The following is a 57,671-nucleotide window of genomic DNA, read 5'->3' as shown; positions in this document are numbered from 1 at the left end:
GTGGTGTATGAAAATGACTAGAGAAAGTAGTAATCGGTTGCCCCGTAGCACTTCTTGCCAATAACCTTAAGAAAACACTTAGGTGTTCTGCACGAGGTATAATCTTTTCAAAACCCATCGAAGCGATATGTACATCAGCCAAATGCGCACCCATATCTGCGTTGCCTTCATTTGTGCAAACTACAAAACCTCCCGTTTCGGCAATGGCAAAGTTTACGCCCGTTAATGCTACCTTTCTTGTCAAGAAAGTATCTCTTAAATGCTGACGAGCTGCCTCGGTAAGATATTGTGGGTCGGTAGCCCCTTTTTCTGTACCTAAATGTATATGGAAAGTTTCCCCAACATCAGCCTTTTTGAGGTGAATAGCAGGCAATACAATGTGCGAAGGTGGTTCATTTCTCATTTGAACGATACGCTCACCCAAATCAGAATCAATTACTTCTATGCCTTTTTCTTTCAAGAAATCATTTAAGTGACACTCTTCCGTGAGCATAGACTTCGACTTTACCATACGAGTGATGCCTTCTTTTTTCAAGATAGCATGTACAATCTCGTTATGTTCTTTTCCATCTGATGCCCAGTGAACTTTGATACCATTTGCTGTTGCTTTTTCTTCAAACTGCACCAGTAAATCATGCATATTTGATAATACATGATTTTTGATTTGCGAACCTGCTTCTCGTAATTGTTCCCATTCGGGTATTTGAAAAACGGCTTTGTCACGTTTTGAACGGACAAACCAAAGCGTTTCGTCATGCCAATTTACGTAGTCTTCGTCTTTATTGAATTCAATCGACGCCGTAGCGTGATCTTTGATTGGATTATTCATCGAATAAAAATTTCGCAGATGCGTGTTTAGTTGTGATTGAGTGAATTGTGAGTTAGTGAATATAAGTAGTCTGCTACTACAGTCAGTGATTAATGAGGAACGCAAGACACTCCCCAACAATCTAGTGTCTAAAGTCTTTTATCTTAAATCTTCAATTCACTAACTCACAATTCATTAACTCATCACTTAACCTATTTGCTATTTAAAATCTCAGCGATATGCTTTACTTTCACGTTAGAGCCTTTTCTTCTTAAAATCCCTTCCATGTGCATCAAACACGACACATCTGCCCCTGTAATAAACTCAGCTTCATGGCGCAAATGATCAGATACTCTGTCTTTACCCATTTTTGCAGAAACAGCTTCCTCCGCAACACAGAATGTTCCACCAAAGCCACAGCATTCATCTTTTCTATCTAATTCAATGATAGATAAGCCTGAAACCATTTTCAATAATTTTTCGGGTTTTGAATAAGGCTGGGCTACTAATTCTGACATTTGAGCGAGCTTCAAACCTCGTTGTCCATGACAACTTTGGTGTAAGCCTACTTTATGGGGAAAGTGCGCTTCCAGATTTTCTACTTTCAATACATCTACTAAAAATTCTGTTAGTTCATAGATTTTAGCATTTTTATCACCTTTACCCAATACATGGTCTTTGACATGGAGTGTGCAACTCCCTGATGGTGAAACAATGTATTCATAGCCTTTAAAGTTTTCAAGAAAGTTGTTGTCACACCCTTTTGTAAGGTGTTCAAAGCCAGAATTTGCCATGGGTTGTCCACAACAAGTTTGGTTTAGTGGATAATATACTTCACAACCAAATTTCTCTAGTAATTCCAAAGTAGCAATTGCCACATTTGGATAAAACTGATCGATATAACAAGGAATAAACAGCGCTACTTTCATTATTATGGGGCTTCAATTCAATCTTTACGATAAAGCCCAAAATTACAGTCAAAATACTCATCTTAGCATACTGTACTCTTATGCGACAACTATACCTGATTGAAACTATCTATAAAAGCTCTACGAAATTGAGAAGGACTCTTCCCTTTAAATTCCCTAAAAACTCTACCAAAATAAGATACATTATTAAACCCACAATGAAAACAAACATCTGTAATATCCTCTCCTGTCAACAGCATTTTACAGGCTTGATTGATTCTGTATTCATTGACAAATTCAGTAAATGTTTGGTTAGCATTCTTTTTAAAGTAATTACAAAAAGCAGGGATAGTAAGATTAGACAAATTAGCAACTTCTTGAATATCAATTTCTTGCCTATAATTATCTTCTACAAATTTATAGATTTTATTAAGTCTCTCTTGATCTTTCAAACTGAAATTATAACGTATATCTGAAGCGTTCAACAATATATACTCAGTAGATTTCGCTAAGTTTTGTAGGATATTGAGTAGTTCTACAAGCCTTTCAAAAGGTGAAAGTTCAAGCAATTTTTTAATGCTCTTACTAAGTTGATCGTATGTTTCGCCGTAAAAAGAAATTCCTTGTTTGGAACGTTCAAAAAGTAATTTTATAGAAGCCATCTCTCGAGATTCAATAAAACCGTCTCCTAAAAAATTCTCTTTAAATTGTATTACGATTTCCTCATGCACACCGATGGCACCATACCCAAAACCTGAATGGGGTAAATCAGAGGCTATCATCACTAAATCACCTTCAGTGTAATAACTTAAATGGTTTCCAACGTGTCTCCTACCCTCTCCTTGAAACACCAAAACAATTTCATATTCTGGATGATAATGATAACTCCACCTGAAATCTCCAGATGACCCCGCAGGTACTTTGTGATACAATACCCTAAAGGAGCTTCCTTCGTCAGGTTGAATTATTTCAAATTCGGCTTTCATTTAATATTTTTTATACAAATTATAAATATTTTCATTTTTATTGCTAATTTACTGAAAAAACTACTTAATAATAACAATGTATATTAATATAGTAATATTTTATAATAATGAAAGAGTAGTTTATTTATACTTAATTACTGAATTTTGCATAAAGCATTAACCATTTGTATAACTATTCTGATCACTGAGCCAACAAACATAAGAAGCGGACTTTTGTTCGCTTCTTTTTTACTTATTACACAATCCGCCAATTATGAACAACTGGAAAATTAAGGTATCAATCTTTATTAATTATTTCCTATTTGCCATTTTACTCAACAGTGTAGGAGCTGTCATTCTACAGGTTCAAAACACTTATGGCATTTCTGAATCAGCGGCTTCTATCTTAGAGGCCTTCAAAGATTTAAGTATCGCGGTCGTTTCGTTTTTAGTAGCTTCCTTTATTGTTAAAATTGGTTATAAAAATGCTATGCTGATTGCCTTGGCAATTGTAGCATTTACCTGTTTGATGATGCCTATTTTGAACGAGTTTTGGATGACTAAGCTCTTATTTGCTTCAATTGGAACATCGTTTGCTTTGATAAAAGTATCTGTGTATGCTACCATCGGGTTAATTACCAAAGATAAAAATGAACATATTAGTTTGATGAATTTCATTGAATCATTCTTTATGATTGGTGTGCTGACAGGGAGTTTTATTTTTAGTGCTTTTATTGATGACTTAAACCCACAATCACCCGCGTGGGTCAATGTGTATTATTTATTGGCAGGCTTGGCGGTTTTTGCTTTTTTACTTTTACTAACTTCACCTTTGGACGAATCAAGCGTAAAAGTAAAAACGGATGAAAATACAATGGGTGGGTTTGGCGACATGCTTCGCTTGGTAGTAGTTCCAGTGGTGTTGGTCTTTGTAGCAAGTGCTTTTATTTATGTACTCATAGAACAAAGCATTATGAGTTGGCTACCTACTTTTAATAGTAAGGTATTGCATTTACCATCAAGCCTCAGTATCCAAATGGCAAGTATTTTGGCTGCTTCAACGGCTATTGGGAGATTTTTAGCAGGAATTGCCCTTAGAAAAATCAAGTGGCTTTATGTATTATTGACTTGCGTAGTATTGGCTGGAGCCTTAGTAATTATCGCGTTACCGCTTGCCAAAAATTTAGGCGGGGAAGTTATTACAGGCTGGGGAAATGCACCAATAGTGGCTTTTATTTTTCCGATGATAGGCCTAGTAATTGCACCGATTTATCCAGCTATCAATTCAGTAATTTTGAGCTCACTTCCTAATCGTCAGCATGGAATAATGTCGGGTCTGATTGTGATTTTCTCTGCACTGGGTGGAACTACAGGGTCATTGATAACAGGACATATCTTTGAAGCTTACGGCGGTGAAAGTGCCTTTTATTTCTCATTAATTCCACTTACCATTTTAATTGTTTGTCTAATTGTTTTCAACAAGTTATCAAATAATGAAAATGTTGAACTTAAGAATACAGGAGGACATTAATTATTATTTTTTATAGATTGCATATTATTTTTATTTTTATAAACAATCCACATAAAATTAAAGCTAGAAAGCATATCGTAATGCAAAAGATTGCTTTTCGCTTTGTAGTAATGAATAACGATGTCCGTAAACAATACTTCAAAATCAAATCATCCCTTCGATGAATTGTTTGTCGATGTGCAGATGAGTGATATTTTTCCTGATTCCAAGACTTTTAATGATTATATACCTAAGGAATCTTGTGAAAAAATATTAGAGAAATATCTCGAAGAAAAAACTAAGTCTAACTTTGATTTAAAGCAGTTTATTCATTCCAACTATATCGCTAATACAGTATCAGCCAACGATTATAAAAGTGATACTTCAATTCCTATTGCTGAACATTTATCAGCATTATGGCCTATTCTCACACGTGAGCCAAATTTACACGTAGAAGATGGTTCTTTGATTCCTCTGCCTTCAAGGTATGTAGTGCCTGGCGGCAGATTCCAAGAAATTTATTATTGGGATAGCTACTTTACCATGCTTGGCTTACAAGAAAATAGACAGATTGATTTAATAGAAGGTATTATTGATAACTTTAATTACCTCATCAACAAATTTGGCTATATCCCCAATGGTAACCGTACTTATTTCTTGGGGCGTTCGCAACCTCCTTTTTTCTCGTTGATGGTCGAACTACTAAGGCAAGAAAAGGGCGATGAAGTATTACTAAAATATTTGCCCGCTTTAGAAAAAGAGTATGATTTCTGGATGGCAGGTAAAAATAAACTTGTCAAAGATAAAGCAAGCGTCGCTACGGCGAGAGTAGTAAAAATGCCTAACGGGACTATCATGAATCGCTATTGGGATGAAAACGATACACCCCGACCAGAGGCCTACAAGGAAGACATAGAATTGGCAGAAAAGGCTGGGGGAAATCCTTCAGAAATTTATCGTCATATCAGAGCCGCCGCCGAATCTGGCTGGGATTTTAGCAGTCGTTGGTTTAAGGATGGTAAAAATATGACTACCATTCATACTACAGACATCGTTCCTATAGATTTAAATTGTTTGTTACTGAATCTTGAAAAAACTTTATTCCGTGCTTTTCTTTTATTAGAGGATAAATTTTCAGCTAATAAATTATACAATGCTTCAAAATTGCGTGAAAAAGCTATCAAGAAATATTGTTATAGCGTAGAAGAAGGCTTTTATTTTGATTATGATTTTGTCACGCAAAAGCATACAGCCTCTTATTCACTGGCATCTAGCTTTCCTTTGTTTTTTGAGATTGCTAATAAATTTCAAGCAACCAATGTAGCCAAAAAAATAAAAGATAGTTTCTTGAAAGATGGTGGTTTAATTACGACAACAATCAATTCTGGGCAACAATGGGATGCCCCTAACGGGTGGGCGCCTTTGCAGTATATTACTTATGAAGGGCTTAGGGCTTATGGGTTTGATATTTTAGCTGATAAAGTAAAAACACGGTGGATACAAACCAACGAAAATGTATATTTGAAAACGGGTAAAATGACCGAAAAATATAACGTGCAAACACCGAATATTGAAGCGGGCGGAGGAGAATATCCTAACCAAGATGGCTTTGGTTGGACTAACGGCGTATTATTAACCTTTCTAAATAGTTAACTTTTATTTTTTCACTAGCGCATGATGCTTTTTCAATTCTTTGAGGAACATCATGTGCTTTTTTATGCCCTCTCCTCTCGGTTCTCACAAAATATCTACTCAAGCTTGCAACAAAAGTATATTTTTTACTCTCTGTTAGATAAATGTTAAAGAATGTTAATTAGTTTTTTTATAACTAATTAATTAGTTAATTTAGCGTTTATAATTAAACCTCCACACAATCAACTCTATCATCATGTATAAATCTACTTTACTTCTATTATTTTGCCTATTTTTCTCTATTCTCGTCAAAGCTCAAAATCCTACAAGAGTAACAATTAAAGGAATTGTTCAAGACACAAATTCAGCAGTCATGTCGGGAGCGACGGCAATGCTTTTACAACCAAAAGATTCGTCTTTAGTCAACTTCTCCAGAGCGAACGATAAAGGAGCATTTGAATTTAGAAATGTAAAAAATGCCCCTTATATCCTTAAAATTTCTTTCGTGGGTTTTCTACCTTACCAACAAAACATTAAAGTTTCAGAAACTGAAATTGCAGATTTAGGGCCTATTAAAATCAAACCTATTTCTCAAGAATTATTAGAGGTAGTAGTACGAACAGCCAAAGCCCCATTGAGCATAAAAGGTGACACGATTGAATACAATGCGTCATCATTCAAAGTGCCACCTGGGTCATCTGTAGAAGATTTATTACGTCGTTTACCGGGCTTAGAGGTGGATGCTAGTGGTAATATCAAAGCCCAAGGCAAAGATGTAAAGAAAGTATTGGTGGATGGTAAAACATTTTTTGGCGACGACCCTAAAGCGGCTACCAAAAACTTAGGGGCTGAAACAATCTCTAAAGTACAAGTTTTCAATGGTAAGTCAGACCAAGCCTTGCTTACAGGCGTAGATGATGGTAAAAAAGAGAAGACTATCAACCTAGAACTAAAGGATGAATTCAAAAAGGGCTCATTCGGGAAAATTACGGGGGCAGTTGGAACAGAATCGAGAGGTGCTGCCCGAGGAAACTATAACCGTTTCAACAAAAAGGAACAATTTTCGATATTAGGTTATGTAAATAACATCAATGAAACTGGTGTAAACTGGAGCGATTACGGCGAGTTTAAAGGCAATAATTCATTCAACCAAAACGATAATGGTGATTTTGGTTTTGGAAGTGGCGGTCGTTACTTTTTTTCTGATGGTGGAGGAATTACTAACAATTTTGATGGAAGAGGTTTTACAAACAACTTTGGTGGTGGTGTAAACTATAATTATACCTATCAAAAAACGAAATTGAGTACAAGCTACTTTTATAATCAAACAAAGCTTAATCTCGACCAATTTCAAACCAAAAGAACATTCTTACAAGACAATTCTTTTACTACAACTGATACCACTAAAACTAATAATTTCAGAGGAAACCATAGTATAGCTGGTCGTTTTGAACAAATGTTAGACTCTAGCAATACCCTTATCACTAAAGCAAATTTACGTTTTAGTAATTCTAATGGTACCGATTTACAGAATCAGCGTTATCTAACACAGGACAACGCCCTAAAGAACTCTGTAGCAATTAATAATGGTTCAAATCTGAATGCTGTTAATTTCTCGGGAACGGCTATTTTCAGACATAAATTCAAAAAGAAAGGGCGTACTTTTGCTTCTAGTGCATCATATAGTGTATCGTCATCTGATGGAACTGACAACATTAATTCATTAACTAAGTTTTTTAATGCTCAAAATGTAAATGACCAAATCAGGGCAATTAGTCAGCTAAACCAAAATGCCAATACGACCAATGCACTGAATGCAGGCTTAAACTTTTTAGAACCACTCTCTAAAAAAATGTATTGGGAGAGTTTCTACAATTTTAACAACAGTAAACAAGACGTTGGTAGAGATGCCTTCAATGGTAAAGTAGAAAATCAACGCTATGATAGTTTAAGTACTTTTTACAAAAACGAAATTTCGTATAATAGATTAGGAAGTAGCTTACGTTATTCACATGCTGGTGTAAATATTTCTGCTGGCTTGGCTGTTCTTCGTTATGACTTAAAGGGTCAGCTTTATGGTAAAAAGGATGCTCCTTTAAAAACCGAAATCAATAAAAGTTATGATGCTCTTACGCCTAACCTTTCGGCAAGTATCGAATTCAAAAACAATGCTTATGCTGGCTTAAGTTATAACTTGAACGTACAGGCTCCTAGCATTAGCGATCTTCAACCAGTGGTAAACAACAATAACCCTTTTTATATTACCACGGGTAATCAAGACTTGTTACCTACAAAAAGCCATGAAATAGGTGTTGATTTCTACAAATTTGACCCTGCTACTTTTACTAACATAAGCTTGTGGACAAGTTATAATTATTACCAAAGTCAAATTGTTTATAATCAAACGGTTGATGCCAATTTTGTAACGAGAACTCGTCCAGAAAATATTTCAGGTGGTACACGTTTTAATACTGGGTTGTACACAAGTTTCCCTATTGTAAAAACGAAATTTACTGTTAATTTGAATGGGAGCATCAATCTAAGCAAAAACCCAACATTTATCAACGGTGTTAAAAATGAAACAAACAACCAAGGTTATAATATTAACTTAGGTTTTAACATTACCCCAAGTGATAAATTGTTAATGAGTCTTAGCGGAAATTTAGGTTTCAATAATATCAAATACTCTATTGAAGAAGGACAAAATCAGAACATTAAAACCAAGGGTGTAGATGCATCTGTAAAATGGAATTTTGCAAAGAAAACCTTCTTTGAAACCAATCTTGATTATAATGGCTACGAAAACGACCGCTTCGGATTCAACCAAAATATTCCTATCTTGAACTGTTCAGTAAGACGTTTGGTGATGAAAGATAATAAAGTGGAGCTTCGTTTAGCAGCATTTGATGTGTTCAATAAACGTCAAACTATTTCTCAGCAGGGTTATCAGAACATTGTAACCAACCAAACAGCATTGACATTAGCTCGTTATTTTATGTTGAGCATTACTTATAACGTAAAAGGGCATGTGGATAAATTAAAGAAAAATAATGGCTGGTAGATAAAACGAATTAATGAGGATGAGTTTTTAATATTTGTTACATCTGCGAAAACTCATCCTTCATACAATTGAAACATATTAATAATTACAAACTTGAAATATGAAAAAACTATTAATTATAGCACTTATTTTATCGTCCGTTCAGCTTTTTGCACAAACCAATGAGGGCATCGTTCATTATACTCGTACAACTTATTGGACAAAAATGAACAACCAATTGAGTTATCTGAGTAAGCAAGAAAAAGAGAGAATGACTTATATGTTTGCTGGAAAAGATGATTGGAAGGTTTATACTACTTTATACTTTAATGAAAACGAAAGTAGGTATATTGACTCTGACGAAAAACCTGAAGAAGACGAAGGCTATGCAGGTAGAAAAGAAGAATTTAGTGTGAATAGAAATTTTGCAAAAAATACGATGACAGATGTTTTTGAAATGTTGGGCAAAACGTATATCATCGAAGATTCTTTGCAAATGCCTAATTGGAAAATCTTGAACGATATTAAAGAAGTAGCAGGGCATATTTGTATGAAAGCGATGATTGAAGACCCTATTAAAAACCAAAAAATCATTGCTTGGTTTGCACAAGATATTCCTATAAATGCTGGGCCGGAAAGACTTTGGGGATTACCCGGATTGATTCTTGAATTAGATATCAACGATGGTACTGTGACGATAATCGCTTCAAAAATTGAATTTAAGAAATTAAATCAAGAGTTGGCTTTGCCTAAGAAATTAAAAGGCAAGAAAATAACTGAAGCTGAATATAAAGATATGCAGATAAAGTTTATCAAAGAGAAAATCAAAGAAGAACGAAATCCTTTTTGGTTCCTTAGATATTAGTGTAAATTTTTATTCCTTATCACTAGTGAGGGACTTAAGTCCCTCACTAGTGATAAGGAATATTTTTTTGGAAATGCTATTCTTGAAACTTTAATACTAACGATTTCAGTCAGCTTTATTTTTCTCTTTCTCCTTTTTCTTGAAAAAGCCTCTGAATAAGAAATTATGCTGAATCGCTTCAAGGTCTTCATCTAGTTTCTTACTACCAGTCTCTAAGTTCTTCAAGGTCATTTTTATTGATGTGGCCGATGCCGAATCATTCAACAATACTCCTACTGTATTATCTTTTCTATTCATTTTCTCGCTCACCATTCTTAGGTTGGCTGTAAACTTATTCACTGAAGCTGATGCACTTTGTAACTGCGTAACGGTACCTACAATTCTATTATACACTAGTGTATCACTAGCAAAATCATTAATGGAATTGCCGGGGCGATTAATTTTACCAGAGAACTCTTCAAAATTCTTCATAGTCGTCATACTATTCTCTGAAACAGTTTTAAGATTACTAGCCATTTCTTGCAGATGCCCTACGGTTTTGTTCAGATTTACAGCAAAGCTAGGGTCGTTTAATAAACTGCCTAAACTACCTTTCCCTGAATTCATTTTGCCACTAATACTCTTGAAGTCGTTAGTAATAGCAAGCAAGTTTTTATTATTTGCTTGTAGCGTTGCTAACATATCATCAGTACTGATGCCATCCTCTACTTTTAGTAAATCATCTTTTTGTACTGGTGGATAAGCGGGCGTACCACCATAGATAACTACTATTTTATTACCAATGAAGCCATCTGAACCAATTTTAGCTTTGGCATCTTTACGGATATGGCTCTCAGCATCTTTTTCTATGTTCATTGTAACTTCTACTTGAGAGTTACCATAAAACCCAATTTTCTTTACCGTTCCTACTTTTACACCCGAAAACCAGATGTTAGCACCAACTGATAAACCACCCACATCGTTAAAAATAGCCTTTACTGTGAATGATTTCACAAAGGTTTCTTTTTGTCCGCCTATGGTAAACAGGGTAAGGAATAGAATTACTATCCCCAAAAGGATGAAGATTCCAACAACTACGGGGCGATTATTTTTTACCATTTTCATTTATCGTTAATAAAATTATAGTCATAAAAACTTCTCAGGCTCTCATCATCTGAGCTAAAAACTTCTTTGAAAGTACCAATTTTGGGAAATTTACCATTCTGTAACATCGTCACTTTATTGGCAGTAGTTTTAGCACAAGTAAGGTCATGAGTAATGATTATTGAACTGGTTTTATATTCTTGCTGTACTTTTACAATTAAGTTATTAATTTCAATAGAGGTAATGGGGTCTAGGCCAGAGGTAGGTTCATCATACAACATAATCTCTGGCTTCAAAATGAGTGTCCGTGCAATACCAATACGCTTTCTTTGTCCTCCAGATAGTTCAGAGGGCATCTGATTGATAGTTTGAGACAACCCTACTTCGTGCAATACTTCTTCAATGGCGTTGTTTACTTCGCTTTTACTCAAGTCACGCTTATTTCTTACCAGTGGGAACTCTAAGTTCGCTCTTACGCTCATACTATCATATAAAGCACTATTCTGAAAAGAAAAGCCTATTTTCATCCTCAGTTCCTGCAAGGCTTCAAGACTAAGTTTATCTATTTCCTGTCCCAGTACCTTTACAGTACCCGAGTCTGGTTTTAATAAGCCAGATATTATTTTGATTAATACCGATTTTCCAGTTCCCGAACGCCCCAATACAGCTACGTTTTCACCTCTATAAATGGTCAAATCAATACCATCAAGCACTTTTAGCGTATCAAAAGATTTTTTCAAATTCTTGATATCAATCACGATTTCGTTATCTATGGTCTTATCTTTCATTCCTTTTTACCTAATAGCATTCACAAATTGTACAATAACCATTTCTTCTACAAAAATTAAAAACATGGATATTACTACTGCCGTATTAGCAGCTTTGCCCACGCCTTGCGTACCGTTTTCTGCATGATAACCTTGATAACAACCCGCTACGCCAATGGTAAAGCCATAACAAATGGCTTTGAAAATAGAAGCATAAATATCTAAAAAGGTGATGTTAGCAAAAGCACTTTTAAAAAAAGCAACAAAACTGGTTAGCTCGGTTTTGTGGATATTTAAATAAGAGCCCATCATGCCTACAAAACCTGTGTATAAAACCAAAATAGGAATCATGATTGTAACGGCTGTAATACGGGTTACTACCAAATATTTGAATGGATTGGTAGCTGATACTTCCATCGCATCAATTTGTTCGGTTACTTTCATTGAGCCTAATTCGGCTCCCATGTTAGAACCCACCTTGCCTGCCGCAATTAAAGACGTAACTAATGGTGCCAAGGCTTTGACGATAGCAATAGATATTAGCGACGGTAGCCACGAGGTAGCGCCAAAGTTTGCCAATGATGGGCGAGACTGCTTGGTGAATACGATTCCCGTAATAAAACCTGTTAAAGAAATTAAGGCTAATGACTTATAACCAACCAAATAGCATTGATTGATGATTTCCTTGAATTCAAAAGGAGCTGAAAAAGCTTCTCTGAAAAATCTGAGAATAAACGTATAGACATTGTATAAATCTATAAAAAAAGCATCTATCTTTTTTGAGATAACGTATTTTTTCCCTACTTCAACTTTTGACATTTCTGAATCTGTTTTCATAAAATCTCATTCCCTATACCAAAGGGCTTTAAACGGTATATAACTTTGTTAATGAAAGTAGTTAGGAAAGAATATGGTTCAAAAGCATTTCACCATTACAAACGCTTATTTTCTTTGTAATTGTTATACTATTCAGACCATCCTCGAATAAGCTATGCATTAATATCGTTATGTTATTAAACTTACTTTTCAGTACTGATAAAATAAACAGATGACGATATTAACATTGATACGGCACGGACAATCGTCCTATAATCTAGAAAATCGTTTCACTGGAAATGTAGACGTAGCATTGACTCCTTTAGGAGAACAAGAAGCTTTGTCGGCAGGGAAAAAGATTAAAGCAATCAACTATGATATTGCTTATACCTCAATGTTGAAACGTGCTCAGAAATCTTTAGCAATTATTCTACAAGAAATTCATCAAAAAACTATGCCAGTTGTTAGAAATGGCGCTTTGGATGAACGGAAGTATGGAGATTTGCAAGGACTGAATAAGGAAGAAACAGCCAAAAAGTATGGAGAAGAACAAGTATTGATTTGGCGAAGAAGCTTTGCAGTTCGTCCACCCGGAGGAGAGAGTCTGGAAGATACTTATAACAGAACTGTTCCCTATTATCAGTCAGAGATAGAACCAAAGCTGAAAAATGGTGAGAACGTGCTGATAGTAGCACATGGGAATAGTTTGCGAGCCTTAATGATGTATTTAGAAAAAATTGATAATGAGGCAATCTCGAAAGTAAATATTCCAACAGGTACTCCAAGGAATTATACATTTGATGGGCAACTGAATATCCTGAAAGTTGAATATTTATGAGGTATATTATTTACTTAGTTGGCTCTTTACCTGATGATAATCATTTTCAATAAAAGATAACTGCGTAGTAATCATAACGACGTATTTATCCTCAAGGATTTCCAGATGGTCGTCTAGTACTTTTTTGTATATTATTAGAGCGATCTTTTCGCCAAAAACACACGACCTTAGAATAGATTTATTAGCATGATTTGTAAGCCATGTCTTGATTCCCATCCAAACTCTTAGGAACTTAAAAGCCGTTTTAGTTCCTTTTATAGGTTCGCCTCCTAATTGTTCTACTTCATGAATAAGAACTTTGTTATTTGTTTTACTTGTTTGTATGCAATGAGTAAACAAGGTTTTTAAGGATGTATCCAAGGTTTCTTTAAAGGCAGTTTCATAACCTACTATGCGATCATTATTTACTTGAATAAGTTTATTGAGGGAGTCAATCTTTTTTGCCTTTTCCAATGTATGTGCGGAGAAATAATGGAGATTTGTTTTAATCAGACTTCATCACATTTAGTACGAAGGATATTAAAAAATTTGAGGTGTGAATTAGTCAACGCATTTGCTAGCTCACACCTCAATAAATAATTAAAGTAAAAGAATCAACAATAAAACAATAATGATAATTGCACCTGCTGAAAGGTAAACGCCTCCGCCTACTTCTTTCATAGATTTTTTGATAGAACGAACTTCTTGTCGTAAGGCTTTCTTTTCAGCCGAACTCATGTTCGATTTATCCATTGCTTTTATTTCTTCTAGCCTATTCATCATAGACTTTACCTCGGCATTCACCTCGGGAGATGCTGCTTTTTCTGTTTTTACTTTTTCTAGTTCAGAGGTCTCTGCTTGTACCGAAACAGGCACCACGAGCATGAATAACACTGTGATTAAGAGATATTTTTTTAGTTTTTTCATCTTTGTTATTTTTTAAAGTACTTGGTTTATAATATGTATTCGACTTTATAAATACCAAATTGTCATGCCAGACCAAGTAAAAACTCAGATGATTTACTGTTTTTTTAAATATTTTTTAAAAATAAGAAGGTTTCTAACACTAACACCTATTATTACCTTTGATAATTGTTAAAATAGAATATTAGCGACGCTATCACAGCGATAACCGCAAGCACAGCAAAAGTTATTTTTATCCAGCTATAAGGGCGCTCACCCTGCACTTCGCCAGTTCGTGCATTTACTAAAAACTGATACAGTTTGTTATTGTATTTGTAAACACTAACATACACAGGGAATAATAAATGTTTAAAAGTAATGTTTTTGTAGCTAGTATTTTTATTATTGATTCTTTGTTCGTCTCCTCCAATATCTCTTCTAATAACCTCCCTGATTCTTTCCTCAGTCATATTTTTAGCGACTTCAAATCCTTCTTTAAGGTCAATTTGATATTTTTCAGTTATAAATCCACTCAAATAACTTTTATCAAAAGGCACTAAATTTTCCATGTCCCAAGGTTCAAGTTGAAGGATGTAAGCAGGTGGAAGTGATTTAGTGGCTGGCACTAATAAATCATCAAAGGAGACTTGAACATTACCGCTTACATAATACCATCGTGTTTTACGAACTTGGCGAGTTTGTGTAACTGATTTGCCATTTTCTGTAACAGTATACATTTCTGTTTCGTAGTAATAGATACCCTGCTCGCCAGTATAGCTAGTGTAGGTGTAAGTATCATACGTCCAATAGGGCAAATAAATCCCTTTAAAGTTATCAATACTAAGTACTTTCTTTAAGTCGCTTGGCGCAAACCAACGACTATTAAGCCATTTTTTAAACTCATCTTTGGCGTGGCCTATATCAAGCTTAAAAGGAAGTAATGATTTGGGCTGAATAACATTTTCAGTAAAAGCATTTTTGATAATTAACGGAGTTGAACAATAAGGGCAACTAGCAGAACTTAAGTCACTTATTGTTGATGTAGCGTTACAACTTTCGCATGTTACAAAATGTTCAGTAATAGTTTTATTAGAAGCACTATTATTAAGAAACTCAACATAATCAAGTTCTTCAATAGGGTCATCTTTTCTTATAATTTCATTTTCAAAGCCACAATACTCACAACTAAGCAACTGTGTACCAGGTTCGTATTTTAAGTAAGCACCACAGCCAGTACAAGCAAACTTTACGCCTTCACTCGGTTTGTTTTCTGTATTTTCCATTTTACTACTCTGGTATCGGTGGCGGAACTAATTCAAATAGATGTTTTAATTCAGGTAATGTACCTGCCTTAGTCCAGTTAGCCATGCCTGCATACCATACGAGCGTCTCTTTTGTAAATACATTTTGAACAGCCATTTGCTTTAAAATATCTATTTCAAATGGTCCAGATTGTTGTCCGTTTATGACTGTATAATATGTTAAAGCGGGTGGTATGGGTGGTGGGGTTTGAGCAGTTGATTGGTTTTGTGAGCTTTGTTGAAAAACATGGTTCATCATTCCTGCCACAGCAAAACCTATTCCTGCCCCTGCTGTTCCATCATTTTCGGCAGCCCCTTCTATGGCCTTAGCCATTTTCATTTTGGTAAGTTTATCTAAATCAATCGCATTCAGACGGCTATATTCAAATATTTCTTCTTTAACTTTATCAGGCATTGAAACATTTTCAATGACAAATTTGGTTAACTCAATGCCGTACTCTTCAAACTCTCCACGGATAGTATCATGAACTAATTTTGAAACTTCATTGATATTTGATGCATAATTTTCAACCGGTAAATTTGCTTGGCCTACTGCATCAGTAAAACGTGCCACAATCATGCTTTTTAATTGTTCCGCAATTTTATCGGTTGTAAAATAACCATCTGTCCCAACAATTTCCTTCATAAAAATTGTCGCATCTTTTATTCGGATTACATACGTTCCAAAAGCACGTATTTCAATCATTCCAAAACGGTTATCATGAAGTGTAATAGCATTCTTTGTCCCCCATTTTTGATCAGTAATATTACGCGTACTAACAAAATAAACTTCAGCTTTAAAAGGACTATCAAACCCATACTTCCAGCCTTCTAACGTTGAAAGAATAGGGAGGTTTGCGGTACTTAATGTATGTGTACCAGGGGTAAAAACGTCAGCTATGTTTCCCTCTTTGATAAATACAGCTACCTGACTTTCACGGACGATTAGTTTAGCGCCGTTCTTAATTTCGTTTTGGTAACGGTCAAAACGATATACCAATGTATTATTAGATTCGTCAATCCATTCAATAATGTCAATAAATTCATTCCTTAATTTGTCAAATAGTCCCATTTTGTTTGTAGTGTTTTAAATTATCGTTACTCATTTTAGCCACGAGGCAAGAACTATACGTTTTGATTGATAAATTTAATATCGTATAGGCAACATAATTTATAAAAAAGGTTTGAAAATTCCATGCAGTTAAAACAAAAAGCCTGATAATGCTACCATTGCTTGGCATAGTTTAACTACGCTAAGCAGGAGTTTAATACATTAAAAGACTTATTTGTTATACATTAGCTAATGTATAGTCATAATTATCAATACCAGAATTTTTATTTCTCAATATGATTCCAGAAGATTCGAGTTCAAGAAGGGATTTTAGGAAAATATATTTATATTTTAAATCAGATTTTAGTGCTGCATTATTTATTACAAAGCTAAATAGTCTATTTACTTCAAAACCAATATAAATAAAATCTTTAGTAACACTATCAAATTCATAGTCAAAATCAAGGATACTAATAGAGTCTTTTTCAAACCTACATCCATTACCATGAAAACTAAATGCAATTATTTCATTTTCAGATTCAAACGAACCAGAAGTTGGAATAAGTCCTTTTCTCTTAGCCAATAATGGAGACTCTTTAACATTAAACTTCTGTTTAAGTAAATCATTGAAATTATTTACAGTTGCCTCATACTCTAAAATTAAGTTAAGTTATAGAGCATTGATGAGTTTGTCATTTTATAGAAGGAACTTTTAACTATTTAATTATATAGTCTAAATCTTTAGCTTCGGAACAAATCGATGAGCATGGATATTTGTTTTATTATTGATTTTCTCAAGTAGCAACACTAATAAAAAACTAAACTATCATCAATTCCATTTCCTGTTTCGTTTTCAATATATATACTTACCAATTTCTTTATCATCTGCGTATAGTTTTAGACTTACTTCCAATAAATAATTATAAGAAATGTTTTTATGAAATACAATTTTAATATTATTTTCTATTAATAATATAGACTCCAAGTGCACACTAACTTCTCCTTTTAAGAATCCATTGTCCTCATTACTAATACATTCTTTATAACTTTGCTTTGCGTTATGATATAATAAAGCTAGATATTGTTCATTAACTTCAATATTCATTTCTGGTATTTTAGTGTCTCCTTATTTTATCAAAAAGGATGTTACTATTGTCTAAGAGGTTGCTCTAAATTCTAGTATCTTACCTTTGTCTAATATTTTTATTTTATAATGTCCAAATCAATCATATTAATTTGGATATTATGATGTTGCCAATATTTCATCATACTTTAATTGCATATTGATAATCCTATCTTCTGAAATCCAACTACTCTTACCTATTACATAGCCGCCTGCAACAATAAAATATACATTATCAGATGATTTAATTTCAAATACTTTATAACCTAAACGTTCTTTGTAATGTTGAAATCTATCGGGTATGTTAATCACCACTTCATGTAAAGTAATATTTGGCAGAAAATGAGGAATATCTATATATGCGACCGCAAAAAATTCTATATCAATATTAAAACTCGTGTTTTCCGACCATCCTTCTTCATCTTCAAATTTTATCTCACTCCTCAAAATTAGTGTAGAGTGACTAACAGTATATGCCCAAATCTTAAAGCTTCTGTTACTTAGTATATTCATTTTTGTTAGTTTTTATCGATTTAGAACAACATTATACAACTGATATTCTACTCGTTATGCTTGATTTATTTTTAAAGGCGAATTAAACAATAAATTAATAAAAATTTCAATCTGCTTATACTCCATTTACATTATTTTAGAGGGAGCGACAAGGCATAATCTAACATATATTTTTTTCAAGTTACATACTCTACGTATCGCTAGCCGTTCTATTCTAAGAATACTTAAAATGCAGAGGTAGTTAAAATAAAGCAAAGGCAATAAAAAAGGACAAAGCTGAATAAATCAACTTTGTCCTTTTTTATGTCGGGATGACAGGATTTGAACGGCAACGGCCGACCGTCTGCGATCACACGCCCCCCAGAAGTGTACGCTACCAGACTGCGCAACATCCCGATTTTGAGGATGCAAATCTAAAATTCTGTTTTTATTTTTTCAAATTTATGCCCCCAAAAATCATTATCTATTCATGGAAACCAAAAACTCTTCGTTGGTTCTAGTGCCTTTCATTTGTTGTTGTAAAAACTCCATTGCCTCTACAGAATTCATGTCGCTCATGTGTTTTCTCAGAATCCATACTCTTTGAAGGGTTTCTTTATCCATCAACAAGTCTTCACGACGAGTACCCGAAGCGGTAACATCAATGGCTGGATACATTCTACGGTTAGACAACTTACGGTCTAGCTGTAATTCCATATTACCAGTACCTTTGAATTCTTCAAAAATTACTTCGTCCATTTTAGAACCCGTATCAATCAGTGCTGTAGCGATAATTGTTAAGGAACCACCGTTTTCTACATTTCTGGCTGCACCAAAAAAACGTTTTGGTTTGTGCAATGCGTTAGCATCAACACCACCTGATAAAATTTTTCCTGATGAAGGAACGACTGTATTATACGCACGTGCTAAACGAGTGATAGAATCTAGCAGAATTACTACATCGTGTCCACATTCAACCATACGTTTTGCTTTCTCTAAAACAATGCTTGCTACTTTTACGTGGCGTTCGGCTTGCTCATCAAAGGTTGATGATATTACTTCTGCCCTAACGCTACGTTGCATATCTGTAACCTCTTCTGGACGTTCGTCTATCAACAAAATCAATAAATAAACTTCTGGGTGGTTTTTAGAAATAGCATTCGCAATTTCTTTCAACAATACCGTTTTACCTGTCTTAGGTTGGGCTACAATCATCCCACGTTGACCTTTACCAATTGGGGCAAATAAGTCCAGAATACGGGTTGAATATTGGTCTGGGCGCGAAGAAAGCTTTAATTTTTCTTCTGGGAAAAGAGGTGTTAAATATTCAAAAGGAATTCTATCTCTGATTTCTTCAGTAGTTTTTCCGTTGACAGATTCTACTCTCAAAAGGGCAAAATACTTTTCTCCTTCTTTCGGTGGGCGAATCGAACCACGAACGGTATCCCCTGTTTTTAAACCAAATAGTTTGATTTGTGAAGGAGAAACATAAATATCATCTGGCGAAGCTAGGTAGTTATAGTCTGCTGAACGTAGGAAACCATATCCTCCATCTTGCATAATTTCAAGTACGCCTTCATTTTCAATGATGCCATCAAACTCACGAATGGCTTGATTATAGATTGGTTTTTTGAAATTCCCGTTATTGTTCTGACGAGTCACTTCATTGCTCCGCACTTCCTGTTCTTGTGGTAAACCACCCGTTGGCTCATCAGGGGTAATAAATGATGTATCAATAGCAAATTCTTCTTCTACTTCAATGGGGAAATCTACGATTGGATCTTCATCAAATTCATAAGCTATTTCTGTTACTACCTCAGGTTTAACTTTTATTTCTTTAACTTCTTTTGTCGGTTTTACCTTAGGTTGTTCTATAGGGTTTGGTTTGGGTGTTGCATTTTTAGCACTCACTACTGGATTTTCAGCATCTTCTTTAGAAATACGCTGTCTTTTAGGACGAGGACTATCTGAAGCTGCTCCGGAATCTTTCCTCACTTTTCGTTCTGTTTTATTATCGTCTTGCATAGTATCTTTGCTGGAAGGTTTGCGGTTTTTTGTGGGCATTACCGCTTGTTTATCAAGAATTTTGTAGATGAGTTCTTTTTTTGGAAGGTCATTAACATTAGAAATGGCATATTCTTTGGCAAGCTCATGAAGCTCAGATATAAGCATCATGTCTAATTCTTCAATTTTGTACATAAGGGTTAATGAATAGACTATCTACAATCAAAGTCTTTCTAAATTGTGGTTAAAAAATATTAATAAAAAACATCTTAAAAAAGATTGTCAACTTTAAAGTCAAATTTGGGAAATATTAGAATGATGTGGATGTATGATGTTAAGTATTTAATAATCAAAATCTTAACGGAAGAAACACACAGGATTGTGAATTGTTCTGCAATGATAGTTCCATTATTTTAAATAATCAAATATTTTTGCTTATTTTTTATTACATTTTTTTTAACATTCTCATAATCAGCACCCTCATTGGGCTATTATATTTTCAAAGACTAAACAGATATCCCTATTTTAGGATTTATCTTTTACCAAGATTAAAATTAAAAATTCATAGAATATTATTAAAAAGGGTTAAACTTTATGATAAACTTTTTTAATTGGGAATCCCCTGTTATTTTTGTGTCATCAAACCAGAATATCACGGAAAAAATGAATCGCAAAAATATTTTAGCTATCGCCAGTATCGCTTTGTTAGCCATCGCTTGTGACTATCAAAAAAATAATACCATCAAACAAGCAGACGTTCATGAAGGAGATGAATATGTGTATGGTGTACATCCAGATTCTGCTGCTCGTCAGACAAAAAATAAATATACAGCAAAGCCAGAAAACGAAGTAAGAGCAATCAAAATTCGTGAAAAACTATTCAATGATAGTACGAATGCTCAAGGTAATTAATCTTGACTTCTTGGATATAATTTCTACCTAATATCACATCTCAAAAGCGTTGCAATTAAGATTGTGACGCTTTTCGTATTTCTTAACTTTGAACCAATATAATGAACATAGCTCTTGTAACAGGCTCTGCTGGATTAATAGGCAGTGAGGCAGTCGCTTTCTTTTCTGACAAATTTGATTTAGTAATAGGTATTGATAATAATATGCGTCAGTACTTCTTTGGTAACGAAGCTTCTACTGCTTGGAATCGTAATCGTTTGGAAGAACAATATTCTAATTACAAACATTATCAAGCTGATATTCGTGAGGTTTCTCAATTAGAAGTAATCTTTAAAGAATACGGTACTGATATCAAGTGTGTGTTACATACAGCTGCACAACCATCGCACGACTGGGCGGCCAAAGAACCTTTCACAGACTTTTCAGTGAATGCTAACGGTACATTAAATATGTTGGAAATGACACGTTTACATGCGCCAGATGCTGTCTTTATCTTTACGTCAACGAATAAGGTTTATGGTGATAATCCAAATTATTTACCATTAATCGAAACCGAAACACGTTATGAGATTGACGCGAGTCACCCTTATTTTGAAAACGGTATCGACGAAAATCATAGCATCGACCATACCAAACACTCATTATTTGGCGCTTCTAAAGTAGCAGCCGACGTTTTGGTGCAGGAATATGGTCGTTATTTCGGCATGAAAACGGGTATTTTCCGTGGCGGTTGTTTAACAGGTCCAAACCATTCAGGTACAGCCCTACATGGTTTCTTGTCTTATCTGATGAAATGTGCCATTACTGGTAATCACTACACCATCTTTGGCTATAAAGGCAAGCAAGTACGTGACAATATTCACTCTTATGATTTAGTGAATATGTTCTGGAATTTCTATCAAAACCCGCGTGCTGGTGAAGTGTATAATGCTGGTGGTGGACGATTCGCCAACTGCTCAATGCTTGAGGCAATCGCTATTTGCGAGGAAATGACGGGCAAAAAAATGAGCTTTAGTTATTCTGAAACGAATAGAATCGGTGACCATATTTGGTACGTTTCTGACCTTTCTAAATTCAAGTCTCATTATCCAAACTGGAATTGGACTTTCGGATTAAACGAAACTTTACAACAAATTCATGATGGTATTGCATCTCGTTTATAAGAGATGTAACACTTTTGATTTCGCTTTAAAATATTTAATTAAAAGATGAATCCGTTTGCTATCAAACGGATTCATTGTTGATAGCAATGAAACTTAGTGTAGTAATCCCAGCTTATAACGAAGAAGAGTCAATTCCTGAAACGTTGAGGTCATTATATCATACCCTTCAAAAAAATGGCATTGAGCATGAAATTTGTGTAACAAACGATAATTCAAAAGACCATACGGAGGCTGTTCTGCAAGCACTTCAAAAGGAAATTCCTACATTAGTTTATTATACTAACAAAGGCCCTAACGGCTTTGGCTATGCTGTTAGATATGGCCTTGAACGTTTTACTGGCGACTGCGTAGCGGTAATGATGGCTGATATGTCTGACGACCCCAACGATTTGGTAAAGTATTACAACACCATGCTTGAAAAAGACGTTGATGCCGTTTTTGGAAGCCGTTTTATGAAAGGTGGAAAAATAATTGATTACCCACCTCTGAAACTTTATATCAATAGAGTAGCCAATCTAATCATTCGTTTTTTAGTAGGTATCAAATACAATGATACCACCAATGCCTTCAAATTATACAAAAGAGAAACCATTGAAGGTATCAAACCATTCATATCTCCACACTTTAATTTAACAGTAGAATTACCCCTAAAAGCCTATGTTAGAGGTTATTCTTTTGCCATTGTTCCTAATAGTTGGACTAATAGAAAATATGGAGAATCAAAACTAAAAATCAAAGAAATGGGAAGCAGATATTTCTTTATCTTGCTTTATTGTATGATTGAAAAGTTCTTTTCGCGTGGAGATTATAAGAAGAAATAATCAAACAAATAGTGATTTCAACCACGTAATCTGGAAAATTAGATAACTAAAAATAATACCCCAAGATACCGCAAAAAGCAACATTGTAAAGAAAATCTTGCTGAAGGGTACTTTAAAAGATAAAGCTAAAAGTGTTCCACCAATTGGTGTAAAAAATAATGGAGTAAAACAAGCAATACCCCAAATGCCTAGTTTTTTCCAGATTTTAACAGCAAATCTTGTCCTTTTTGAAAACAATTTAGGCTTTGATTTCCGATATTTACCTATTAAAGCTTGAATTCTTTTTCCTAAAAAAGTGATTAAGGTTACAGTTGTCATCATACCAATGATACAACAAATAGCTGTTTCCCACCAAGTCAATCCCAATAAAATTCCAGCGATAGGACCATTAAAAAATTTAATGGCTGTTGCAAGCATTACGGTAAAATATTTTCCAAATGTCATAATTATGTGTTAGCAGTTGTAAGTCAAGTATTTATACTTTCTATTGATTAAATCTCCTCATGAAATTATTTAATTTTCAATCAATAATTTTAAACTAACTTGCGAAGGTATTAATTGTAAAATGAAATGCCCAAACCTTAATAAAATTATGTATCAAAAATTACGTTTTTTTACTCTTTTAGTTTGCTCCTTTGCAAGTATTTATACTCAAGCACAAAGTGTTTTCGTTCCCCTAAATCAAGACTATTATCATTTAATAGATCGTTATGAAATAAAGCGTGGCAAATTTTCTGAGGGTTTTCATACTACTATCAAACCTTATACCCGCAAAGGTGTAGTACAATTGGTCGATAGCATCTGGGCAAGCAATTCTATGATTTTGTCGGACAGAGATAGATTTAACCTTCAATATCTTGAAAACGACAGTTGGGAATGGAAAAACAACGATACTACGGGCAACAGCAAAAAGCCTTTCTGGAAAATATTTTATCAAAAAAAGGCAGACGCTTATTCTAATTCCGACGATATTCTTGATTTACACGTCAGTCCTGTACTTAATTTAGAATATGGTGCAGTATCAGGCGGTACTCAGAATAGTACAAGCTTAAATACTCGTGGCATCGAAATTCGTGGAATGATTAATAGAAAAGTAGGTTTTTACACCTTCATTTCCGAGAACCAAGCTTATATTCCCGACTATGTAAAGACTTTTGTTGATTCATATAACCAAAACGAGTTTAGACAAGCAGACCTCCGCCTACCCGGAATGCCGGGTGAAGGACTAACCAAGGCCTTTAAGAATAATCCTTATGGTGCAGATTTCTTTGCTGCAAGGGCTTATATTACTTTTCAAGCCACTAAAAATATCCAACTTCAATTTGGGCATGATAAGAATTTTATTGGAAATGGTTTCAGGTCAATGTTACTTTCGGATAATGCTGCTCCTAATTTGTTTCTTAAAATCAACACCCACATTGGTAAGTTTCAATACCAAAACCTTTTTACTCAGCTAGTCTATACAGGTTTACAACCTAACAGCCAGATTTTCCCAAAGAAATACATGGCCATGCATCACCTTAGCCTAAATATTTCTAACAATTTAAATATTGGTATCTCTGAAAGCATTATTTTTCAACGTGATAGCACAAATGGTGATAGATTCGATTTGAATTATTTGAATCCAGTAATTTTTTATCGCTCAGTAGAAAGTTTTCAAGGCAGTGGCGACAATGCCCTTATCGGCCTAGATTTCAAATGGAATTTTGCCCAGCGTTTTTCAATCTATGGTCAGTTAATGTTAGATGAATTTATTGCTAAAGAGATTTTCAAATCATCAGGATATTGGGCTAATAAATATGCTTTTCAAGCTGGAGCAAAATATATTGATGTATTTGGGATAAGTAATCTAGATTTCCAGACTGAAGTAAATGCTGCTCGCCCATATACTTATAGCCATTCCGACGGTTCAAATTATACACAGTATAACCAAGCCTTAGCACATCCACTTGGAGCCAATTTTGTAGAATGGTCTAATATTATTCGTTGGCAACCTGCCAAAAAACTTAATATCGTTGCTACGATTATTTACGCAAAATTCGGTGAAGACAGAACTCCCACTGAAAACTGGGGAGGAAACATTCAAAAAAGTTATGATACTAGAAGTAGAAAAGTACTTTATGGTGATGATTATGGTAATTTTATCGGGCAAGGTAGAAGTGCTAATACAATGATTTATGATGTAAGGGCATCGTATCAATTCAAGCATAATTTTTTCATAGACTTACACTTGCTAAGTCGTAATTACAAAAGTGGCAACCCTTTATTGGATTATACCAATACGATACAATCTTTTGGTATTCGTTGGAATCTTCCTTATCGACAAATGCTATTCTAAGGATTAATAGCCATATTCGGTCGTAAAAAGAGCATAGTCTTGTGACTCGTTATGGAGTCTATCAAAAGAAGTCACACAATAAATATAACCACGGTATTTCTCTACAGAAGTATCATTAAAAGTGTTGCTTTTGCCGATGTAAATTATTTTTATTGCCTTTGATAGGTCTGGTTTTTCTCCTTTTTCAAAACGATAGACTACAAAATAATTATTTTCATCACCGTCGGTAGCCTTTTCCCCAGGTTGCCAAGTCAACACAGGGATGCCCTCATCATTTTTGACGACAATTAACTTTTGTGGTGATAAAGGCGGAATACTATCTTTCCAAGGCATGGCGGGAATAATGGCAGGATAGCGGTAATAATTATTCCTTAGAGAGTCTTGAAAACCTCCGTAGTTTTCTGTTAAACTTTTTGAACTAAAAAAGATACTCCCTTGAATTGTCGTCGGGTTTGCACGATTAAATTTAATCTGCTTTGGGGCTTCTGTCAGTAACCAACCCGCTTTAATTTTATAAATTCCATGTCCTATGTAGAGGTGCTTGCCAAAGCTATTTTGTCCCCACCACAATGCTAGTTCGTTAAAAGGTATTTTACCATGAGCTTGGTCAAAATAAATTTGGGGTGCAATGTAATCTATCCATCCCTGTTGCAGCCATTTACGCGTATCGGCATATAAATTATCATACGACGTTTGTGAAGCATTGGTCAACGAACCTGCGGGATTTTTGGTGCTGTAGTTTCTCCACACACCAAAGGGGCTAATGCCAAATTTCATTCTTGGTTTAACTTTTTTGATACCTTCGCTAATTTGGTAAATTAATGAATCAGTATTACTCCTCCGCCAATCTTTGATATTTTTGATACCTCCATTATATTTTCTAAAAGTTTCATCATCTTTCAACACGCCGCCTGCTACCTCATAAGGATAAAAATAATCGTCGAAATGTATTCCATCTATATCATAGTTTTTGGCAATTTGGACTACTATATCAGTGATGTAATTCCTTACTTCGGGAATACCAAAATTCAATAATTTTTGTCCATCATATACCAACATCCATTCTGGTTTTGTTACACTGATATGGTCTGGAGCAATCGTTTTTCCTTTTTTAAAAGTCGCACGATTAAGGTTTAGCCAAGCATGAAACTCTAGGTTTCTACTATGGGCTTCTTCAATCATAAAACTGAGAGGGTCATAAAAGGGTGTGGGAAATTTGCCTTGCTGACCTGTCAGAAATTCAGACCAAGGCTCAGTACCTTTAGCATAATAAGCATCGCAAGCATCTCGTACTTGTACAAACACAGCATTCAGGTTCGATTTCTTATGCTCGTCCAAGATTCGGATGAAATCTTGTTTTTGTAGGTCTGAATTATATTGACCATATTTTGGCCAGTCGATATTCTCTACGGTAGCTATCCAAACTGCTCTAAATTCGTGTTTCTGAGGTTTGCTCAGGTCTGGGCTCTGGGCATTACAGCTAAAACAAATAAGACTAGAAAAAAATATCAGTATAAATTTATTAATCATCATATACGAAACAAGAGGTGAGATTTCTTAAATAAAAACATTGTCTAAGAAAATCCTGTGAAAAAAGGCTAAACCGTATTCATACAAAAATAATGAATTATCACCTAAATCGGTAATTCGAGTAAAACTCTCTCATCCAAAACGAGAAAGCAGTGTATATATTCTTGACACCTCAAGAATATATACACTGCTTTTGCTAACCTTAAATCGTTAATACTATTTAGTCTTCCAAGGTAAACATATACCCAACACCTTTAAGGGTTTTGATATAATGTTCAGGAATCTTTTCTCTCAATTTTCTAATATGCACATCCACTGTTCTTTCTACCACGTACACATCTGCCCCCCATACTTTTTCTAATAATTCGTCGCGGTTGAACACTTTATTAGGATGTTTAGCCAAGAATGAAAGTAATTCAAATTCTTTTTTAGGCATTACTAAAGGGCTTCCATCATTCAATACACTATAGTTTGTACGATTTATCACCAGTTGGCCTATTTCAATTTTCTCATCATTTTCAATCTGCTGTGCATCACGCCTAAACATCGCTTTGATTCTACTTACCAAAGCCCTAGGTTTAATGGGCTTCACGATGTAATCGTCTGCTCCTACATCAAAAGCTGCTACTTCTGTGTATTCTTCAGCACGCGCCGTAAGAAATAAGATATAAACCTCTTTAAACTCTGGAATAAGACGAAGCTGTCTTGCCGTTTCGATACCATCCTGACGGGGCATCATAACATCCAGTAAAATCAAATCTGGTTTGAAAAATTTTGCTACTTCTAAAGCTTGAATGCCATCCAAAGCTGATTGAATTTCAAAACCTTCTTTTTGAAGATTATATTCTAACAACTCAATGATGTCTGGATCGTCATCAACCAGTAAAATTTTGGGAATAGGTAATGCGTTTGCCATATTTTCGTTTGCAGCAATCCATAATTTTCATTAAGAAAACCCTAATTAAATACTTCTTCTGCTCAATTGTTAATGCAAAATTAATAAGCTCAATATTACGGAATTGTTAAATCTAAATCATTGAATCTTTACAGAATCTATGAAAGAAAACATAATGAGGTATTTAAGCAAATTATCATTGGGTATTCCATGAAAATGAAAACGAATATTTGGAATCATCGGTTATTTATCATTTTTTTTCAATGTCAATTTTAATCATTTCTCCTTGCTCATTTGTTACCAACAGCGTATTATTTGTTAAAAAAGTAATCGCTTCTGATTGCTGAAAAGCCAAAAGGTAGCATTTTTGTGGATGTTTGAAGTCTATTATATGATTTTTGATTTTGAAGAATACTACCTTCCCATAGGTTATAAGGGCAAATGTTTTTTCGTCAGGACTTATCGCTGCGCCAGTCACCATCGCATTAATCAATACTTGTCCTTTAGGTAGCAGTGCATAATTCCCTGCCTTGGTCGGAACGGCATACATTTTCACAAAATCATTGCCTCGGTTTTTTGAAAATAAATATAAGCTATCGCCATGTACAAAAAACGCTTCGCAATCAAAATTCTTGTCTGCTTTATCTGGCGGAAAACGCTCTTGGTCAGCATAATGAAAAGAAATAGCTTCTGTATGGGTAGGATTGTTTTCGTTTACTTTATAAATCGTTAGATTCCTTCTAGTATTACTATTATTACCGATGTCTCCAATATATAAATTCCCATTTTTATCTCTGGTGATTTCTTCCCAATCTTCGTTTTCAATATTATTAAAGTGAATTGCGGATAATAGCTTCCCATGCATATCTACTTCATATATTTCAGGTTTGCCACCGCTGTCGTTATGCGTCCAGAAAGTAGTGTCTTTAGCACTTTTTATAATGCCCGAGCTTTCATTTACTTCGGGGGCTAATTTCCCGAGGGATGTTATTTTATAGAAATTACCTCCTTTCGAAAAATCACTTTTACTGCTCTCTTTATGACAGCTACACAATAGCAATTGAAGATTGAACAACCATAAAACAATTTTTGAATGGAACATAATAATGGGGGTTTAGATTAGTCCTGAATTAACGATTTTTTTATCAAAACAGAATCAAATCAGTACATTTATCGTTATCATTGCGTGAAATTTAATTAATCAGTCGTTAATTGTTTCTTTAATAAAGCAAAATAATATGGTTTTATTTTATGCTTTTACAAATATCAGGTTAGTTTGCTAATAAATATTTGATAGCCGATGTCTCAAACGTTGCCCAATAGTTTTTTAGAGGCTCTTTGCCAAAAACATTCAAAACCCAATACTTTTCCATCTACTTCGACGGTGAAAGAATTGTTTACCGACATTTTGTTGGCAATGTTTCCAGAACAAACACAACGCCATTTTGGCTGTGTTGACGAATTGCAAGAAGCCTTTGATCAAATTCAATTGAGGCTAACCCGTGTATTGCGGTCTATGCAGCAACACCTTGAAGAGGATGCCCGCACTTTGGCAGAGGCTTATATTCAAAAACTTCCAGCAATTTACGACGTATTATTAACAGATATACAGGCCATCATGATGGGCGACCCAGCCGCCCAAAGCGAATACGAAGTAATCAGGGCGTACCCAGGTTTTTATGCCATCTTCTTTTATCGCCTTGCTCATGCTTTATTAGAGATGAACGTTCCTATTGTGCCTAGGGTACTGACAGAATATGCCCACTCAAAAACGGGAATTGATATTCATCCGGGTGCAAACATAGATGAATATTTTATGATTGACCACGGTACTGGCGTAGTAATTGGCGAAACCACTACCATTGGTAAACACGTAAAACTATACCAAGGTGTTACCCTTGGTGCATTGTCAGTTAGTAAAGAAATGGCTTCGCTAAAACGCCATCCTACGATTGAAGACCACGTAGTAATTTATGCTGGAGCCACAATTTTGGGTGGAGAAACCGTAGTAGGGGCAAATTCTATCATCGGAGGAAATGTTTGGCTTACGCGCAGCATTCCTTCCTTCACAAAAATATATCACCAAGAGCAGGTAAAAATATTGCAGTAACATAATTGAATGGCAACACTCTTAGACTTAGTTGGCAATACGCCAATTGTTGAATTAAACAGAATCAATCCGAATCCGAATGTTAAGATTTACGGAAAATTAGAAGGACATAACCCAGGGGGTTCGGTAAAAGACCGTGCCGCCTATGGAATGATTCGCGGAGCAGTAGAACGTGGCGAGATAAAACCTGGCACAAAATTGATTGAAGCTACTTCTGGCAATACAGGTATTGCCCTAGCGATGATTGCTCGATTATACGACCTTGACATTGAATTGGTAATGCCTGAAAACTCTACCCGTGAAAGGGTATTAACGATGGAGGCTTTCGGAGCGACAGTTACCCTTACTCCTGCTAGCGTTGGTATTGAAGGCTCAAGAGATTATGCTGAAGCTAAAGTAAAAGAGGGTGGTTTTTTTATGTTAGACCAGTTTTCAAATCCTGATAATTACATGGCTCATTATCATTCTACTGGGCCAGAAATTTGGAAAGATACCAATCAGCAGATAACACACTTTGTGAGTTCGATGGGGACTACTGGAACGATTATGGGTACTTCTAAATTTTTGAAGGAAGTTAACCCTGATATTCAGATAGTCGGCTGTCAACCGACTGAAGGAGCAAAGATTCCGGGGATTCGTCGTTGGGAAAAAGAATATCTCCCTAAGATTTTTGATGCTTCGAGAGTTGATAGAATTATGGATATTTCAGAAACAGAAGCACGTGCTATGGCCAATACGTTAGCGAAAGTAGAAGGCGTATTTGGTGGAATGAGTAGTGGTGGGGCTGCGTCAGCCGCTGTTAGATTAGCACAGGAATTAGAATCGGGCGTTATCGTTTGTATTATCTGCGACCGTGGCGACCGTTATCTTTCAAGTGATTTATTCGGAAGCTAATAAGACTAAGTAAGAGTTATGAATTGTGAGTTTTGAATGTAAAATAGCGCATACTTGTCGATGTAATTTCCACAATAATATTTTTTTTTGATTGACTACTTAATAACTACTTAATAGAAAGATAGTTTTTTATGGACATAAAAAAAAGCCTTGCTTCACAGCAGGGCTTTTTTGTTTTATTTGCGATATGTTAGTAAAACGCCAGACAGTATGCTTTTGTTTCATCATTGAAAAATTATTAAACTATTTTTCAAAATAAAATTAAATATTTTCAAAGGGCTATTTAAAAGCCCTCTGTTCCATAAAAAAGAGCAAGTCTCAACAAATTTTCGGAACTTTGTATTTATTATATAGTATCAAAATTTGAAAATCCAAGATTAGCATGCGTCTTCATCGCCCATTAGTGATAGCAACCGTAAAGGCTCTGCAAGAAATATTTTTTGTTAAGAATCCTCGTCAAGCTGACCGAGTAATTGAACAGACATTGAAATCGAACAAGCAATGGGGTAGCCGCGACCGTGCCTTTATTGCCGAAACTACTTATGAAATTGTCCGCTACTGGCGTTTAATCCTTTTCTCGAACAATCTTTATGAAGATAAACTGAAAGCCCCTTACTTCTGGCAAATTGTTGGCTCATGGTTATTAATCAAAAAACGTTTGTACCCAAATGCCGATAATGTTGAGTTCTTGCCAAAATGGGACGAGTTTTCGCATATCCAAGCGGGCAAAATATTAGACCGCTTTGAAGAAGGTATGCTAATCCGTAAAATTCGTGAATCTGTTCCTGATTGGCTCGACCAATTATGTGAAGAGGAAATAGGCGATGAAAAATGGTCGGAAGAAATCATGGCGATGAACGAACAAGCACCTGTAGTATTGAGAGCCAATAGATTAAAAACTAATCAAGATAAATTACAAGATTTATTGGATGCAATAGATATCGAAACCATCGTTCCAGAAGGTCTGCCAGATGCGTTGATATTAAAACAACGCCAGAGTATTTTTAGAACTGATTATTTCAGAGAAGGATTCTTTGAGGTACAAGATGCAGGCTCGCAACTGATTGCCCCATTCTTGGATGTACAGCCCGGTATGAGAGTAATAGATGCTTGTGCTGGTGCGGGGGGAAAATCGCTTCACCTAGCAGCTTTGATGGAAAACAAAGGGAAGATTGTAGCGATGGACGTGGAGGAATACAAGCTGGTTGAATTAATGAAAAGAGCCAAAAGAAATGGTGTAGATAATATAGAAGTAAAATTGATTGAGCCTAAAGTATTGAAAAAATACGAAGCTAGTGCCGATAGATTATTGCTTGATGTACCGTGTTCTGGTTTAGGTGTAATTCGTAGAAACCCTGATTCTAAATGGAAATTAACGCCAGAATTTATTGATAACCTCAGAGTAACGCAATGGAATATCCTTACTGAATATTCTGCGATGCTGAAAAAAGGCGGAAAAATGGTTTTTGCTACTTGTAGCCTTTTACCTTCTGAAAGCGAAAATCACATTAGACGCTTTATGGCTGAGTTTGGTGACCAATGGGAGTTTTTAGGCGAACGCCGTACTTCTACTGCTAAAGAAGGTTATGATGGATTTTACATGGCTTGCTTGCAGAAAAAATAAAGGTTAATTTGAAGATTTGAAAATGTGTTAATTTGAAAATGGGTTAAGGGAACGAATATATCAAAGCTTTTTGTTTGAATATTAAGCGATTTGTCACATTTTCAAATTAACACATTTTCAAATTTTCAAATGCTGTTTTCATCAACTATCCTTTAATTACACAATGAAAAAATTAATCATTTTATTTTTAATCACACTGATTGGGCAAAACGTAGATGCACAGGTGGCTACTCGTTGGCGCGCAACTATTCAAACCGACGGTGGTTCATTACCTTTTGGTCTTGAAATTAAACCTACTAAGAACAAAAAAAAGTTTGATGTTTACGTATTAAATGCCACTGAAAGATTCAAAACAGATGAAGCTACTTTAGAAGGCGACTCGCTGATTATTCCTATTTCATTATTTGATGCTGAAATTATAGCGAAGAAAGGTGATAAGAACCTTACAGGCTTTTATCGTAAAAATAAGGGTCGTAAGTCTTTTGCACAATCTCCATTCCAAGCTACTTTAGGGTATGCATTCAGATTCAGAACCAACAAAATGGCGATTCTTGGTAATACTACGGGTAAATGGTCTGTGAATTTCATCAATGCTGAAACTCAAAAAGCTAGTTATGCTGTAGGGACTTTCCAACAAAAAGGTACTACCGTAACAGGTTCATTCTTGACAACCACTGGCGATTACCGCTATATGGATGGTAATATTGTTGGCGATAGTCTGTTCCTTTCTACTTTCGACGGTTCGCACGCTTTCTTATTAAAAGCAAAAGTTGAAGGTGACCAAATCACTGGTAAATTTTACGGCGGTATCAAAGGGTTCAGAAACTTTGAAGCGAAAAGAGATGACAACGCAAGTCTCCCCGATTTAAGTAAAATCACGTTATTGAAAGATGGCTATGATCGTTTTGATTTCTCATTCTTGAATGAAAAAGGCGAAAAAGTTTCTCTTTCAGACAATGCTTATAAAGGCAAAGTGGTAGTGGTACAAATTTTAGGCTCATGGTGCCCGAACTGTATGGACGAAACTAATTATCTGGTGCCTTTTTATAATAAAAACAAAGCACGTGGTTTTGAAGTAATTGGTTTAGCTTATGAGAAATCGACTGACACAGAATTCTTTAAACAAAAAATGGCATTACTTCGCAAACGTTTCGGTATTGATTATCAGTTATTAAATGCGGGGCTAAACAATTCAGAAAGTGCATCCCAAAGTTTGCCATCGCTCAACCAAGTTATCGGTTTCCCTACAACCATCATATTGGATAAGAAAGGAGTCATTCGCTTAACACACGCAGGTTTCTCTGGTCCAGGTACAGGTAAATATTATACTGAATGGGTGAAGGAGTTTGAAAGTAAAATTGATGAGTTGATAAAAGAATAACAATAACCTTTCTTTTAGTCGGTGACTTAAGTCCTACTCATTACCCACATCTTTTAAAAAAGTTGAAATGAAGATGTGATTATTGATAAAATTGGTTTGAATGGGCTTAAATCGCCTTTCAAACCGAGCTTTGGTCGTCTCTTGTCATAGCCATTTCTTATTCCTAGCGAGGGACTTAAGTCCCTCGCTAGGAATAAGAATATGATTATCAAGCACTTATAGATATATGGGTAATCGATAGAACTTAAGTCACCGACTAAAAGAAAATCATTTCTCTCCAACCCTTTTTAAAGTAGTATCTTTTGAAATCAATGAACTAAAGCATAAATCAACAAATAAGCCCCTACCCCAGCAAAGTAACCTAACAATGCTGTAAAGCTAATTTTACGCATATACCAAAGAAAATCTATTTTCTCCATCCCCATCACTGCTACACCAGCCGCCGAGCCAATAATCAATACACTTCCCCCTGTACCAGCACAATAAGCCATAAATTCCCAAATTTTTGAATCTGTCGGGAAAGCTGTTAAATCATACATACCCATTGATGCCGCCACCAGTGGTACGTTATCAATCACAGCAGAAGCCAAACCAATCACTACGACAATAATATCTTGGTTTCCTATCGTCTTATCCATCCAAGTAGCCAATCCTGTCAGTAAGTCGGTAGATTCTAAAGCACTAATAGCTATTAAGATACCAAGAAAAAACAGAATACTCGAAGTATCTATTTTGCTCAAAGCATGTGCGACTGTAAAAGGCTTTTTCTCCTCCTCATCCTTACCCGAATGCAATATTTCAGACACAATCCAAACAATGCTTAATCCCAGTAAAATACCCATATAAGGGGGCATATGTGTAATAGTCTTGAAAATGGGCACACCTAATAAAACGCTGAATCCAGTAATAAGCATAATCATTGAATGCTGTTTTTGATTGACAGCCTCATGGATTTGAGTCTCTTTTTCTTGAGCTTTTTTCACCGAGCCTTTCAGTTGATAGCTCATATAAATCAATGGTATAAGGAGGGAAATCAAGCTTGGAATAAATAATACTTTAATGATATTCATAGTAGTAATTTGTCCACCAATCCAAAGCATGGTCGTTGTTACGTCTCCAATGGGTGTCCAAGCCCCTCCTGCATTGGCTGCTATAATCACAATTCCTGCAAACAGCTTTCTAGTTTCTTCCTCTTTTATCAATTTCCTAATTACCGAAACCATCACAATGGCAGACGTAAGGTTATCTAATACCGAAGAAAGGAAAAAAGTAATAAAGGCTATCGTCCAAAGTAAAGTAACTTTATCACGGCTTATAATACGGTCTGTAATTAATTTAAACCCTTGATGAGCGTCAATCAATTCTACGATAGTCATGGCTCCTAACAAAAAGAAAAGTATCTCTGATACTGCCCCAAGATGATGTGATAGTTCTTGTAAAACAGGCGTTTTTTCCGAAGAGAATATCATGTAGGTAGTCCAACATAATACTCCTGTAAGTAATGCCGTAGCAGTTTTATTAATTTTGATAGGATGTTCTAAAGCGATGGCCAAATAGCCTATTACAAAAATAGAGATAATTAAAATATGCATTATGCGGTTTGTTATATTGGTAGTAAAGGTAGAATAAAATCCATTTTAATTTCAAACATTCACAATTCTGAAAAGCCTTTATTAAAAATAAGGATACTCAAACAAGGGAAAAATACAAGATTTTCATTCACTATTTACAAAATGCCAGCAGAAATGCTCAATAAATTCCTTTTTTTCTTTCGCATCCCATAATACTCTTCTAACTTTGTGGGATTTAATTTTTTAGTAATGAAAGTTCTTTCATAAAGGCTTTCTGATTTCCATAAATAAATTCTAGCAAAAAATGAGTTCAATAGTATCGCTCGCAGACCGCATTAATGCACTGGAGGAGTCAGCAACGCTCGGGATGACAAAAAAAGCCCGTGAACTTGCTGCTCAGGGACACAAAGTTATCAGCCTTTCAGTAGGCGAACCAGATTTCAAAACCCCAAAGCACATTTGCGATGCCGCCAAAAAAGCCATTGATGATGGTTTTCATGGCTATTCGCCTGTAGCTGGTTATCCTGACCTTCGCAAAGCGATTGCTGATAAGCTCAAGCGTGATAATAATATTGAGTGGAACCCTGAAAATATTGTAGTTTCTACAGGAGCGAAACACTCTTTAGCAAACGTAATTTCTACGTTGGTTAACCCTGGTGACGAAGTAATTATCTTTGCACCTTACTGGGTTTCTTACTCTGAAATGGTAAAATTAGCAGAAGGTACTTCTGTCATAATAGATGGTGCTTTTGATAATAACTTCAAAGTAACACCTGAACAATTTGAAGCGGCTATCACACCAAAAACGAAATTGGTGATGTTTGCTTCGCCTAACAACCCAACGGGTTCTGTTTATACTGAGGCTGAATTAAGAGCTATCGGTGCAATTGTAGCAAAACATCCAAATATTTTTGTGATGGCTGATGAGATTTATGAATACATCAACTTTACAGATGCTGGTCATTTTTCTATCGGTTCAATCCCTGAAATCAAAGACCAAGTAATTACGGTTAATGGTGTTGCTAAAGGGCATGCCATGACGGGTTGGAGAATTGGTTTTATCGCTGCGGCAAAATGGATTGCTGATGGTGTTGAAAAATTACAAGGACAAGTTACTTCTGGAACAAACTCTATCGCTCAGAAAGCAGCTACGGTAGCTTTCAATGGTACTTTAGAGGAGGCTTACAAAATGAAAGAGGCTTATCTTCGTCGTCGTGATTTAGTAGTAGGTCTTTTACGTGAAATCGAAGGTTTCAAAGTAAATATGCCTGACGGTGCCTTCTATGCTTTCCCAGATGTAAGCTATTACTTCGGAAAATCAGACGGTACAACTACCATTAAAGATTCTGATGATTTCTCAATGTGGATATTAGCAGATGCTTTTGTAGCTACTGTAGCTGGAACCAGCTTTGGTGCTCCAAATTGCGTTCGTATCTCTACTGCCGCTGCTGACGAACAATTAATTGAAGCTTGTGAAAGAATTAAAACTTCTGTAGCTAAGTTAAAATAATATTTTTTTTAGTGTTTTTGAAAACAAAAGTCCACAAGGTATGTATTTACCATGTGGACTTTTGTTTAATCTAGGGAAAAAACATTAATTACCCTTCTTTAATCCCTTAGGCTTATTCTTTCTACGAAAATTATACTTAATCTGCCTATTAAAATTCGTAATTAATACTTTTATAAACAAAATCTCACACTTATGGAAAATTCATATTAAATATCAATTTAATGAAATTTGTTTTGATTAAATTGTAATGTAATGCCTAATCATTAATACAAAGTAGTATGAGAAAGAAAGAAATATATTGGACAATTCAACTGATATGTTGGAGTCTATATATTATTTATACAACAAGCGAGTATATCTATTATAAAGTAAACATCAATACAGCCCTTATTTCAGGTCTTATCAACTTATGCATTTTTATCATTGGTACGCATCTTTATTATTTAGCTGTTAATAACAAACAAATAGAATTATTGAATTGGCGTAAGTTTATAGTATTCCCTATTCTGGCAAATTTTATTATTTCTATCATCGTTTATAGTATCAACTTATTCTTTTGGAATATTACTATTCCTTATTCAACCAATACTAATTCGGACTTTTTAGGCCATGTTTTTCATTTTGTTAAAACATTCAGGCTTATTATGCCTTGGTTCATTTTTTATCATGGAATTAAGTTTGCCAAACGTTCCATCCATGAAGAAAGAGCCAAATTGGAGGCAGAAATGCATGTAAAAGAAATAGAATTAGTTAGTTTAAGAAGTCAGCTAAACCCCCATTTTTTATTTAACTCTCTCAATAGTATTCAGTCGCTTACTTTAACAGAACCTAAACTAGCCAGAGATGCTACGATGAAGTTATCTGATTTATTGAGGGTTTCACTATCGTTTTACGATTTAAAAGACATTACTTTTCAAGAAGAACTCTTACTTGTTAAAAACTATCTAGACCTTGAAAAAATGCGTTTTGACGAACGCCTGAATTATAAAACAGATATTAGCAAGACTGTCTTGTTAGCTAGGGTTCCGCCGATGTCATTACAACTATTAGCCGAAAATGCTGTAAAGCATGGCATTAGCAAACTTAAAAATGGAGGAAATATTACAGTATTTGCCCGTAAAAAAAATAATGTACTAATATTTGGCATTCAAAATACTGGCACAATTTTGGCAGATAACTCTGAACATAAGACAAGAAAAGGGATTGGACTTGAAAACCTTAATAAAAGACTACTTATCAATTATGGACTAAAAGACGCACTGACGATTGAATGTGAAAATAACATTGTGACGGCTCAAGTAAGTATTCCTTTTAAGATATAGATTTTTTATAAAGTTGTTTTTCTACCCAAAAAAACTTTATTTCAACGTTAATCAAAAAAAATTAACGAGAAAATTGCTAATTAACACCATTAGATTCCTTGAAAATGGAATGGAATTTGCTATATTAGCGGAAAATACTAGGTAAGTACTAGAACTACCCCTGAAAGGCTCACAGGTGTTGACCTATATTAATTATTGCAAATCAGTTAAGCGAGATGGCTAATAGAAAACCTTACTCTCCAAGAGCTGTTGATCGCCAAAATCAAGACTTGTCCAATATTAAGCCAATGAGTAAGAAAATTAAGACTATCTTGGTGGATGACGAGAGGTTAGCTCGCCAAGAATTAAAGTATTTATTACAAGATTATCAGGACATTCAAATCATTGATGAGGCTGAAAATGTGGACGATGCTATTGAAAAGATTCATCGATTACAGCCTGATTTAATTTTTTTGGATATTGAAATGCCTGAAAAAAATGGATTCGATTTATTGGATGAGCTTGAGTTCATTCCTAAAATTGTATTCGTAACAGCGTATAACCAATATGCTATTCAAGCTTTTGAATCAGAAGCAATGGACTATCTGTTGAAGCCCATGAAAGCCGAAAGACTTGCGAGAACGATAGAAAAAATCCGTGCTGAAATCCAACAAACAAGAATCTCTGAGGCTGTATCTGAAGGAAGACTTCCGCCTGATAAAAGAATATTCTTAAAAGATGGAGACAAATGTTACTTTGTACGTCTTACTGAAATATACATGATTGAATCTGTGGGGAATTATTGCCGTTTCCATTTTGGAAATAACCGACCGATGATTCACCGTTCTCTGAACAAAATTCAGGAGCGACTAGACCCGAACACATTTTTCAGAGCTAATCGCCAGCAAATTATCAATACAGAATACATTGCTGAGATAGATTCTTATTACAAAGGCGGCATGAAAGTAGTACTAAACAATGGAATTGAATTAGAGATTTCAACAAGGAACTCGGTTGCGTTTAAAGACATGATGGGAATTTAGTACAGCCGTATTTTATAGCTTATAATTTTAGGAGGTTCTCAAAATTTATATTTTGAGAACCTTTTTTGTTCTGCACTTGAACGGTTTTTTAAATTCTTACCATGAAATTTCTCATTTCAAAACGTTTTTAAAACTCCCCCACCCCTTAATACAGACCTCATCATTCTATTTCTGCGAAAGTGTACTTTCTCTTGCTTTTATTACCTTAAGTTAAGTACATTTACTTAAAGTAATTCAAAAATTACTCAAAAAAAGGTTTAATAGTGGCGGCTATTAAACCTTTTTTATTGTGAATCATTTCTACTTTGGCAAGCAACTGAATGGCAGATTTTATTATCTTTGCTATTATGCGTATACTGAAAATTTTATATACCGTTTGGGCTGTTTTCTGGTTCGTTTCTTTATTCCTTATACTTTTTCCTTTTTTCTGGCTTTTTCTACAGAAAGAAGCATGGAAACCCAAAGCACACTATCTAAACCGATTATGGGGTAAAATATATTTCCCTATAATAGGCGTTCCCATCCGTATCAAATTTGAAGCCCCTATTGATATAACTAAAACGTATGTTTTTTGTGCTAACCATTTTTCTTATATAGACATTGCCGTTATGGGCATGGTTATTCAAAACTATTACGCATTTGTTGGTAAGGCAGCCCTCAAGAAAGTACCCTTGTTTGGCTATATGTTTAGGAAACTGCATATTCAAGTAGATAGAAACGACAAAAAAAGTCGTACAACTTCGCTTACTCGCTCGCTTAGGGCATTAAAAAACGGACGAAGTATCATCATTTTCCCCGAAGGCGGTATTAAAACCAAGCATCCTCCTCAAATGCATACTCCCCTTAAAGACGGAGGTTTTTTAATGGCTATTAGCCAGCAAGTGCCTATAGTCCCCATTACTTTTCTTAATAATTTTCATGTGTTGAAAGATGGCGAGTATCTATTATCTCCCACTCCTATTAAAGTAATTGTTCATCGGCCCATTGAAACAATAGGAATGACTACTAATGATATTGAGACTTTGAAAAAACAATTTATTGAGGTTGTTCAAGGAACGTTGAATATGGCATATCACAATCATGGCAATTTTCAAGAAAGTATGTCATAAAGTCCAATCAAAAGTTTGTTTTGCCTATTATCCAAAATAATAATATCATTTGACACGATAGAATTTACTTTGAATCAAAATAAACAATCAAAATCTAAAAGATAAAGTCATGAGATCTCACGAAATAGATTACAAAATTATAGGAGAAGACATCCAACTGGTAGAAGTAGAATTAGACCCTAATGAAACCGTTATTGCCGAAGCAGGAACAATGTGTTATATGGAAGAAGGCATCGTTTTTGAAACAAAAATGGGTGATGGTTCTAGTGCCGACAATTCGATAATAGGTAAATTATTTCAAGCTGGTTCACGTTTGTTAACAGGCGAGTCGTTGTTTATGACACATTTTACGAACCGTGGTTATGGGAAACGCAAGGTAGCCTTTGCTGCACCGCACCCTGGAACAATTATACCGATTGACCTTTCAACACTCCCTGGTAATACCTTAATTGCCCAAAAAGATAGCTTTTTGTGTGCAGCATTAGGCACACAAATTTCCATTACTTTCAATCAGAAAATTGGAGCAGGATTGTTTGGGGGCGAAGGGTTTATTTTAGAGAAACTACAAGGTGATGGTTTAGCTTTTGTACATGCGGGTGGAACAATCATTGAAAAAAGATTAAACAATGAAACCCTAAGAATAGATACAGGTTGTATTGTTGCGTTTGAACAGACACTAAGTTATGATATTCAGAAGGCTGGAAACCTAAAATCGATGGTTTTTGGCGGAGAAGGTATCTTCTTGGCTACCGTTCGTGGTACTGGTCGCGTTTGGATTCAGTCGATGCCATTATCAAAATTAATCCGTACTTTATCACCATACGGAGGAAATGCTAATAAAGAGAGTGGCTCTGTGATAGGTGGTTTAGGAAATATATTTGGCGATTAATCTATTAACTAAATTATCGGCTTATTTTTGTTGATAATTTTGATTGATACTATTTATGATGATAAAAAAAAGATTCCTTTTTTATAGTAGTGCAAGTCTGTTGGCTTGCACTTTTCTTATTTTGAGCCTTAGTAGTTGTAGAAAAAAGCAAGACAATAACGATTATGTACCTAAACCAAAAGGATTTAACCGTATTGACTTACCCCCTACGAAGTATGTTCAGTTGCTTGAAAATCACCCTTATACTTTTCAGTATTCTAGTCAAGCCATCATAAAGCCTGATACTGTTGCATGGGCAGAGCCCCATTGGATATACATCTATTATCCAAACTATAAAGCGGTGATTCAGTTAACCTATAAAAACCTTAATAACGACCCCAACAAACTATCGAAGCTCATTGACGATGCTTACAAATTAGCAGCGAAACATAATCAAAAAGCGTCGTCTATTCAAAATTATGTATTAACAACGGGAGCAAAACAAAAAGCAATGCTGATACAGCTTGAAGGTGAAGTACCCACTTACCTACAGTTTTATACCACAGATTCTACAAAACACTATTTACGTGGAGCATTGTATTTTAATACAGCTCTAAAAAGCGATTCTCTTGAGCCCGTTATCGAATACCTAAAAAAGGATGTAATTCGTCTGGTAAATACCTTGCAGTGGAAAAAATAATATGATAAATATATCAATCTCAAAAGCTAGTCTCAAAAGGACTAGCTTTTTATTTTAAGGATTTTCGAGTAAATTACACTTACAAATTATTCCTAATTCCCATATATGTCTGACTCCCTTTTTAAAAGTATTGTTGAGAGACGTCGCTCTGTAAGAGTTTTTGATAACAATGCCCCTTTCGATGATTCAGTAGTTTCTAAAGCCTTATCGCTTGCCGTACTTTCTGCCAATAGCAGTAATATGCAACTTTGGGAATTTTATCAAGTAAAAACACAAAGTGTGCATGAGGCCCTTAACAAAGCTTGTATGGGGCAATCGGCGGCAAAAACAGCCAATCAATTAGTAGTTTTTGTGACTCGCCAAGATAAATGGAAAGAAAGAGTAAAATGGAATTTAGCCAATCTCCATAAACAATTTGAGGGCAAAACATTAACCAAGAAAGATGAGCGAGCTTTGGCTTATTATCAAAAATTGATGCCCTTGGTATATCGCAACGATTTCTTTGGTCTCAATACGCTTATACGCAGTATTATCGTATTTTTTATGGGTTTCAACAAACCATTTCTTCGTATTCGTAATCATGGCGACCAGCGTGTAATGTGCCATAAATCCTGTGCCTTAGCAGCCCAAACTTTTATGCTAAGCATGGCTTCAGATGGATATGATACTTGTCCTATGGAAGGCTTTGATAGCGATTTAGTCAAGAAAATATTGAAGCTCCCTCCTGCTGCCGAAATCAATATGATAATTGCCTGTGGTGTCGGCAAACCAGAAGGTATTTATTCAGACAGAATAAGAGTGCCTAACGAAGAGGTAATTTTTGCAGTATAATTAACAAACTATCTTTATTTTATGAAAAAACCATTATTACTAGCCCTTACGCTAATGTCATTTTGGGGAAATGCCCAAAAGAAAAAAACAACACCAGTTGCTACTGATACCGATAAACAAACGGTAATCAGCAATATCGACAAACGCTTTGATGAATACGCAGGTATCTCAAAGCAAATATGGAATTTTGCAGAATTGGGCTATATGGAAGAAAAAAGCTCATTGCTCTTGCAAGAACAGCTCAAGAAAGAAGGCTTTACCGTACAAGCTGGCATTGCAGGCATTCCTACGGCTTTTGTAGCCACTTTTGGAGAAGGCAAACCCGTTATCGGTATTTTGGGTGAATATGATGCACTACCAGGCTTAGCACAACAGGCAGTTCCAGAAATAAGTCCTATTCCTAACCAAAAAGGTGGACACGGTTGCGGACATAACCTATTCGGAACGGCTTCTGTAGCAGCGGCGGTTGAGGTCAAAAATTATCTAGTAAAATCAGGTCAAAAAGGCACTATCAAAATTTATGGCTGTCCTGCTGAAGAAGGAGGTTCGGGGAAAGTGTATATGGTACGCGAAGGTTTCTTTAACGATGTAGATGTAGTATTACACTGGCATCCAGGCTCACAAAACTCAGCCGATGCGGGTACATCTTTAGCGAACAAAAATGCTAAATTTCGTTTCAAAGGAATTGCCTCACACGCTGCTGCTTCACCTGAACGTGGACGTTCTGCCTTAGATGGTGTAGAAGCCATGGACATGATGGTAAATATGATGCGTGAGCACATTCCTCAGGATACTCGTATTCATTATGTGATTACTAAAGGTGGCGAAGCACCAAACGTAGTGCCTGCATACGCAGAAGTATATTATTATGCTCGTCATAAAGACCGTGAAATATTAAAAAGCGTTTGGAAACGCATTGAAAATGCGGCACAAGGTGCTGCTTTGGGGACTGGGACTAAAGTAGAATGGGAAATATTAGGAGGGGTATTTAACTTATTACCAAACATTACCTTGGCCAATGTAATGCATGCTAACTTAGCTAAAGTAGGAGGCGTAATTTACAATGACGAAGAAAAGAAGTTTGCCTTATCACTCAGCGAAACTCTTGGCGAACAAAAACAACCTATCGAAAATGCGGCACAAGTAAAGGATTTTCGTGATGGTGCTGAAAGTGCTACAAGCGGAGGTTCTACAGATGTAGGCGATGTTAGCTGGACAGTCCCGACGGTGGGATTACAAACTGCTACTTGGGTTCCGGGTTCATCTGCACATAGCTGGCAATCAACAGCGGCGAGTGGTATGGGTATTGGGCAAAAAGGAATGATTGTGGCGGCTAAAACCATCGCTTGTACAGCCATCGATCTTTTGAAAGACCAAACTTTAATAGACAAAGCAAAAGCTGAATGGGAACAAAAAAGAGGCGCTAATTTTAAATACGAAGCCTTATTGGGTGATAGAAAACCAGCTTTGGATTATCGTAAATAGGTTTAGAGGATTGTTTTTTGCTATAAACATTTAAATCTTAACGGTTTTATAATTTCAAATCCCAAAGGGATTAAATGTTTATAGCAAAAAATGAGAATGTTATATGCGACTCCGATAGAGTCGTATCGTTAATCTGTTTTTATTCTATAAATATTTGACCATTTCTGGTCAGTGGACTATTGATTTTTTGCTATAAACATTTAATCTCTTCGGGATTTGAAAATGAAAAATATTCTACACATTATCTTATAATAAAATGGCAGGCACATTTTCACAAATTTATATTCAAGTTGTTTTTGCCGTAAAAGGTAGACATAGTTTAATTGATTCTTCTTGGGAAGAAGAACTTTTCAAATACATTTCGGGGATTTGTAAAAACAAAGAACAAAAGTTATTGGCAATAAATGGAATGCCTGACCATATTCACATCTTGATTGCATTAAAACCATCATGCTGTTTATCAGATTTAATCAGAGAAATTAAAAAATCATCAAATGATTTTATCAATAGCAATAAATTATCCCCTTTCAAATTTCAATGGCAACAAGGATATGGTACTTTTTCTTATAGTCACTCAGCTTTAGATAATGTAATTGCGTACATCTACAATCAGAAAGAGCATCATAAAAACACTCCTTTAAGGAAGAGTATTTTTCTTTTTTTAAGAAAGTTTGAAATAGAATCTAAAGATGAATATTTATTTGAATGTATTGATTAATTTTCAAGAAAGAAACGTTGCTATAATTCCTTTGAACTCATCCCTAAAACAAACACCATGAAAAAACTCATATTAAATCTCGCCTTCATTTTAATCTCACTTGTTTCTTTTGGACAAACAGTTATTTCACCAGAAAACAGAATAGTTGTTATAGGAGAAGCCACAATAGAAATACCTGCTGACAAAGTAGTTTTCAATATCAAGTTAGAGTTTAATGATTCATTAAGTATACAAAAAGCCTACTCTATGCACAAAGAAGCAGAAACTAAGCTTGTTGTTTTTTTAAAACAGCTTAATATTCCTAATAAAAATATTAGTTACTCCTTAATCAGCATTGGAAAAGAGATTCATTTTGATAACGAAACGAACAAAAAAAAGGACTCATTTGGTACAAACCAAAGCATTAGCGTGACGATTGATGATGTTAAACAATATTCATCTTTTATGATGAATTTAATTACTGCTGGTTTTACAGATGTCTCTAGTTTTTTTACCTCTTCAAAGGAAAATGATTTTCATGATATACTTATTGAAAAAGCAATTGGAGTTGCTAGGAAAAAAGCATTGTCCATGGCAAAAGCTTCAAATAGGCAGATAATGAGAATTGTAAAAGTTAGTGATACCGATGATTCTGACCCTAGTTTGGGATATTATAATCATAACGAGTCATATGCGGTAGTTGCCGCTGCTGTTGGTGAAAGCTCGATTATGGAAATTCCACAAACAGTTACAAAAAACATGAAAGTAAAAGTAGTTTTTTCTCTCAAATAGAAAATAAAATAATAACCTTAGTAAAGAAAAACCTTTTAGCGAAACCTTCATGAAGAAACTATTAAATATTTTAAAAGTAATTTTCATACCAACTGGCTATGCGATTGTATTAAGGCTTTTTTTTGGAGTAAGTAGTTGGAAGGAATTATTTTCAGTAATGTCTATTTTATTTTTATTCTGTTTGCCCACCATTGTTGGAGCATTGGTGGTTTATTTTTCAAATGAGAAAAATACAAAACAAACTTCATACAAAGTATTCGCTCCATGGATACCTGTTTTTCTTTTTTTGTTTGTATCGCTAGGCTTTGGTGTAGAAGGCTGGGCTTGTTGGTTAATGGTTTTGCCATTATTTTTGGTAGCAGCCTCTGTTGGTGGTCTGATTGGTGGATATTTTAAAATGAAACACAAAGATAACAATGTATATGTTTCTATTTTAGTCCTTCTCCCTATTTTTGCTTCACCAATTGAAGCAATGATTGGCTTTATCCCTGGCACTTACCAAGCTTATACCTACATTGATATAAAAGCTCCTGCTGATAAGATTTGGAAAAATGTAACCTGTGTGAAAGAAATAAAAGAAAGCCAAGATAAAAGTTGGCTAACTAAAGCACTTGGCTTTCCAAGACCGATTAAAGCTGAATTAAATTTTGAAGGCATCGGGTCATATAGAGAAGCTATTTTTACAAATGGGTTAGTTTTTCATGAAACTGTATCAGAATATATCGACAAAAAGAAAATGACGTTTTCAATCAAAGCATATCCACATGAAATCCCTTCAACTACAATGGATGAACACGTTGTAATTGGTGGAGAGTACTTTGATGTTTTAAACGGAACATATGAGCTTGAAAAACTAAATGCAACCACTAATAGGCTGCATTTATATAGTCATTTTAAACTTAACACAACCTTCAATTTCTATGCAAGCTGGTGGGCAAAATGGATTATGAAAGATATTCAAAATAACATTCTACAAGTAGAAAAACTACGTGCTGAAAATGATTCTCAATCGTTATAATAGTGTTTCACATTCAAATACCCTACTGCAACTTAAAATACTTCATCGTCAGATTACATGAAAACATACTCTCCATATTAAAGTCTGTATGTCCAATACTTTTCAAATGACCAGACAACATGTCATTTAATGCTGATACGTGATTTACTTCCAAAAAGCCTAAGACTCTTTGATAAGTTTTAATCAAAAACTCGTCTCCGAACTGGCAAGAAATCATTACCGTTCTTATATTATTTGAAGCACGTGCCATCCCAAAATAGAATACAGATTGGTCTATTTCCGAATCTTCATAAAGCACTGGATTTTCTGGATTTTCAAGCGATTGGTATAAGATTGGATTCAACTCATTGAGTAAAGAGGTAGATTCATCCACTTGCGTTTTAAAATGTTGTTGCAACTCTGGCGTATAGACTGTCTCAGATAGTTTGCAATATACCTCTATACGTTGACGATTAATTTTAAAGATATTAATCAAGCCTTTCAGTATTTCTTCGTTGGTAATTTTCATGATATGTGTGTTGATGTTATAAAATGGATGACGACTCTATCTTTATTAATCATTCGCAAAAAAATACTATAATTTTGTAGTGAATATTACCATATTTAGGCAGATAAGCTGATAAGCGTAGTAAGCTTATTTATTAAAAAATTATACCAGTTGCTATAAATCGTCAATCATCTCGTTTTTTGAGTAAATAGCTCTACGAGATAAGTCTATAAGGGGAAAAAAATCATTATTATTTATTGAATGCTTCAAATTCGCTACATCATGTATGGCAAATCTAAAACAACGAATAAATGAAATATAGCACTAACGGATGAGGTTAAACGGTGCAAAAAAGGGATGATTGTAAAGATGAAACTTGAAAAAAGATTATCTTTTTAATTGAAGGAGAAGTTGATTGAAAAAATTCAATAACTTACTTTGTTAGGTAAGCTGAATTAGCTTTGTCAACTTTTAAAAAAGTTGACAAAGCTAATTCAAATATTATTACTTGCTTTAATATACGTTTAAGCAAGATTTATTGAGCAATTACTTTTTTAATAACAAAGTTACCAATATTAGCTCCTTGCTTTGCGCCATATTCTATAGAATCCTTAAAATGAATACCTCCATAGAATCGAGAAATAGCCGCTTCAGACGCAGCCTGTTTGAATGATTTAAACGAACGTTTCGGAATACCAAACTCTACTTCTACCACATCGGTATAGGCAAAATTATCTCCGACTAAATGCGTCAGAAGAGTTGCCACTGCCGAAGATATTACGCTATGCCCACTGGTGTACTCAGGGAAAGGCGGTGTTTGTAGTAATCCTCGCCAATTAGGATCTATTTGTTGATTGATAGCGGTTTCTGGTCTAATTCTATTACTTCTGTATTTTTCATCCCAACAAGAAATAAAGGCATCAGCCATCGTAATGCCCACCATGGCATGCCAACGTACTGCTTCAGCTAGATTGACTTTTTTCTGTAAACAAGCTATACCTGTAATACCCATCCAGTGTCCACCCGGAGATATTTTTTTGGTACCAAAACTAACATGCCCTTTTTGATTCAAGAAAAAAGGATTACAATCCCAAAAGTTAGCGATATGAATTTGTTCTTTCGTGAGATGTTGTGTAGCATCGTACACTTCTTTTACGAGTCCAAAAAAAGTACTATTTTTATCTTTGCTATATGGAATAGCGGGTGTTGGCTTGAATTGAGCGGCACTATCTAACACAAAAGGACGGAGCGTACGCCAATGTGGCTCGTAGGCTTCTGTATATGCCGGGGGTGTTGGTTGCCAATAGCCTTCTTTATTGATAGGAGTATATCGTAAATAACCACTCGTTTTTACATAGCCGTCTTTAGCGGCATATTTCACCAAGCGTTTTACAACAGAATCGGCATAAGCGATAGATACTTGCAAAGTTTGTGGCGTAATTTTTCGAGACTGTTCAACATTTTTCACCAATTCTTTACGAGCACTTTCTAAGGTATATCCCGAGGGCAACAAATCTTCGCCCATTCTTAATAACGAATAAATAGCTGCAAAGTCTTCTGCAATGGGTGAAGTAGATTTTAGATCATCAAAATTAGGATAGGCATTTAACTTCCCTTTCAGCTTTACTAATCTGGCATTGGCTACGTTATGCGACAAAATTTCATAAGGGGCTAAGTTGGCATAAGCATAATAACGTGCAGCTGCGCAGGGACCCGTAACATCGCTCACCATGACATCGGTAAGTTGCTTTAAAGCTTTTACATAAGCTTTTGTATCTGTCAAAGAATGCGTTTCTTTAGCATATAAGCTCGTTTGTAATAATATCCCCAAACACATTATTGCGTGGATAAAACCCTGTTTTTTCATTTTACTATTATTTTATTTGTGGTTAGGTTATCAGCTATCCTAATTATTATTACTTAATTGATAAGTTGAAATGGTATCGTTATTTCTAAAAAAATGCAACTGTTGTCCTTTTTTATTTTTCGTAATTACAATATCTCTGACTTCCCCTTTCACTTGCAAACCTGTTTGAGATTGTGGTAAATATTCAAATTGGCAATTACCTTTATTTACAAAAAGCATTCCATAATTGGCGTCCATTTTCCCTATTTTGATACGACTATGAAACTGATTCCCTGCAAGTATCAAATCCTTCAAACCATCTTTGTTTGCATCTATCAAACTAATGGCATAGACGGGGGCAAATTGTGCCTCAATAGGCAAAGCTATGGGCTGAAATGTGCCATTTCCCTTGTTTTCTAGCACAATCGATTGAAAGGAATTCGCTGTGAGCGTATCTGCTAATTTGAGTTGCTCGGCATTTAGCATATCTTTTAGCTCAGCATTGGAATAAGCGGCATAGGTTGTAAATTTTCTACGCAGGGCAAATACTTGATTCAAGGCTTCGTCACGACTGACTAAAGGATAGGCTTTTCCTTGAACATAATAACAAAGAAATGGGTCAATGGCTTCATTCTGGTCAAAATCACCATAGACCAACGACACAGGCTCTTTATCTGAAGGTTTTAGCTGATTATTTAAGCCGTAATTGCCCGCAATCACATCCAAATCTCCATCATTATCTAAATCGGCTAATTCCATTGTATTCCACCAACCTTTCTGTTCGTTACCTACAATAGCATTAGCATGTTGAACAAATGTCCCTTTATTGTTTATCCAGACGGTTATGGGTTGCCAATCGCCAGCAATAATTAAGTCATCCCATCCATCTTTATTAATATCTAAGCTTTGTGCAGTCGTAACCATCCCTAGCTTTTCAAAGGCTGGTGCTAGTGCTTTGGTAACATCTGTAAAAAAGCCCTTTCCATCATTTTGGAGCAGTCTGCTCGTTATTGCAAGTGGATATGAACCGGGTACTCCCCTCCCACCAATAAATAAATCAATGTCGCCATCATGGTCAAAATCTATGGCAGTAACACAGGCATCACTATTTACATCACCCGTAATTAGATTATCCTCTGCCTTTTTAAAATGTCCTTTTCCATCGTTGATATATAACCTATCTTGAAGTAATAAATCATCTGGCAAATAAGCATAACCTCCACTTACTACGTATAAATCAAGGTCGCCGTCTTTATCTGCATCAAAAAATAAAGCATCCGTATCCGTACACATGATGTCTGCTTCTATACTTGCTTGCTCAGTTCCTAACCAAGAACCATCAGCTTGTTGAATCACAATAGCGCCCGATTGCCCTTTTGAGCCTCCAATATAAATATCTTCTAAACCATCACCATTGACATCTCCTTTGGCTACTTTAGGACCCACATACGATAGCATATTAGGCAATAATAACTGACGTTTGAAATCATTATAATCATCCTCAACGTTTCCGTAAGGAATTGTATCTTTTTTGACGGCAACAAATAAGCTGGTTGTAGCTTTTGTAAGAATATCTTTAATGTTTTTCTCTGGACTTACAGTTAAAACTTGATTTGCTTTTACTGATTTAAATATTTGAGAAGTCTGATTAGCAAAAACTACCTTGACACTATCTATCAAAGTATGTTCACCTACACCAAAATGTAAGGGCATCAGCATACATGATTGAAATCCACGTGTTGGATAATGCTCTCGATATTGCATTTTTCCTTGATTGTATACCCAAACTTTAGCACCATACGTACTACTTTTACCCATATCGCCAAGCTGTACCTTTAAATAGTGTTGTGTTGTATGTTCATTTTGATAAATAGCGGCCTCGTGGTTTACGTTATTGGTAATAATTTCTAGGTCTCCGTCATTATCCAAATCTGCATAAACTGCTCCGTTCGATAATAAAAGCTGATCACAGTGCCAATCTTTCGTTTTATTTTCAAACTGCAATCTTCCGTTATTTCTAAAAATATAGTTTTGAGTAGCTGTAGAGGGCATTTCTTTTAAAATATCCATCATGGCAGTCGGACTTCCCTGAGCGGCTTTAAGTTCTTTGTCTGCATAAAACTTCATAAAATCCATGTTGGTATAATCACGCAGGTATCCATTGGTCACAAACAAATCTTTAAACCCATCATTATCAAAATCAGCTACTAAAGGCGACCAACTCCAGTCTGTATTAGAGATACCACTTAGCTGGCCGATTTCGCTAAACGTACCATCACCATTGTTCAGTTGGAGCATATTCCGCATAATCTGGTGATAAAAACCATTACGAATCATGCTTTTATAATTTTCATAATTCTCTGGGCCATACAACAGTTTTTGTCGGCGGTTATCTTCAGGAAGCATATCAAGGGTGAAAATATCTGGTAAACCATCATTGTTAATGTCTACTACTTCATTGCCCATTGAAAACTGGCTCAAGTGACCAACTGACTCTTCTAATTTATCTGTAAAAGTACCATCCCCATTATTGATATACAGATAATCTTGTTCGATATAATCGTTTGAAACATAAATATCAGGCCACCCATCAAGATTAATATCAGCAATAGCAATGCCTAATCCAAAACCTAAAGGATTGCCTTTGATATTAGCCTGTATACTGACATCTACAAACTTTCCCTTTTCATTCTTAAGCAAACGGTCGCCAGCGGTTTCATCACGCTGAGATTTTAGCACCGAGGCATCAAAGCGTTTATAATCTTTGATGCTATGGTTGAGTAAAAAACAATCTAAATCACCGTCTTTGTCATAATCAAAAAATGCAGCTTGCGTAGAATTAGTAGGTAAATCAAGACCGTATTCTGAGGCCTTTTCTTGAAAAATGAAGTTTTTTTGATTGATATACAATTTATTGCGGCGGGAATTTGCATCACCATCTCCTGAATAACATACATAAATATCTAGCCAACCGTCTTGGTTAATATCTACTAAAGTCACCCCTGTTTTCCATCCATTCCCTTTACTTATTCCTGCTTGTTGCGTAACATTTTTAAACTTTAGATTACCTACATTTTGGTAGATATGGTCTTGCACCATATTACCTGTAAAATACAAATCGAGCAATCCATCGTTATTCAAGTCACCAACTGCTACACCACCACCATTGTAAAAGTATTCATAAGCTAATACATTTCTTTTTTCAGTTTCTGTTAACTGATTCACGAAAGTTACACCAGACTCAGTGGAGGGCACAAACCTGAATTGGGCATTTACAGTGCTTGTAATTAACCCAAACAACATTTGTAGGAACAATGCATAAGTCAATTTCATAAGATTCTAAATTTGTGATGAATTATTGGTTAGGGGGTATTACAAATCAAAATATAACTTAATAAAATTAAGATACAAAATTTAGAACTTCTCTATCAGTCAAAATGCCTCCGTAAACAGAGGCATTTTGACATAGCTTTAATATTATAAGTTGTACTTTGGGCTTTAGGGTAAACCTAAAGCTCAAAACATTATTATTATTATTGTTTATCCCACCACATACGAGTAGTAAACAAGTCAGCTCCTTGCTGAGCAATTGCAGCGTTGTACTGAGTAGCATTTTTACTTGCTTCTGACTGAGGGTATTTCAAACGACGAGGAATAACACCACCAGTTTCGTTACCAATGTAGTTAGTCGGAGTTAATACAGGGTATCCAGTACGTCTCCAGTTTGCATACGCTTCATAAGAGTTCAAGAAGTTAACAGCCCAATACTGAGTATGGATTTGTTGCATCTGAGCATCTGTAGTTGTCGCTGTATATGGGTGAGCCGTCAAATAAGTAGTAATATCAGCGTCAGAAATTGTTGCACCATATATACTAAACATTTTCATAGCCGCTGTAACACCTTTGTTGTAGTGAGTAGCCGCTTGGCCATCGCCCCAACCACGCACTGCAGCTTCAGCTAATAAGTATTCAACTTCTGCATACGTTTGGAATACTGTTGGAGCTGCTGGACTAGCGATATAGTTTAGGTTTGCTTCAGAATATTCAGCCAAAGAATTGTCACCCCAAGTTGGAATCAAGTCTTTGATAGTCTTATTGTCATAACCATTTGGTAAGCCTTTTTGTACTGCTGGCAATGAACTTGTTGGCAATTGCGTAGCATCAGCATTTCCTTGCCACAAAGTAGCAATGTATGGCAAACGAGGGTCATTATTGTTTTTCAAGAAAGAAACAAACGTATTACTCAATTTGCTGTTAGCTTTACCTTTCAAGTTAGCGGCATCATACTCTTGAGTTCTCAAAGTATTACCATCTAAGTTACGGTTGTTATCGTTTGTATTTTGGTGATTAATCTTAGCAAGATCATCGTTGCTTTGCATTACACCAGCAGCGATAGCTTTTTTCACCCAAGTCTGAGCAGAAGCTGCATCAACTTTTGTTAAACGCATACCTAAACGCAACATCAATGAGTTAGCAAAACGTTTCCATTTTGCAACATCACCACCATACACAGGGTCAGCAGCACCATAAGTTGCTTTTGAAGCATCTAAAGCAGTACCAGCCGCTTCCAATTCTTTTAACAAATCAGCATAAATATCTGCTTGTTTATCATATTTTGGAGAATATACGTTATTCAAATAACCTTTACCAGCCTCAGAGTAAGGTATATCACCGTAAAGGTCAGTCATACGGCTATAGATATAAGCTCTCCAGATTCTAGCAATGTTGTACTTGTTACTTAATGCAGTATTATCTTTTGTTAAAGATACAATTTGCTCAATTTCTTTTACTTGGTTTTGGTAACCAGTGTCAAAATAAGCACTATAGTATTCAACGTTTGATAAATATTTATCCCCAGACCAGTAAGTAGTCAATGAAGCAAAATGTTGAATCATTGCACCGCAGTAAATTAAGTTGGCACGGTGGTTTTCGTATCCAGTACCAGCAGTTTTAACAATGTTATAAGTAAACAAGTTTTCTAAAACTGGGTCAGTAAGGGCGTTAGGGTTCTTGTTCATTTCTTCGAAACCACTATCGCATGATGTTGCTAACAATGAGGCTGCTGTAAGCATACCTGTTAGCATTAATCCTCTTTTTTGTTTTATATATCTAATCATTATTTCAAAAGTTTTGAGTAAAAAAACTAGAATTTAGCCATTAAGTTCAAGCCGAAACTACGTGTAGTTGGCACACCAAACATTTCTAAACCTTGAGCATTACTGTTGTTGTATGTAGATTCTGGATCAACATTTGGCACATTGTTGAATATCATCAACAAGTTACGAGCTACAAAAGAGATACTCAATGATTGAATTGGCGTTTTACCCAATACTGATTTAGGGAATGTGTAACCAAATGTCAATTGTCTCAACTTTGCGTAATTAGCATTATAAACAAATTCGTCTGTGATAGTAGTTGAGATACCAGTGAAGTAATCTTGAGCAGAAATCGTTTTAGTAAACGCTTCACCGTTTTCATCAACACCTTTAACCGTTACACCTGTTTCTCTGATACCATTTTCAGCAGTTCTTTGTGTTAAACCATATCTAGTAGCAAAAGCATTAGTTGCTGAATATAACGAAGCTCCGAACTTAGCATCAATCAAGAAGCTCATGTTGAAGTTTTTATAGCTAAACGAATTAGTTAAACCCATTGTTACTGGAGGTACACCTCTACCCAACTGAGTAAATTCTCCTTGGATTGGCAAACCAGTTGCTTTGTTATAAACGATATTACCAGCAGCATCTCTCTTAGCTCTATAACCAGCAATCATACCAAATGGCTGACCTTCAAAGTTATAGATATATCCGTTTCGAGTTCTTGATTCATCCAACGAAAGTGTTTTCAAACCTGGAGCAATCGTTGCAACCTTATTATCGTTGTAGGCAAAGTTGTAGCTAACATCCCATTTGAACTTTGAAGTTCTAACAGGGTTACCTGATAACAAGACTTCGATACCTTTATTTTCAACACGACCTACGTTCAACAATACATCTTGGTAACCACTCGCTGAAGAAACAGAAGCTTTAACAGCATCGTTAGTAGTAACACGGTTATATAATGTCAAATCGATTCCTAATCTGTTATTCAAAGTTTTCAATTCAAACCCTAATTCAGTAGTAGTAGTAGAGTTTGGTTTCAACGTTGAGTTTGGAATTGTGCTGCTACCAATATTCATTAATGGATATGTGAAGTATGGGTTCGACTGCAGAGTATATGGCAAGTTCAACGCATAAGCACCTGGATAGCCACCACCTACAGTAGCCCAAGAAGCACGTACTTTACCATAAGTCAACCAATTTGGACGAGAAGCCATAGCATCAGAGAAAACAAAGCCAGTACTTACCCCTGGATAGAAGATGCTATTATTCTTAAGAGATAATGTTGAGAACCAGTCATTACGACCTGTCAGAGTCAAGAACAACATGTTTTTGTAAGAGAAGTCAGCCGAACCATAAACCGAGTTTACAGCAATTTTATTATAATCATAGTCCCAGTTACTTGAAAGTAAGTTTTTAGGGAAATAATTAAATGGTACGTTGAACTGGCTACCACTAATACTAGACATTTCATTCGTTTTTGACATTTGGTTTCCTCCAACAAAAGCGTTAACTGAAAAATCGTTTAGTTCTTTTTGGAAACCAACTATTAACTCAGCATTAGTTTCTATAATCTTACGTTCACTTTGGCTCATGCTACCCGCTGTACTATAAGCAAGACCAGTAGGCTCTATTTGCCAGAATTTCAATTGGTTATAATCTGTACTTAAACGAGCTTTTGCATAGAAGTTATCGTTTAAGTTATAACGTAAGTTGAAAGAACCCATGAAACGGTTTCGATCATCTGTATTTTTTACCTTAGTAGTAGCAAAATATGGGTTTTGTGCATACACGTTATCATTCCAAAGAGATTCATAACCACGGCTATCAACACCTGGAGCTAAAGTACGAATATCAATACTTGTAGCCAATAATTGAGCTGCTACGTTAGGGTTTTTAGGGGTATCAGACAAGAATGAACGATTTTCGCCTTTTTCAACATTGTACTGCACAACACTTCCAAACAAAAGCTTATTAGAAAACTTTCCATTTGTACTCAAGTTAAATGATTTACGCCCAAAAGTAGCATTAGGAACAACACTTTTTGAATCAGCATTCGACATTGAGAAACGGAAATTCAAATTCTCGTTACCACCTGATACCGCAAGTGTATTAGAGAAGGTGCTTCCTACATTATAGAAGTTTTTGATATTATCTTTTTGAGCTACATAAGGACGAGCAACACCATCAGCCTGAATTACAGGAGAACCATCTAATTTAGCACCCCATGACATTTTACCAGCATCAAGTGCCTCAGCAACTGTTGTTGGTTTTGCACCACGCGTACCAGCACCATATTGATATTGATAATCAGACAACTTCAATGCCGTTTCAGCTGTATAAGTAGAGTTAAAATCTACACCTAAACCTTTTTGAGATTTACCACTTTTTGTTGTAATTAAAATTACACCACTACCAGCGCGGAAACCGTATAGCGCTGCAGATGCACCACCTTTTAATACTGTAACTGACTCGATATCGTCTGGGTTGATTGAGTTCAAACCATCACCTGTATCAAAACCACCCCACATACCAGCAGAGTTTACGTTAGTGTTATCAATAGGTACACCATTAATTACATATAAAGGTTGGTTATTCCCACTCAATGAACCATTACCACGAATGATTACACGGCTAGAGCCACCAGGACCAGTAGCAGTACTCGTAGCATTTACCCCTGCAATTTTACCCGAAAGAGCATTACCAAGGTTTAATTCACGAGCTTGTGTAAATTCGCTACCTTTTAATTCTGATACAGCATAACCAAGTGCTTTTTTATCTTTCTGAACACCTAAGGCAGTTACAACAACTTCATCAAGACTTGCAGCAGTAGCCTCTAATACAACATCAACAACAGTGCGATCTCCAACTTCTACTTCTTTAGTAGCGAATCCTAGCGAACGAAAAATTAATGTACTTCCTTTTGGTACATTAAGCGAGTAGTTACCTAAAACGTCGGTAACTGTTCCTTTGGTAGTTCCTTTAATAAGGACGTTAACACCCACCAAGGCAGATTGATTACTGTCAGAAACTTTACCTTTTATAGCCTGAGCAAAAAGCTGCGAGCTTGAAAAGAGTAGTAATGCAGTAATTAACATAGTAAAATTACTTTTGCATGCTTTCATTTTTTTTAAGATTACAGTGAAAAATAGACTTCTTTAATAAACTTGACCTAGGTCAAAAAAATGTAATAAAGACTTTAAGGAGGGAATTGGGTTTTGGAGTACATAACTTTATTTATTAATTAATTTGTTGCTCAATTGATTAGTTTTAGTCACACAGCCCGCCCCACTTTTGTTGTTGAGAAATACTATTTATTTAATTTAAATTAGTACAATTTCATTTATTTGTAAATAAAATTTATATATATTTAATACATAATAAATTTATTTAAAATATAGATTTTCGATACATAATCTAAAAAGTGAATAAATATAAGAAAATACTATAAGTTCTAACCAAAATAATTGAAAAAAGTAAAAAAAAATGTAAAAATTTCTTTTAATCGGAAATATGTTACACAATTTAAGATTATTTTACACTAGTAGACAAATTTATAAA

At 35.3% G+C, this 57,671-nt stretch carries 48 protein-coding genes and 1 tRNA gene (1 of these 49 only partly in view); 24 read left to right on the top strand and 25 right to left on the bottom strand.

The genetic code is table 11. The features are described 5' to 3' along the window. From J2Y60_RS05020 to J2Y60_RS05010, 3 genes are all read right to left on the bottom strand, one after another. Positions 1 to 829, bottom strand: the 5' portion of a protein-coding gene (locus tag J2Y60_RS05020) for a lactate utilization protein B (protein WP_309914184.1). 548 nt of this gene lie to the left of the window's left edge; 829 of the gene's 1,377 nt are visible here — the first part of the coding sequence; its start codon is at positions 827 to 829; the stop codon falls past the left edge of the window. Between the two features lie 191 nt (positions 830 to 1,020). After that, positions 1,021 to 1,737 carry a (Fe-S)-binding protein gene (locus J2Y60_RS05015; protein ID WP_309914182.1) on the bottom strand — a complete coding sequence of 239 codons (717 nt, stop codon included), beginning with the start codon at positions 1,735 to 1,737 and terminating at the stop codon, positions 1,021 to 1,023. 89 nt (positions 1,738 to 1,826) lie between these two features. Beyond that, positions 1,827 to 2,702 (bottom strand): AraC family transcriptional regulator, encoded by an 876-nt coding sequence (locus tag J2Y60_RS05010; protein WP_309914179.1) that lies wholly within the window; start codon positions 2,700 to 2,702, stop codon positions 1,827 to 1,829. A 253-nt stretch (positions 2,703 to 2,955) separates the two neighbouring features. On the opposite strand from J2Y60_RS05010, the gene J2Y60_RS05005 reads away from it, so the two are divergent. The 4 genes from J2Y60_RS05005 to J2Y60_RS04990 all read left to right on the top strand — a co-directional run bounded on the left by J2Y60_RS05005 (position 2,956) and on the right by J2Y60_RS04990 (position 9,728). Next, a complete protein-coding gene (locus tag J2Y60_RS05005) occupies positions 2,956 to 4,212 on the top strand; it encodes an MFS transporter (protein ID WP_309914176.1) in 1,257 nt (418 codons plus the stop codon). Positions 4,213 to 4,332: 120 nt separating this feature from the next. Then, complete coding sequence (gene treF / locus J2Y60_RS05000; protein ID WP_309914173.1) at positions 4,333 to 5,844, top strand: alpha,alpha-trehalase TreF; 1,512 nt, start codon at positions 4,333 to 4,335, stop codon at positions 5,842 to 5,844. 235 nt (positions 5,845 to 6,079) lie between these two features. Continuing rightward, positions 6,080 to 8,884, top strand: coding sequence for an outer membrane beta-barrel protein (locus J2Y60_RS04995; RefSeq protein WP_309914170.1), 2,805 nt, complete (start codon positions 6,080 to 6,082; stop codon positions 8,882 to 8,884). Between the two features lie 100 nt (positions 8,885 to 8,984). Further along, on the top strand, positions 8,985 to 9,728 hold the full coding sequence (locus J2Y60_RS04990) for a GLPGLI family protein (RefSeq protein ID WP_309914168.1): 744 nt from the start codon (positions 8,985 to 8,987) through the stop codon (positions 9,726 to 9,728). 105 nt (positions 9,729 to 9,833) lie between these two features. On the opposite strand, the gene J2Y60_RS04985 is transcribed toward J2Y60_RS04990, so the two are convergent. The 3 genes from J2Y60_RS04985 to J2Y60_RS04975 are packed head-to-tail and all read right to left on the bottom strand — an operon-like array spanning position 9,834 to position 12,415. Then, positions 9,834 to 10,826: an MlaD family protein gene (locus tag J2Y60_RS04985; protein ID WP_309914165.1), complete on the bottom strand. Its 993-nt coding sequence runs from the start codon at positions 10,824 to 10,826 to the stop codon at positions 9,834 to 9,836. A 2-nt stretch (positions 10,827 to 10,828) separates the two neighbouring features. Then, entirely contained in the window at positions 10,829 to 11,599 is a 771-nt protein-coding gene (locus J2Y60_RS04980; RefSeq protein WP_309914162.1) for an ATP-binding cassette domain-containing protein, read from the bottom strand. A 6-nt stretch (positions 11,600 to 11,605) separates the two neighbouring features. Continuing rightward, positions 11,606 to 12,415, bottom strand: a complete 810-nt coding sequence (locus J2Y60_RS04975) for an ABC transporter permease (RefSeq protein ID WP_309958996.1) — start codon at positions 12,413 to 12,415, stop codon at positions 11,606 to 11,608. A gap of 211 nt (positions 12,416 to 12,626) precedes the next feature. Between J2Y60_RS04975 and J2Y60_RS04970 the strand changes: the two genes are divergently transcribed. Next, positions 12,627 to 13,232: a 2,3-bisphosphoglycerate-dependent phosphoglycerate mutase gene (locus J2Y60_RS04970; RefSeq protein WP_309914156.1), complete on the top strand. Its 606-nt coding sequence runs from the start codon at positions 12,627 to 12,629 to the stop codon at positions 13,230 to 13,232. Between the two features lie 6 nt (positions 13,233 to 13,238). On the opposite strand, the gene J2Y60_RS04965 is transcribed toward J2Y60_RS04970, so the two are convergent. From J2Y60_RS04965 to rho, 9 genes are all read right to left on the bottom strand, one after another. Then, positions 13,239 to 13,685 (bottom strand): PA2169 family four-helix-bundle protein, encoded by a 447-nt coding sequence (locus J2Y60_RS04965; protein WP_309914153.1) that lies wholly within the window; start codon positions 13,683 to 13,685, stop codon positions 13,239 to 13,241. Positions 13,686 to 13,811: 126 nt separating this feature from the next. Further along, on the bottom strand, positions 13,812 to 14,138 hold the full coding sequence (locus tag J2Y60_RS04960; protein ID WP_309914150.1) for a hypothetical protein: 327 nt from the start codon (positions 14,136 to 14,138) through the stop codon (positions 13,812 to 13,814). 152 nt (positions 14,139 to 14,290) lie between these two features. Further along, complete coding sequence (locus tag J2Y60_RS04955) at positions 14,291 to 15,397, bottom strand: hypothetical protein (RefSeq protein ID WP_309914147.1); 1,107 nt, start codon at positions 15,395 to 15,397, stop codon at positions 14,291 to 14,293. Positions 15,398 to 15,401: 4 nt separating this feature from the next. After that, complete coding sequence (locus tag J2Y60_RS04950; protein ID WP_309914144.1) at positions 15,402 to 16,487, bottom strand: SPFH domain-containing protein; 1,086 nt, start codon at positions 16,485 to 16,487, stop codon at positions 15,402 to 15,404. 217 nt (positions 16,488 to 16,704) lie between these two features. Then, entirely contained in the window at positions 16,705 to 17,127 is a 423-nt protein-coding gene (locus J2Y60_RS04945; protein WP_409014212.1) for a DUF6896 domain-containing protein, read from the bottom strand. Positions 17,128 to 17,319: 192 nt separating this feature from the next. Continuing rightward, entirely contained in the window at positions 17,320 to 17,571 is a 252-nt protein-coding gene (locus tag J2Y60_RS04940) for a hypothetical protein (RefSeq protein ID WP_309914137.1), read from the bottom strand. A 138-nt stretch (positions 17,572 to 17,709) separates the two neighbouring features. After that, complete coding sequence (locus J2Y60_RS04935; protein ID WP_309914134.1) at positions 17,710 to 18,102, bottom strand: hypothetical protein; 393 nt, start codon at positions 18,100 to 18,102, stop codon at positions 17,710 to 17,712. 306 nt (positions 18,103 to 18,408) lie between these two features. Then, positions 18,409 to 18,498 (bottom strand) — tRNA-Pro (locus tag J2Y60_RS04930). A 63-nt stretch (positions 18,499 to 18,561) separates the two neighbouring features. Beyond that, a complete protein-coding gene (gene rho, locus J2Y60_RS04925; protein ID WP_309914130.1) occupies positions 18,562 to 20,280 on the bottom strand; it encodes a transcription termination factor Rho in 1,719 nt (572 codons plus the stop codon). 468 nt (positions 20,281 to 20,748) lie between these two features. Here rho and J2Y60_RS04920 point away from each other — a divergent pair, with 468 nt between their 5' ends. The 3 genes from J2Y60_RS04920 to J2Y60_RS04910 all read left to right on the top strand — a co-directional run bounded on the left by J2Y60_RS04920 (position 20,749) and on the right by J2Y60_RS04910 (position 22,981). Continuing rightward, positions 20,749 to 20,997 (top strand): hypothetical protein, encoded by a 249-nt coding sequence (locus tag J2Y60_RS04920; protein WP_309994555.1) that lies wholly within the window; start codon positions 20,749 to 20,751, stop codon positions 20,995 to 20,997. A 101-nt stretch (positions 20,998 to 21,098) separates the two neighbouring features. Then, positions 21,099 to 22,160 carry an NAD-dependent epimerase/dehydratase family protein gene (locus J2Y60_RS04915; protein WP_309914124.1) on the top strand — a complete coding sequence of 354 codons (1,062 nt, stop codon included), beginning with the start codon at positions 21,099 to 21,101 and terminating at the stop codon, positions 22,158 to 22,160. 86 nt (positions 22,161 to 22,246) lie between these two features. After that, the gene (locus J2Y60_RS04910; protein ID WP_309914121.1) at positions 22,247 to 22,981 is read left to right on the top strand and encodes a glycosyltransferase family 2 protein; all 735 of its coding nucleotides are present in this window, start codon (positions 22,247 to 22,249) and stop codon (positions 22,979 to 22,981) included. On the opposite strand, the gene J2Y60_RS04905 is transcribed toward J2Y60_RS04910, so the two are convergent. Then, positions 22,982 to 23,425 (bottom strand): small multi-drug export protein, encoded by a 444-nt coding sequence (locus J2Y60_RS04905; protein ID WP_309914118.1) that lies wholly within the window; start codon positions 23,423 to 23,425, stop codon positions 22,982 to 22,984. Positions 23,426 to 23,573: 148 nt separating this feature from the next. Between J2Y60_RS04905 and J2Y60_RS04900 the strand changes: the two genes are divergently transcribed. Beyond that, positions 23,574 to 25,319, top strand: coding sequence for a hypothetical protein (locus J2Y60_RS04900; RefSeq protein ID WP_309914116.1), 1,746 nt, complete (start codon positions 23,574 to 23,576; stop codon positions 25,317 to 25,319). Positions 25,320 to 25,322: 3 nt separating this feature from the next. On the opposite strand, the gene J2Y60_RS04895 is transcribed toward J2Y60_RS04900, so the two are convergent. The 3 genes from J2Y60_RS04895 to J2Y60_RS04885 form a co-directional block, all read right to left on the bottom strand. Further along, a complete protein-coding gene (locus J2Y60_RS04895) occupies positions 25,323 to 26,852 on the bottom strand; it encodes a family 10 glycosylhydrolase (RefSeq protein ID WP_309914113.1) in 1,530 nt (509 codons plus the stop codon). Positions 26,853 to 27,069: 217 nt separating this feature from the next. Beyond that, on the bottom strand, positions 27,070 to 27,765 hold the full coding sequence (locus tag J2Y60_RS04890) for a response regulator transcription factor (protein ID WP_309914109.1): 696 nt from the start codon (positions 27,763 to 27,765) through the stop codon (positions 27,070 to 27,072). Positions 27,766 to 27,994: 229 nt separating this feature from the next. Further along, positions 27,995 to 28,846, bottom strand: coding sequence for a hypothetical protein (locus J2Y60_RS04885; RefSeq protein ID WP_309914107.1), 852 nt, complete (start codon positions 28,844 to 28,846; stop codon positions 27,995 to 27,997). A gap of 198 nt (positions 28,847 to 29,044) precedes the next feature. Between J2Y60_RS04885 and J2Y60_RS04880 the strand changes: the two genes are divergently transcribed. The 4 genes from J2Y60_RS04880 (at position 29,045) to J2Y60_RS04865 (ending at position 33,753) form a co-directional block, all read left to right on the top strand. Continuing rightward, positions 29,045 to 29,854 (top strand): serine O-acetyltransferase, encoded by an 810-nt coding sequence (locus J2Y60_RS04880; protein WP_309914104.1) that lies wholly within the window; start codon positions 29,045 to 29,047, stop codon positions 29,852 to 29,854. 9 nt (positions 29,855 to 29,863) lie between these two features. Next, positions 29,864 to 30,748, top strand: a complete 885-nt coding sequence (gene cysM / locus J2Y60_RS04875; protein WP_309914102.1) for a cysteine synthase CysM — start codon at positions 29,864 to 29,866, stop codon at positions 30,746 to 30,748. A gap of 382 nt (positions 30,749 to 31,130) precedes the next feature. Then, a complete protein-coding gene (locus J2Y60_RS04870) occupies positions 31,131 to 32,372 on the top strand; it encodes a methyltransferase domain-containing protein (RefSeq protein WP_309914100.1) in 1,242 nt (413 codons plus the stop codon). Between the two features lie 163 nt (positions 32,373 to 32,535). Beyond that, positions 32,536 to 33,753: a TlpA disulfide reductase family protein gene (locus J2Y60_RS04865; RefSeq protein ID WP_309914098.1), complete on the top strand. Its 1,218-nt coding sequence runs from the start codon at positions 32,536 to 32,538 to the stop codon at positions 33,751 to 33,753. Between the two features lie 308 nt (positions 33,754 to 34,061). On the opposite strand, the gene nhaD is transcribed toward J2Y60_RS04865, so the two are convergent. After that, entirely contained in the window at positions 34,062 to 35,345 is a 1,284-nt protein-coding gene (nhaD, locus tag J2Y60_RS04860) for a sodium:proton antiporter NhaD (protein WP_309914096.1), read from the bottom strand. A gap of 283 nt (positions 35,346 to 35,628) precedes the next feature. Between nhaD and J2Y60_RS04855 the strand changes: the two genes are divergently transcribed. The 11 genes from J2Y60_RS04855 to J2Y60_RS04805 all read left to right on the top strand — a co-directional run bounded on the left by J2Y60_RS04855 (position 35,629) and on the right by J2Y60_RS04805 (position 46,678). Continuing rightward, positions 35,629 to 36,834, top strand: coding sequence for a pyridoxal phosphate-dependent aminotransferase (locus tag J2Y60_RS04855; RefSeq protein WP_309914092.1), 1,206 nt, complete (start codon positions 35,629 to 35,631; stop codon positions 36,832 to 36,834). A gap of 278 nt (positions 36,835 to 37,112) precedes the next feature. Beyond that, positions 37,113 to 38,156 carry a histidine kinase gene (locus tag J2Y60_RS04850; protein ID WP_309914089.1) on the top strand — a complete coding sequence of 348 codons (1,044 nt, stop codon included), beginning with the start codon at positions 37,113 to 37,115 and terminating at the stop codon, positions 38,154 to 38,156. Positions 38,157 to 38,443: 287 nt separating this feature from the next. Next, complete coding sequence (locus J2Y60_RS04845; protein ID WP_309914085.1) at positions 38,444 to 39,178, top strand: response regulator; 735 nt, start codon at positions 38,444 to 38,446, stop codon at positions 39,176 to 39,178. Positions 39,179 to 39,498: 320 nt separating this feature from the next. Continuing rightward, positions 39,499 to 40,287 carry a lysophospholipid acyltransferase family protein gene (locus J2Y60_RS04840; protein WP_309914082.1) on the top strand — a complete coding sequence of 263 codons (789 nt, stop codon included), beginning with the start codon at positions 39,499 to 39,501 and terminating at the stop codon, positions 40,285 to 40,287. 109 nt (positions 40,288 to 40,396) lie between these two features. Continuing rightward, on the top strand, positions 40,397 to 41,176 hold the full coding sequence (locus J2Y60_RS04835) for a TIGR00266 family protein (RefSeq protein ID WP_309914080.1): 780 nt from the start codon (positions 40,397 to 40,399) through the stop codon (positions 41,174 to 41,176). Between the two features lie 55 nt (positions 41,177 to 41,231). Further along, entirely contained in the window at positions 41,232 to 41,855 is a 624-nt protein-coding gene (gene gldD, locus J2Y60_RS04830; protein WP_309914078.1) for a gliding motility lipoprotein GldD, read from the top strand. A 105-nt stretch (positions 41,856 to 41,960) separates the two neighbouring features. Then, positions 41,961 to 42,686, top strand: a complete 726-nt coding sequence (locus J2Y60_RS04825; RefSeq protein ID WP_309914075.1) for a nitroreductase family protein — start codon at positions 41,961 to 41,963, stop codon at positions 42,684 to 42,686. A 21-nt stretch (positions 42,687 to 42,707) separates the two neighbouring features. Next, entirely contained in the window at positions 42,708 to 44,171 is a 1,464-nt protein-coding gene (locus tag J2Y60_RS04820; protein ID WP_309914072.1) for an amidohydrolase, read from the top strand. A 256-nt stretch (positions 44,172 to 44,427) separates the two neighbouring features. Next, entirely contained in the window at positions 44,428 to 44,889 is a 462-nt protein-coding gene (gene tnpA / locus J2Y60_RS04815) for an IS200/IS605 family transposase (RefSeq protein WP_309914069.1), read from the top strand. 57 nt (positions 44,890 to 44,946) lie between these two features. Continuing rightward, a complete protein-coding gene (locus J2Y60_RS04810; protein WP_309914067.1) occupies positions 44,947 to 45,660 on the top strand; it encodes an SIMPL domain-containing protein in 714 nt (237 codons plus the stop codon). A 49-nt stretch (positions 45,661 to 45,709) separates the two neighbouring features. Beyond that, the gene (locus tag J2Y60_RS04805; RefSeq protein WP_309914064.1) at positions 45,710 to 46,678 is read left to right on the top strand and encodes a hypothetical protein; all 969 of its coding nucleotides are present in this window, start codon (positions 45,710 to 45,712) and stop codon (positions 46,676 to 46,678) included. A gap of 22 nt (positions 46,679 to 46,700) precedes the next feature. Here the strand turns inward: J2Y60_RS04805 and J2Y60_RS04800 are convergent, their stop codons facing one another. The 5 genes from J2Y60_RS04800 to J2Y60_RS04780 form a co-directional block, all read right to left on the bottom strand. Next, positions 46,701 to 47,186 (bottom strand): hypothetical protein, encoded by a 486-nt coding sequence (locus tag J2Y60_RS04800; RefSeq protein WP_309914061.1) that lies wholly within the window; start codon positions 47,184 to 47,186, stop codon positions 46,701 to 46,703. Positions 47,187 to 47,700: 514 nt separating this feature from the next. Further along, positions 47,701 to 49,032: a vanadium-dependent haloperoxidase gene (locus tag J2Y60_RS04795; RefSeq protein ID WP_309914058.1), complete on the bottom strand. Its 1,332-nt coding sequence runs from the start codon at positions 49,030 to 49,032 to the stop codon at positions 47,701 to 47,703. 39 nt (positions 49,033 to 49,071) lie between these two features. Further along, positions 49,072 to 52,344, bottom strand: a complete 3,273-nt coding sequence (locus J2Y60_RS04790) for a VCBS repeat-containing protein (protein ID WP_309914056.1) — start codon at positions 52,342 to 52,344, stop codon at positions 49,072 to 49,074. Between the two features lie 200 nt (positions 52,345 to 52,544). Further along, positions 52,545 to 54,128, bottom strand: a complete 1,584-nt coding sequence (locus J2Y60_RS04785) for a SusD/RagB family nutrient-binding outer membrane lipoprotein (protein ID WP_309914052.1) — start codon at positions 54,126 to 54,128, stop codon at positions 52,545 to 52,547. Between the two features lie 26 nt (positions 54,129 to 54,154). Continuing rightward, a complete protein-coding gene (locus J2Y60_RS04780) occupies positions 54,155 to 57,235 on the bottom strand; it encodes a SusC/RagA family TonB-linked outer membrane protein (RefSeq protein ID WP_309914049.1) in 3,081 nt (1,026 codons plus the stop codon). Between the last annotated feature and the right edge of the window lie 436 nt (positions 57,236 to 57,671).

The organism is Arcicella sp. BE140, assembly GCF_031456255.1.
Taxonomy (GTDB): domain Bacteria; phylum Bacteroidota; class Bacteroidia; order Cytophagales; family Spirosomataceae; genus Arcicella; species Arcicella aquatica.
This window is presented reverse-complemented; position numbering and strand designations above follow the sequence as displayed.

Coding starts and splice junctions, on each gene's coding strand:
- J2Y60_RS05015 (WP_309914182.1), bottom strand. CDS start 1,737: ATGAAAGTAGCGCTGTTTATTCCTTGTTATATCGATCAGTTTTATCCA.
- J2Y60_RS05010 (WP_309914179.1), bottom strand. CDS start 2,702: ATGAAAGCCGAATTTGAAATAATTCAACCTGACGAAGGAAGCTCCTTT.
- J2Y60_RS05005 (WP_309914176.1), top strand. CDS start 2,956: ATGAACAACTGGAAAATTAAGGTATCAATCTTTATTAATTATTTCCTA.
- treF (WP_309914173.1), top strand. CDS start 4,333: ATGTCCGTAAACAATACTTCAAAATCAAATCATCCCTTCGATGAATTG.
- J2Y60_RS04995 (WP_309914170.1), top strand. CDS start 6,080: ATGTATAAATCTACTTTACTTCTATTATTTTGCCTATTTTTCTCTATT.
- J2Y60_RS04990 (WP_309914168.1), top strand. CDS start 8,985: ATGAAAAAACTATTAATTATAGCACTTATTTTATCGTCCGTTCAGCTT.
- J2Y60_RS04985 (WP_309914165.1), bottom strand. CDS start 10,826: ATGGTAAAAAATAATCGCCCCGTAGTTGTTGGAATCTTCATCCTTTTG.
- J2Y60_RS04980 (WP_309914162.1), bottom strand. CDS start 11,599: ATGAAAGATAAGACCATAGATAACGAAATCGTGATTGATATCAAGAAT.
- J2Y60_RS04975 (WP_309958996.1), bottom strand. CDS start 12,415: ATGAAAACAGATTCAGAAATGTCAAAAGTTGAAGTAGGGAAAAAATAC.
- J2Y60_RS04970 (WP_309914156.1), top strand. CDS start 12,627: ATGACGATATTAACATTGATACGGCACGGACAATCGTCCTATAATCTA.
- J2Y60_RS04960 (WP_309914150.1), bottom strand. CDS start 14,138: ATGAAAAAACTAAAAAAATATCTCTTAATCACAGTGTTATTCATGCTC.
- J2Y60_RS04955 (WP_309914147.1), bottom strand. CDS start 15,397: ATGGAAAATACAGAAAACAAACCGAGTGAAGGCGTAAAGTTTGCTTGT.
- J2Y60_RS04950 (WP_309914144.1), bottom strand. CDS start 16,487: ATGGGACTATTTGACAAATTAAGGAATGAATTTATTGACATTATTGAA.
- J2Y60_RS04940 (WP_309914137.1), bottom strand. CDS start 17,571: ATGAATATTGAAGTTAATGAACAATATCTAGCTTTATTATATCATAAC.
- J2Y60_RS04935 (WP_309914134.1), bottom strand. CDS start 18,102: ATGAATATACTAAGTAACAGAAGCTTTAAGATTTGGGCATATACTGTT.
- rho (WP_309914130.1), bottom strand. CDS start 20,280: ATGTACAAAATTGAAGAATTAGACATGATGCTTATATCTGAGCTTCAT.
- J2Y60_RS04920 (WP_309994555.1), top strand. CDS start 20,749: ATGAATCGCAAAAATATTTTAGCTATCGCCAGTATCGCTTTGTTAGCC.
- J2Y60_RS04915 (WP_309914124.1), top strand. CDS start 21,099: ATGAACATAGCTCTTGTAACAGGCTCTGCTGGATTAATAGGCAGTGAG.
- J2Y60_RS04910 (WP_309914121.1), top strand. CDS start 22,247: ATGAAACTTAGTGTAGTAATCCCAGCTTATAACGAAGAAGAGTCAATT.
- J2Y60_RS04905 (WP_309914118.1), bottom strand. CDS start 23,425: ATGACATTTGGAAAATATTTTACCGTAATGCTTGCAACAGCCATTAAA.
- J2Y60_RS04900 (WP_309914116.1), top strand. CDS start 23,574: ATGTATCAAAAATTACGTTTTTTTACTCTTTTAGTTTGCTCCTTTGCA.
- J2Y60_RS04895 (WP_309914113.1), bottom strand. CDS start 26,852: ATGATGATTAATAAATTTATACTGATATTTTTTTCTAGTCTTATTTGT.
- J2Y60_RS04890 (WP_309914109.1), bottom strand. CDS start 27,765: ATGGCAAACGCATTACCTATTCCCAAAATTTTACTGGTTGATGACGAT.
- J2Y60_RS04885 (WP_309914107.1), bottom strand. CDS start 28,846: ATGTTCCATTCAAAAATTGTTTTATGGTTGTTCAATCTTCAATTGCTA.
- J2Y60_RS04880 (WP_309914104.1), top strand. CDS start 29,045: ATGTCTCAAACGTTGCCCAATAGTTTTTTAGAGGCTCTTTGCCAAAAA.
- cysM (WP_309914102.1), top strand. CDS start 29,864: ATGGCAACACTCTTAGACTTAGTTGGCAATACGCCAATTGTTGAATTA.
- J2Y60_RS04870 (WP_309914100.1), top strand. CDS start 31,131: ATGCGTCTTCATCGCCCATTAGTGATAGCAACCGTAAAGGCTCTGCAA.
- J2Y60_RS04865 (WP_309914098.1), top strand. CDS start 32,536: ATGAAAAAATTAATCATTTTATTTTTAATCACACTGATTGGGCAAAAC.
- nhaD (WP_309914096.1), bottom strand. CDS start 35,345: ATGCATATTTTAATTATCTCTATTTTTGTAATAGGCTATTTGGCCATC.
- J2Y60_RS04855 (WP_309914092.1), top strand. CDS start 35,629: ATGAGTTCAATAGTATCGCTCGCAGACCGCATTAATGCACTGGAGGAG.
- J2Y60_RS04850 (WP_309914089.1), top strand. CDS start 37,113: ATGAGAAAGAAAGAAATATATTGGACAATTCAACTGATATGTTGGAGT.
- J2Y60_RS04845 (WP_309914085.1), top strand. CDS start 38,444: ATGAGTAAGAAAATTAAGACTATCTTGGTGGATGACGAGAGGTTAGCT.
- J2Y60_RS04840 (WP_309914082.1), top strand. CDS start 39,499: ATGGCAGATTTTATTATCTTTGCTATTATGCGTATACTGAAAATTTTA.
- J2Y60_RS04835 (WP_309914080.1), top strand. CDS start 40,397: ATGAGATCTCACGAAATAGATTACAAAATTATAGGAGAAGACATCCAA.
- gldD (WP_309914078.1), top strand. CDS start 41,232: ATGATGATAAAAAAAAGATTCCTTTTTTATAGTAGTGCAAGTCTGTTG.
- J2Y60_RS04825 (WP_309914075.1), top strand. CDS start 41,961: ATGTCTGACTCCCTTTTTAAAAGTATTGTTGAGAGACGTCGCTCTGTA.
- J2Y60_RS04820 (WP_309914072.1), top strand. CDS start 42,708: ATGAAAAAACCATTATTACTAGCCCTTACGCTAATGTCATTTTGGGGA.
- tnpA (WP_309914069.1), top strand. CDS start 44,428: ATGGCAGGCACATTTTCACAAATTTATATTCAAGTTGTTTTTGCCGTA.
- J2Y60_RS04810 (WP_309914067.1), top strand. CDS start 44,947: ATGAAAAAACTCATATTAAATCTCGCCTTCATTTTAATCTCACTTGTT.
- J2Y60_RS04805 (WP_309914064.1), top strand. CDS start 45,710: ATGAAGAAACTATTAAATATTTTAAAAGTAATTTTCATACCAACTGGC.
- J2Y60_RS04800 (WP_309914061.1), bottom strand. CDS start 47,186: ATGAAAATTACCAACGAAGAAATACTGAAAGGCTTGATTAATATCTTT.
- J2Y60_RS04795 (WP_309914058.1), bottom strand. CDS start 49,032: ATGAAAAAACAGGGTTTTATCCACGCAATAATGTGTTTGGGGATATTA.
- J2Y60_RS04790 (WP_309914056.1), bottom strand. CDS start 52,344: ATGAAATTGACTTATGCATTGTTCCTACAAATGTTGTTTGGGTTAATT.
- J2Y60_RS04785 (WP_309914052.1), bottom strand. CDS start 54,128: ATGATTAGATATATAAAACAAAAAAGAGGATTAATGCTAACAGGTATG.
- J2Y60_RS04780 (WP_309914049.1), bottom strand. CDS start 57,235: ATGAAAGCATGCAAAAGTAATTTTACTATGTTAATTACTGCATTACTA.